Raw genomic sequence first — 57671 nt, forward strand, 5'->3', positions numbered from 1 at the left:
GTGCAGGTTTCATGGCGCGGGCGCATTCGCACGCCTGGCGCACCGCACCGCGTTTCTTCGACCTGTCGCGGGACCCGCGGCTCTCGGTGCTGGTGTCGCGCGAAGAGGCGCGCGGGCAGAAGGCGGCGCACGACTGGGGCTGGGACAGCTGGTCGGACGACTGGCGGGCCGTCATCGAACGTGACGACATCGATGTCGTCGACATCTGCACGCCAGGCGACACCCACGCGGAGATCGCGATCGCGGCTCTCGGCGCCGGCAAGCACGTCCTCTGCGAGAAGCCGCTCGCGAACGACCCGGCCGATGCCGCCGACATGGTCGCCGCCGCGGATGCCGCCGCACGGCAGGGCATCGTCGCGATGTGCGGCTACAGCTATCGACGCACGCCCGCGCTCGCCTCGGCTCGCCGCCTCATCGCGGAGGGGGCCCTCGGCACCATCCGGCACGTGCGGGCGCAGTATCTGCAGGACTGGTTGAGCGACGCGGACGCCCCGCACACCTGGCGTCTCGACCGGGCCTCGGCAGGCTCCGGTGCTCTCGGCGACATCGGTGCGCACAGCATCGACACCGCGCAGTGGTTGACCGGCGAACGGATCGAGGGAGTGTCCGCGCACCTCCGCACGTTCGTGACTTCGCGCCCCCGACGCAGCGCCGAGGTGGGTCTCGGTGGCACGGGCGACCTCGACGCCGAGCGGCTGCCGGTCGACGTCGACGACGCGGCGGCGTTCATCGCCGGGTTCAGCGGCGGTGCGCTCGGGGTGTTCGAGGCGACGCGCATGGCGCTCGGGCATCGCAATGCCAACCGCATCGAGATCAACGGCGACCGTGGCTCCATCGCGTTCGACTTCGAGAGGATGAACGAGCTCGAGTACTACAGCGAGGACGACGCCGACGATCGCCGCGGATTCCGCACGATCCAGGCCACCGATCCCGCGCACCCGTACGCCGAGGCGTGGTGGCCCACCGGGCACGGGCTCGGCTACGAGCACACGTTCACTCACCAGGTCGTCGACTTCGTGCGATCGATCGACGGCACGCCGGAACCGCCGACGTTCGCCGACGCGTACCAGGTGCAGCGGGTGCTCGCAGCAGTCGAGGAGAGCGCCCGCGACGAAGGTCGCTACACCCGGGTGCGCTGACGCGCACCCTTGATTCGCAACACCCGCCACGTTTCTACGAAGGAGTCGTTCATGGCACGTCCGATCACGTTGTTCACCGGTCAGTGGGCCGATCTTCCGTTCGAGGACGTCGCTCGTCTTGCGGGGGAGTGGGGCTACGACGGCCTGGAGATCGCCTGCTGGGGCGATCACATCGATGTGTCCCGCTGGGATGATGAGGCGTATGTGCAGTCGCGCTGCGACATCCTGGAGCGCAACGGCCTTCAGGTGTGGGCGATCTCGAACCATCTCACCGGACAGGCGGTGTGCGACGACCCGATCGACGCGCGCCACCGGGACATCCTCTCCGATCGGGTCTGGGGCGATGGCGAACCCGAGGGCGTCAGGCTGCGGGCGGCGGAAGACCTGAAGAACACGGCCCGTTTCGCCGCGAAGCTCGGCGTCACGACGGTGAACGGCTTCACGGGGTCGAGCATCTGGAAGGCCGTCGCGATGTTCCCGCCGGCGTCGGATGAGTTCATCGCGGCGGGGTATCAGGACTTCGCCGATCGGTGGAACCCGATCCTCGACGTCTTCGAGGAGGTGGGGGTGCGGTTCGCGCTCGAAGTGCACCCGTCCGAGATCGCGTACGACTACTGGACGGCCAAGGCGACGCTCGACGCGATCGGGCGCCGCAAGAGCTTCGGCTTCAACTTCGACCCCTCGCACTTCGTCTGGCAGCAGCTGGATTCGGTCGCGTTCGTCCTCGACTTCGCCGAACACATCTTCCATGTGCACGTGAAGGAGTCGATCACGAACCTCGACGGCCGCAACGGAGTCCTCGGGTCGCACCTGCCATGGGCCAACCCGCGGCGAGGGTGGACGTTCGTCTCGACCGGGCACGGCGCCGTGAAGTGGGAGCCGCTGTTCCGGGCTCTGAACGCGATCGGCTACACCGGCCCGACGAGCGTCGAGTGGGAGGATGCCGGCATGGACCGGCTGCACGGCGCCCCCGAGGCTCTCGCGTTCGTGCGGAAGCTCGCCGCGATCACTCCGCCGGATGCTGCGTTCGACTCCGCTTTCTCGACCAAGACAGAGGACGCCCGCTGAGCCCTGAGCGGGCGTCCTCTGTGGGCCGGGGTGCCGAGAGCCTCAGTCTTGATCGAGCGCGGCCAGTTCGTCCCGGGTCAGCTCGAGGTCGGCGGCGGCGGCGGAGTCGACGACCGACTGCGGCCGCTTGGCCCCCGGGATCGGGATGACCACCGGCGCCTGCGCCAGCTCCCAGGCCAGCGCGACCTGCTGGGCGCTCACGCCGCGGGCCTCGGCCACCTGCTGGAAGGCCGGGTGGCGGGCAGCCAGCTCCTTCGCATCCGACAGGCCGCCGAGCGGGCTCCAGGCGAGGAAGGCCAGACCCAATTCGGCGCAGACGTCGATCTCGGGTCGGCTGCTGCGGAACTTCGGACTGAACTGGTTCTGAACACTGACCAGGCTGTCGCCCAGCGCCTCGTGCGCCGCCCGGATCTGAGCAGGGTCGACGTTGGAGACCCCGATCATCCGCACCTTGCCGCTGGCAGCGATCTCGGTGAGCGCGCCGATCGTCTCCGAATAGTCGATCGTGGGATCGGGGCGGTGGTGCTGCCAGAGCGCGATCTGCTCGACTCCGAGCCGGGACAGACTGGCGTCGACCGCGCGGTGCAGATGCTCGGGCCGGCCATCGTGGTCCCAGCCGCCACCCTGGGTGCGGAAGGCACCGCCCTTGGTAGCGAGGAGAACGCGGTCGCGGACGCCCAGCTCGTCGAGTATCGAGGCGACGAGCTTCTCGTTCTCACCCTGGGCTCCGGCACCCAGCTCGTCGCCGGGTCCGTAGGCGTCGGCGGTGTCGAAGAGCGTGACGCCGGCGTCGAGCGCGGCGCGGACGGTGTCGAGCAGCTGCGGGCGGGGCTGGTGACCGGTCTGGTCGAAGGTCATCAGGCCGAGCCCGATCGCTCCGACTTCGATGCGGCCGACGGTGTCGTTGCCGACTGTACGAGTATGCATGGGTAGATCCTTCGGTGGGGGGTGAGGGGGAGTGAGCGAATCGGGGGACGAGGCCTGCGCCTCGCCCCCCGATCAGTGCTCTTGGTCAGCTCGCGTCGTATGCCGCCTGCCAGATCTCCAGGTAGCGGTCGACGCCCAGCCCTTTGAGGCCGTCCAGGTAGCCGTTCCAGTCGCCGTCGCTGTTCGGGTCACGCACTCCGGTGACGAACTCGGCGGTCGATGTCGCCACGTTGCTCTCGATGTTGGCGGTCAGCGTGGACAGCTCGTTGCCGTCTTCGACGGGGACCCAGAGGTCCCAGTACGGGAAGATCGCGTCGGAGTCCTCGCCGTCGTACAGCTCGGTCGCCTCGAAGAGCCGACGCTCGTAGCCCGGCTGCGTGTTGATGTCGAGCGGCGCCACCTGCGCATTGCGGAACTCCGTCGTCTCGAACACCTGAGCCATCGGACCCCAGCTGCCGTTGTAGTCGGCTTCGTTCTCCTCATCCACCAGGATGTCGAAGAAGGTCGCGTCGAGCTCGGAGTCGAGTGCGACCTCTCCCTCCTCCGCAGCTCGCCAGCCGATGTTCTCCTCGCCGAACTCACCGCGCATGTGCCCTTCCTCGGTGAAGAGATAATCCATCATCTCCATGATCACCTTCTGCTCCGTCTCGTCGGCGGCCTTCGTGACGACGAAGGTGGCTCCGGGGATGCTCGGCAGCTGGTACGTCGCATTCGCACCCCCTGGTCCCTCGAGCGGAGGAATCGGGAAGTACTGGTTGTCGCGACCGTCTTCCTGACCGACGCTCACGAAGATCCCGGAATGGATGGTCGTGGCGCCGCCGACGATCACTGCGTCGGCGTTGTTGCCCGTGCCCTGCATGGTGTCGTCACCCTGCGAGAACGCCGCGGGATCGACGAGGCCTGCCGCCCACAGTTTGTTGAGGAACTTCAGGCCTTCCCGCCATCCGTCCTGCATCGGCTGCATCTGCACCGTGTCGCCGTCGAGTCCCAGCGAGACAGGCTGGCCGTTCGCACCGGCTCCGGTGTTGAAGGAGTTGGAGACGAACGCGTTCATGATGTACGGCACGATCGACCACTGCGAACTGCCGGTGATCGGGATCTCATCCGCGACGCCGTTGCCGTTGGGGTCGCCCGTCTTGAACGCCATCATGACGTCGAAGAACTCGTCGGGTGTCGTCGGCGCATCGAGTCCGAGCGCTTTCAGCCACTCTTGGTTGATCCAGAACTTGTACGGGTAGGAGCAGTGGTAGCAGTCGTTCCACTGCGGAAGGCCCCAGATGTTGCCGTCGGGTGCCGTGGCGAGCGATTCGAAGCCGGGCTCGGCGGCGAGGGCGTCGGCGATGTTCGGCGCATACTCGTCGATGAGATCGTTCAGGGGCAGGATCACGCCCTGATCGCCGTAGCGCTGCAGCTCGGCCTTGTTGAACTGCGACGCCCACGGGACGAGCATGTACGCCTCGGGCAGGTCGCCACCCGCCAAGGAGACCTGGCGAGCCTCGTTCGCCGCCCCTGATTCATAGCCGGTCGTCTCGAACTGGATGTCGACGTCGAACTTCTCCTCCATGAGGAGGGTGAACGAGTTTGTGTTGAGATCCATCTGGCCGCTCTGTTCTCCGAAGATGGTGATGACCTTCTGGTCGTCTTCTTCGCTGGGGGAACAGCCGACCAGCGCGGCGGCCAGTACCGCGACCGCCGCGATGCCGGCGACGGAGCGACGGCTGTGTCGCATCGTGTCGGATAGGTGTTGTCTGGACAATGTCTTGCCTCTCTGTGGTGGGACGGGCGTGCTGTGGAGTCGATGACGCGGCGCGGGTTGCGATGCGTCATCCCTTGACGACGTCTGCGGGGAGTGCCCGGGCCGAATGATCGGGCGACGACGGGGTAGTGGAGCATCAGCGGCATCCGGGGATGGCTGCGGCTTTGCAGGCATGCCCTCACGCTAAACGTCTGATCATTCGGTGTCAATATGCATATTATGGCGTGATCGATCGCAGTCCGCTAGTCTAAACATCTGATGACTCACGCCTCGGGCAGAGGCGCGTCGACACCAGCAGAGGACGCAAGATGACGAACACACCGGAGTGGAACGACCCTGCCGTCTACGAATGGGGGACCGAGCCCGCTCACGCCTCGCTCATGCCTTATGAGACGCACGCGCAGGCCCTGCACGCTGATCGGCTCGACTCGCCGTATCGCCTGAGCCTCGACGGCGAGTGGAAGTTCCTCTGGTCGGAGAACCCGGCGGAGAGGGTGCTCGACTTCGCCGACGACCGTGTCGATGACGCGGATTGGGCGACGATCCCGGTTCCTTCCTCCTGGCAGCTGCACGGCTACGACTTCCCCATCGGGACGAACACCGTCCTGCCGTGGACCGGAGCCAACGGGAAAGGCGAACAGCCCGATCCGCGCGGCGACTACCCGCACGCCCCGACCGCGTACAACCCGGTCGGCCAGTACCGCACGACCTTCGAGCTTCCGGAGGAATGGGCGCCTCGTCGTACCTTCATCCGGTTCGACGGTGTGGAATCCGCGTACTACGTCTGGATCAACGGCCAGAAGATCGGCTACCGCGAAGACAGTTACACGCCCGGCGAATTCGATATCACCGCTCACCTCCGCCCTGGACGCAACCTCATCGCGGTAGAGGTCTATCGCTGGTGCACCGGTTCCTACCTGGAGAACCAGGACAACGTGCGGCTGTCCGGCATCTTCCGCAGCGTGTCCCTGATCTCCCGATCGCCGGTGCTGATTCGCGACTTCACCGTTCGCACCCAGCTGGACGACGCGTTCGCCGATGCCGTGCTCGAGGTCACCGCTGACATCCGCGACTATGCCGGTGAGAGCACCGGCCTCGATCACAGCGTGAAGGCGCGTCTCTTCGACGGCACAGTTCCATCGGCAGCCGAGGTGTGGACGGCGGCCTCCCGCGTGCAGCCGGCCGGCGTCGGGGTCGATTCCTCCGTCGGCCTGTCGGCGCTCGTCCGGCAGCCGCGTCTGTGGTCGGCCGAGCGCCCGGAGCTCTACACGCTGGTCCTCGAGCTGTGCGACGAGACCGGATCGATCGTCGAGCGCATCTCCACACGCGTCGGCTTCCGACGGGTCGAGATCGTCGACGGCGCACTCCTGCTCAACGGCCGACCGCTGTCCATCCGAGGCGTCAACCGCCACGAGTGGAACCCGCGAACAGGGCGCACCCTCTCGAGCGCGGACATGATCGCCGACATCCGCCTCATGAAGCAGTCCAACATCAACGCCGTGCGCACCTCGCACTACCCGAACGATCCCCGTTGGTACGAGTTCGCCGACGCGTACGGGCTGTACATCTTCGACGAGGCCAACAACGAGTCCCACATCAACAGCGTCGACGCAGAAGGCAAGCCCCACATTCCCGGTGATCGACCGGAACTGCGGGACGCACTGCTGTGGCGGATGAAGAACGTGGTCGATCGCGACAAGAATCACGCGAGCGTCATCTCCTGGTCGATCGGCAACGAATCCGGCGTGGGATCCAACCTCCGAGCCATGTACGACTGGGCCAAGGAGCACGACCCGACCCGTCCGGTCAGCTACCAGGACCCCACCGGCTCAGGATCGCCGATCGTCCCGACGGAGCTCTCCGACTTCGACGGCGATTTCTATCCGCCCGTCGGCCAACTGATCACCCGAGCGCAGCGCGACCCCAGGCCGTACCTGCTCATCGAATACGCCTTCAGCCAAGGGAACACCTCCGGCTACCTCGACGAATACTGGGCCGCCATCCGAGAGCACCCGGGGTTGGTGTGCGGCGGCTTCCTCTGGGATTGGGCCGACAAGGGGCTGTGGTGGCCGATGCCGGGGAGTCCCGGGGTCGAGTTCATCGCCTACGGCGGCGATTGGGGCGACGACCCGAACGAGGAGGGCGCGCACATGAGCGGCCTGACCCTCTCCGATCGCACCCCCACGGCCAAGCTCGCCGAAGCGAAGCTCGCGTACCAGCCGATCACCGTCACCGCTCACGCCCTGCCCTCCCCGACCGTCACGGTCATCAATGAACACCTGTTCACGGGCCTCGAAGGTCACACGCTCGAATGGTCGCTGACCGAGGACGGAATCCCGCTACAGGAGGGAGCCGTTCCGGGCGCGGAACTGGCCATCGGGCCCGGTGAGAGCTCCGAGATCACGCTTCCTTTCGAGATTCCCGGGAGCCCTCGCCCCGAGGCGGAGTACCGGCTGGACATCTCTCTCGCCCTCGCAGCGGCCACACCCTGGGCCGAGCAGGGGCACGTCGTCGCACGTGCACAGTTCGACATCCCGGTCGCTGCACCCGACGCCACCCGTGTCGCCGCCGAGGATCTGCCGCGCGTCCGCGTGGTCGATGACGCCGGCTCGATCCACGTCAGCGGCGACCGGTTCGAAGTCGTGGTCTCCCGCGACACGGGGCGCCTCACATCGCTGGAGTACGACGGACGAGAACTGCTCGCGAGCGAGCTGATGCCGAACTTCTGGCGCACGCCGAACGACCCGGAGCTGGCGATCCCTGACATCCGTCTGAAGCGTCCAGAGCCGTCGCAGCCGTGGCGCGGCGTCGGCGAGGAATGGGCCGTCGACGAGGTCGAGGTGCGACCGATGACCGGGGCTGTGCGGGTCACCGTCAAGGGCACCGTCACCACGAAGGTGCCGTTCCGCCCGAGCGATCAGATCACCACCTCGCCGCAGTCGATCGTCTACACGATCCATGGCAACGGACAGGTCGACGTCCTGTCGACGTTCGCGCCGGTGACGGGCACGCCCAATGCTCAGGTGATCGGCACCACGCTCGGACTCCGCGAAGAGCTCGACACCATCCACTGGTACGGTCGCGGACCGCTGGAGTCGACCGCCGATCGTCGCTCCTCCGCTTTCTTCGGGCGGTACTCCGGCACCGTCGCGGATCAGGTCACTCGCTACAGCCGCCCCCAGGACTCGGCTAACAAAGCGGATACCCGCTGGGCGGCGGTCGTGGATCATGACGGTGCCGGTGTGCTGTTCGTCGCCGGCGGAACCATGTTCTTCAACGCCCAGCCCCACAGTCCGGCTGAGCTCGCGGACCGCCGCCACTGGCACGACGTCCCGATCTCGCATCGCACCGTGGTCCGCGTCGATGCTGCGCAGGAAGGCATGCAGGGCGGCAACTGGGACGTCATGACGCGCCCCGACAAGTACAGCAACGCACCGGCCAAGGGCCCGTATCAGCATCTCTACCGGATGCTGCCGCTGCGTGCAGGTGAAGATCCCGGCGAGGCGGCGAGGGCCTTCGTCGAGACCGAGCTGCCTTATTCGCCTGCTGTCGCCCCACAGCCGAGCCCGGTGGCCGACGCGTAGACAGAACGGCAGAGAACCTCTGGCGGATCGCCTCAGCGGAGGCGGTTCGCCAGAGGCGCATCCAGGGTGGGATGACTATGGGTGCCGCAGGCGGAGCGTGCGCGCCGCAGGCTCGTCCGGCAGCTCGACGACGAGTTCGCCTGCGGGGGCATGCCACATCACCCGGGTGGGAAGGTTCTTCGGGAACACGATCTCCACATCGAGTTCGCGCCCCACGTGCCGTGCCAGCGGGATCCTCACGGTGGTGGGACCGGAACGGCGCCAGACGGTGAGCAGCTCGCCCGCGTCGTCGCGCATGCCCAGGGCGACGACGGGATCGTGCCAGCCGGGCAGGCCCAGGGGCCAGAACGGCACGGCCGCCGGAAGTCTGTCACGCGTCTCGCGGTACGCGGCCAGCCCTGCCCGGACCAGCTCCATCTGCGGTGACGAGAGAAGGTCGAGGCGACCACCGAGATGCACGCGTCCCAACAGCGTGCTCGCGAGCGAGAACGCGATCCTCTCGGCCGACCAGGACGGGTCGGGGTAGGCCCACACGGCGCCCTGCTCAGGAGTCACCGCCGTGGGTGCAGCCGCCGCTATCGACGCGGTGAACAGCGGATCCTGGTTGTCGCTCGTCGACTGGACGGGGTGCACCGCGAGGGTCGCCGCATCCATCCGCTGTCCGCCGCTCGCACAGTTCTCGATGACGAGTCCCGGGTGACGGTCCATGAGGTCGCGCACCCAGTCCAGCAGCGCCCGCTGGTGGCCCAGCTGCCCGTCACCGGGACTGTCGGCATCCACGTCGGTGCCCTGCGTGACGTCCATGTTGTAGTCGAACTTCAGGTATCCGAGATCCAGACCGACGACGAGTCGTTCGACCGCGCCGTCGACATGGGCGAGTGCGGCCGGATGCCGGAAGTCCAGCTGCAGTCGGCCGGACTCGATGACCGGCTTCCCGTCCCGCTGGAAGAAGGCCTCCGGGGGCAGGGTGTGCGCCACCGGGCTCGAGACCGAGACGACCTCGGGTTCGAGCCAGAGCCCCGCGATCATCCCGGCGTCCCGCATCCGGTTCGTCATCGCGCGGAGGCCTTCGGGGAATCGGCGCAGCGACGGCTCCCACGAGCCGAGGTCGTTCCACCACGTCGCCCCGTCTGTGTACCAGCCCGAGTCCATGCAGTAGATCTCCGCGCCGGCTCGCTCGGCGGCGTCGATGAACGGCGGGATGTTCTCGCTCGTGGGATCTCCCATCAGAGCGTTCATGTAGTCGTTCACGATCACCGGCAGCGCGTCGTTGTCCGGGTGGGGGCGACGCACGCGGCGCCTGGCGCGGGTGAGCGCGCCGAACAGCTCATCGTCATCGCCCGCGAGGACGAGGGTCGTCGGGACGGAGCAGAACCGCTCGCCGGGCGAGAGCCGCCGCATCCACGCCGAGCTCTGGTCCGTCGGTCCGCTCGTCACGAGGTACAGCGCACCGGCCTGGTCTCCGAGCTCCCAGCGCCATGCGCCGTTGTGCTCGACCTGCCACAGCAGGGATCGCGGCTGATCTCCGGCCCGCAGGACGCCCATCGGCAGATGACCGCCGGTCGACCAGCTTCCGCGCTGTCCGATGGCGAACGACGCGCGGGAGCTGGTGATGCCCCACGAGTCCAGTCCCGCGTCGTCGAGTCCGAGCTCGGCCGGGGTGCGACGCTGCCAGACCATCTCGCGGAACCACGTGTTGTGCGCGAATCCGACCTCGTGATCGAGCCACCAGTGCGCGCCCGGCGACGAGATGCCGCCGAGCGCGACGGAGGAGACTGCGCGGAGCTCGACGGCATCCGTTCCCGCGCAGACCTCGGTCTCGCATCGGACGACGGGAAGGTCAGGCCAGCTCGACCAGCGCGAGATCACGACGATCTGCGTCACCGGGTCCTGCGCGGTCACCTCGAGATGAGCCATCCCGTCCTGGTGCCAGTCCCGGTGGTCGACGAAGCGCAGCCGGCGTCCCACAGCGCTGCCCATGAGGCGTTCCGACGACGAGAAGCCCGAGCCCTCCCCGCCGAGGTGGATCTCGGCGATCGGCAGAGCGGATGCGGGTTCGGGGACGCTCTCGTCGCCGACCCGCGTGAACCGCTGGACCATCGGCGGCCTGTCAGCGGATGACGAGATGTCGAGTTCGATGGCACCGGGGCGCCAGGTGATGAGTTCACCTACGCTCACCCCTTGACTGCCCCGATCAGGATCCCCTTGTTGAAGAAGCGGGCCACGAACGGGTACACGAGCATCACGGGCACCGTCGAGATGACGATGAGCGAGTACTTCATCAGGTCGGCGAGCTGCTGCCGCTCCATGGCTGCGGCCGCGTCCAGCCCGGGGGCCGCCTGGTTGAGGATCAGCACGTTGCGGAGCACCAGCTGAAGGGGGAAGAGATCCGGGTTGCGCAGATAGAGCAACGCGTCGAAGTAGGAGTTCCACTGGAAGATGGCGTACATGAGCGCGATCACCGCGAGGAGCGGCTTGGACAGCGGCAGCACGGTCGAGAAGAGGAAGCGCAGATCGCTCGCGCCGTCCAGCTGAGCCGCTTCGTAGAGCTCGTCGGGGATCGATGACCGGAAGAACGCGACAGCGATGATCACCTGCCAGACGCCGATCGCCTGCGGGAGGATGATCGCCCACCGGGTGTCGAGGAGACCGAGGTTCTGGACGACGAGATACATCGGGATGATGCCGCCGGCGAAGAGCATCGTGAACACCACGAAGACCGTGATGCCGCGTCGGCCCCAGAAGTCCTGTCGTGACAGCGGATAGGCGATCGCGACCGTGAGCACGAGGCTGATCGCCGTACCGGCGATCGTGTAGAACAGGGAGTTGCCGAATCCGGTGAGGATCGAACTGTCGCTGAGCGCCCGCTGGTAGCCCTCGAGGGTGAAGTCGATCGGCCAGAACGTGACCCGACCCGATGACACCGCGAGCGGATCGCTGAAGGAGCTGGCGACGATGTAGACGAGCGGCAGCAGCACGACGAGCAGGAAGGTCGTGAGCAGGATGTAGACGCCGGCCATGAACCACCGGTCGACCACCGGCTCCTTTATGCGCGTGGGCTTCAGCCCTCCTCGCGGCTCCGGGAGTCGTGATCTTTTCTTGCCGGGGGCTTCTTTCAGCATCGAGCTCACCACAGTCCGTTTCCCGTCAGTCGTTTCACGATCGCGTTCACGCCGAGCAGCAGCCCGAGGTTGATGACTCCGTTGAACAATCCGATCGCCGCGGCCTGGCTGAAGTCGGCGCTGAGCAGGCCGACCTTGTACGTGTACGTCGCGATGATCTCCGACTGCGAGATGTTGAGGCTGTTCTGCAGCAGGTACGCCTTCTCGAAGCCGATCGCCATGACGTTGCCGACGCCGAGGACGAGGACGATCATCGCGGTGGGCAGAATGCCCGGCAGATCGACATTGCGGATCTTCTGCCAGCGGCTCGCGCCGTCGACTCGCGCAGCTTCGTAGAGGGTGGGGTCGATCCCCGCCAGCGCGGCCAGATAGATGACGGCGGAGTATCCCATCGTCTGCCAGATATCGCTGAAGACGTAGATGTGCCGGAAGAAGTCCGGGTCGCTCAGGAAGTCGATGGATCCCAGGCCGAAGAACTGCGTCACATGTCCGGCGATGCCCAACCGCGGCGACAAGAAGAGGATGGTCATCGAGACCACCACCACCGTCGAGATGAAATAGGGGGCGTACGTGACCATCTGCACGGTGTTCTTGAAGAACCTCAGGCGGACTTCGTTCAGTGCGAGCGCGAGGATGATCGGGATCGGGAAGCTCGCCAGGACGACGTAGGCGGAGAGCACGAAGGTGTTGCGGAGCACCGGCCAGAACATCGGATTGTTGAAGAAGCGCTCGAAGTGCTTCGTCCCGGCCCAGTCGCTTCCCCAGACGCCGTCGACGACGTTGTAGTCCTTGAACGCGATGATGGCGTTCGCCATCGGGATGTACTTGAAGATGACGAAGTAGGCGATCGGGACCAGTATCAGCAGATAGAGCTGCCAATGTCGACGCCAGCTGCGCTTCAGGCCACGCAACCCGCGGGGGTTGCCCCGGTCCCGGAGTCTGCGGGTGACGCCGCCGACATCCAGGCCGACACCGGGCGGGCTCACCACGCGGACCTCGCGAGTCTGAGGGACGAGTTCGTAGGAGGGGGAGTGGAACCGGCGATCAACCTGGGGCGGGTGTTCATCAGGTCTCCTCTCTGCTTCGATGCAGGCACACTTCACGATAAACGTCAGATCAATATGTGTCAATCGCTTCGCGGGGTCGAGTGCCAGCCTGTGCCGGGGCGGAGTAAGGTCGAGGCGGCGAAGAACGGTTCTGTGTGCCCGATTTCCTTATTTTTATCGCAAATTCCGTCTGCTCTGTGCCGTGCGGCATCCGCTTCGTTCTCGCCGACGGGCTCCCTGCGGGATCTTGATTCCGAGTCACCGAGTACCAAATTGATTCTATCTTTCGATGAAATCGCATGCCCGGTGCGCGGCACCCCGTGAATCCGGGCTTCGGCGAGCCTCTAGGTCGTACCTATTCCCGTCTTGCCGCATACACTGGCCACGTGAGTGCTGAGACCGAAGACCTTCCGACGGGTTCCCTCTCTCGATCGGATCACGTCATCGACCATGTGAAGCGGATGATCGCCTCGGGCGAGCTGCGAGCGGGGGATCGGCTGCCGATCGAGAAGGAGCTCGCCGCGCAGCTGGGGGTCTCCCGCGGTTCGCTTCGGGAAGCCGTGCGCTCGCTGGCGACGCTCGGCGTGCTCGAGACGCGACAGGGCGACGGCACGTACGTCACGCAGCTCGACGCGAGCTCTCTCCTGAGACACCTCGAGTTCTGGGCGGGCCTGCAGGAGGCGAACCAGTCGGTCGACCTCCTCGCGGTCCGACGCGTGCTCGAGACCGAGTCGGCAGGTCTTGCGGCAGTACGGCTCACCGAGGAGGAGTTCGACGAACTCGAGAGCATCCTCGCCGAAATCGATGCGGGACTGGTCACCGGCCAGCTCGAGCCGGAGTCCTTCATCGACGCCGATGCCGCGTTCCATCGCCGGATCGCCGTCGCCAGCGGCAACGCCGCGCTGGCTGCACTCATCGACAGCCTCATGACTCGCACATTGCGGGGGCGACTGTGGCGCGCGATCACTGAACGGGACTCTCTCGGGGAGGCGCACGCCGACCACCGGGCGATCCTGGCCGCCCTCCGCACACGCGATGCTGAGCGTGCTCGCATCCGCATGGCTGCGCATCTGCTCGGCGTCGAGGTGTTCGCCGCCGATCACCCCGTCAAGAGCGACGAGCCTCCAGCACCGCAGGGCTGAGCGGCCGCGAGCCGACGAGTACTTCTTCGGCCCTCGAATCCACCCAGTAGCTCCCGGTCGGGAACTCGTAGCGCTGGATGCTCTGCTCGAGCATCTCTGCGCTGTAGCCCGGCTTCGAGGGCAGCACGTAGTGCCCGGCGACGACGACTGCGGGATCGACGAAGTGCTCGTGCAGGTGATCGACGTACTCGGTGAGGCGCTTGTCGAGCGATCCGGATACGGCGACGAAGTCGAAGATCGACAGATGCTGCACGAGTTCGCACAGCCCGACACCACCCGCGTGCGGGCACACCGGGACGCCGAATTTGTGAGCCATGAGGTACACGGACAGGATCTCGTTCACGCTGGCCAGGCGGGCCGAGTCCAGCTGGCAGAAGTCGATCGCCTCGGCCTGGAACATCTGCTTGAACAGCACGCGATTCATGCCGTGCTCACCGCTCGCGACCCCGACCGGGCTCACCGCCTTGCGGATCGCGGCGTGCCCGAGAACATCGTCGGGGCTCGTGGGCTCCTCGATCCACAGGGGCCGGAACTCCGCCAGCTCGTTGATCCAGTCGATCGCCTGCGGAACGTCCCAGACCTGATTGGCGTCGATCATGAGCTCGGCGTCCCATCCGACGATCTCGCGGGCCACACGCAGTCGCCGACGGTCCTCCTCGAGGTCGGCGCCGACCTTGAGCTTGAAGTGACGGTAGCCGTCGTCCACCGCCTCCTGCAGGAGTGCGCGCAGCTTGTCGTCGGAGTAGCCGAGCCAGCCGGCGCTTGTCGTGTAGCAGGGGTAGCCCCCGCGGTCGGCCAGCTCAGCGATGCGCTGCTGGCGCAGGGGCGCCGAGGCGCGCAGGAGGTCGAGGGCCTCTGCGCGGGTCAAGGCGTCGGAGAGATACCGCAGATCCGCGGCATCCACGAGCTGCTCCGGGGTCATCTCGACGAGGAGCCGCCACAGCGGCACCTCGGCACGCCGGGCGGCCATGTCCCAGAGGGCGTTCATGACCGCCGCCATCGCAAGATGGACGACGCCCTTCTCGGGCCCGAGCCATCGCAGCTGCGAGTCGGATGCGAGCTCGCGGTAGATCCCGCCGAGGTCGTCCAGCAGCGAGTCCACATCTCGGCCGATCAGCGGCTGGGCGCGCTGCCTGGCCGCCTCGGCGCACAGGTCGTTCCCGCGCCCGATCGTGAAGGTGAAGCCGTGACCGCGCAGGTCGCCGTCGGTTTCCAGGATGACGTAGGCGGCGGAGTAGTCGCCGTCTTTGTTCATCGCGTCGGAGCCGTCGGCCTCAAGCGAAGTGGGGAAGCGTATGTCGTGCACGCGCACGCCGGTGATGACCGCCATCAGTCGTCCCTTCTTGCTGGCGATAGAGCAAACATCATTCGATCTATCCTTGTTTCGCGGAGAGTTTCTCTCCACGGCGAACGGAGCGTCGTCCGAACGCTCGAACCGCGTTCTCATTTGATTTCGTCGATGTTTCGCCGTCTTGGAGCCTTCCGGTTCCCCGCCACCACGAGTGCGACTGCTCCAATGCTAGCGGCATTCGGCCTATAAACATCAGATGTTTACACAATCTCGCCGCGATGCTAGCGTGGCGTCTCGTCGACGGAGAAGGAGACCGGGATGCACCGTGAGGTCTATTCGCAGCCGTGGGAGTACCGGGATCTCACCACGGGAACACCAGGGGATCTCCGCCCGGTGGTCGTCCCTCACGACGCCGTGCTCGCATTGCCGCGCGTCGCGGACCCCCGTCAGATGGCCTCGGGATACTTCCCTGGTGGGAAGTGGGAGTACCGCACCCGAATCTTCGCTCCCGCGCACTGGCGAGACCGGCACGTCGTCCTCGAGTTCGAAGCCGTACACCGCTCAGCCGTGGTCTTCGTGAACGGAGACCTCGCCGGGCGCCAGCCGTCCGGAAGCACTTCTCTCGTGGTGGAGCTCGACGCGTTCCTGCGATACGGCGTCGAGAACGAGGTCGTCGTCGAGACTCGTGCCGACCGCGACGCGCGATGGTACACGGGAGGCGGGATCATCCGACCCGTGCACATCGTCGTGGCTCCCCGGGCGCACATTCCGCTCGACGGCGTCGTGGTGACCACTCCGGAGCACGATGCGGAGTCGTCCCTCGTGCAGATCATGACGACCGTGCGCAATCTCGCACCCGTCCCCGTCGTGCGGTGGCTGGAGACGAGCCTCTCGAGCCCGTCGGGTGACGTGGTCGGCGTGGACAGGGCCAGAGTCAGCGTGCCCGCATGCGGTGAGGCGCAAGTCAGTCAGCGCATTCTGGTGGACGCGCCTCGGCGCTGGTCAGTGGACACCCCGGAGCTGTACCGCGCGACATCGCTTCTCACCTCGGGTGCGGGGGACGAGACCCAGGCGGATCGGAGCGACGTCGTCTTCGGCATCCGCTCACTTCATCTGGACCCCCGACGCGGCCTACGGGTGAACGGTCAGCCGGTGAAGCTGCGCGGCGCCTGCGTGCACGCCGACAACGGGGTCATCGGCGGGGCGACGTTCGACGCCGCAGAGGAGCGTCGGGTCGCGATCCTCAAGTCCGCCGGGTTCAATGCGATCCGCAGCGCCCACCAGCCCATGAGCAGGGCCATGCTGGACGCCTGCGATCGGATCGGGATGCTCGTGATGGACGAGCTCACCGACGTGTGGACGAAGGCGAAGTCGCCCGAGGACGGCTCCGACGCGTTCCTCGACCGCTGGCCGTCAGAACTCGAGGCGATGATCCGCAAGGACAGAAACCATCCCAGCGTCATCATGTACTCGATCGGCAATGAGATCCCCGAGGCGGCGACGCGATCGGGCAGCGAACTGACCAGAGCGATGGCGGCGGCGACCCGCGCGCTGGACCCGACGCGCTACGTGACGGCGGCCGTCAACGGCGCGCTCTTCGTGATGGATGGCGCGGTCGATGTCGATCCCGAGCGGCTGGGCGGCGCGTCGCTGGAGGCGGTGGCCGAGATCAACACCCGCTCGATGAGCCTCGAGGACCGGATGAGCGCTCTGGCTCTCACGGATGCCGTCGCCGAACTCACGGAAGAGGCCTACGGAGCGCTCGACATCGCCGGGATGAACTACCAGGAGGCCCGTTACGTGCTCGATCACGAGCGGTATCCGAATCGGGTCATCGTCGGATCGGAGACCTTCCCGACTCGGATCGACCGTCTGTGGGGACTGGTCCTTGCCAACCCGCACGTCATCGGCGATTTCACGTGGACCGGCTGGGACTATCTCGGCGAGCCGGGCCTGGGACGCATGCACTACCGGGACGGCGAGCCAGGCGGGGGAGCGCTCGGCGCCTACCCCTTCCTCATCTCGTTCGCCGGCGACATCGACATCACGGGCGAACGACGCCCCGCGTCCTACTTTCGTGAGATCGTCTTCGGCCTGCGCTCCGAACCTTTCATCGCTGTGCGGAGACCGCACACCCGCGGCCGTGAGATGAAGGCCGCTCCGTGGTCGTGGACGGACAGCATCCCCTCCTGGACGTGGCCGGATGCCGGCTCGGACCCGCTCGAGGTGGAGGTCTACAGCGACGCGGCAGAGGTCGAGCTGTTCGCCGCAGGATCCTCGCTCGGACGACAGCCCGCTGGCGTCGCGCACGGATACCGCGCGCTGTTCGAGGTGCCGTACGCCCCGGGCAGGTTGGAGGCCCTCGCCGTGCGCGACGGAGTGCCGACCGAGCGGACGGTGCTGCGGACGGCCGGAACCGACCGTCGTCTCGCGCTGAGCGCAGAGCTCTCAGATCAGGATGCCGGGGGCCACCGGCTCGCATTCGTCGTCGTCGAGCTCGTGGACGACGCCGGGGTGCGGGCGACCGATGGCGACCTCGAGGTCGAGGTCGACATCGACGGTCCGGGAGTGCTCCAGGGGTTCGGCAGTGCACGTCCCGAGACCGAGGAGTCGTTCGTGGACTCCCGCCACCGCCTCTATGACGGGCGTGCCCTCGCCGTCATCCGCGCGACCGGGTCGGGCCGCATCGTGGTGACGGCCTCGACGCCGGGCCTGCCGTCCGCGTACGTGGAGGTGCGGGCCGGCTGAGAAGCCGGCCCGCATCAGCGGAGCGTCAGATCCCCGTTCAGCGGCTGGCCCACAGAAGCCCCCTTTCGACGATCGTCCGCACCGGCGGCTCATCCAGCACGTCGAGCTTGTGACCGGCGGTGCAGACGAAGATCCGTCCTGCGCCCCACAGCCGCGTCCACACCACCGGCGTCGTGAACGGGCGATGCCAGGCGTCGAAGTCGCGGTGCACGATCTCGGTCGTCGCCAGGACGTCGTTGTAGGCGTCGGACAGCACCCAGTACTGCTCCGTGTGGAGGCGGAAGTCCTCGACACCCGACACGATCGGGTGATCGCGACGCTCGGGCACGATGTTCACGGTGAAGTCGAGGTAGTTGTCGGACTGCTCGCCCGTCCGTTCCTCCCTCGGCACCGCGGCGTGATGGGCGAACTGCCCGCCGATCAGCTGAAGGTAGTCGGCGCTGTTGCGATACGAATCTGCGATCCCGCCGTGCCATCCGGCAAGACCCGTGCCGGCGACGACGGCAGCGATCAGCCCCGAGAGCTCGTCGTCGGCGATGGTGTTCATGGTGTTCACCTGCACCACGAGGTCGACGGCGGCCATGATCGCGGCGTCGGCGTATACGGCCGTCCCCTCCTCGACTCTGACCTCGAATCCCTCTCCTTCGAGGAAGGGGATCATCGAGTCGGTGGTCTGCACCGGTTCGTGTCCATCCCATCCGCCGCGTACGATGAGGGCCTGTTTCTTCTGTGTCATGATGTGGGCTTTCGTTTCAGTACCCCGCAGCCGGTGCGGCTTCGGGGAGGCGCTCGAGTCTGATGGTGCGCGGTCCGTGCGACAGATCGACCGACCGGGTGCTCCCCAGACCGCTCACCGAGACGACGTCGCCGTGGCGGGCGGCATCCGAGCCGGGCACGAGCGCGAGCGAGACCGTCGCGCCGTCGGCGTCCCAGGTCAACTGGTCGATCACGATGCCGCCGCGTGCTCGCACGCCGCGGATCGAGCCGGACCGCCACGACGCCGGCAGCGCCGGGAGAACCGTCAACGATCCCGGCTGCGACTGGACCAGCATCTCGATCACGACGGCGGGCAGCCCGCCGCTCGCGTCGACGTTGAAGATCGAGTCGCCATCGTGCGTGGACACGGCATTGGGCCGCCAGAAGTCGCGGGCGAGGGACTCGACGCACCTCAACGCGGCATCCGCATCTCCGAGACGGGCTGCCGCGAGCCCCAGTCCGACCAGACCGAACGCCATCTCCTGGCGGCCGTCGGGCCCGGCCCAGGGCCTCTCGTCTCGCCAGTCCAGCTTCCTGCGGATCGTCTCGAGCGCCGCCGCGCGGAGCTCGGGTGTCTGAGCCACTGGATCCTCCTCGTACCAGAACGGGTACAGCTGCGAGACGTGACGGTGCGCGAGCTGTTCGTCGAAGGCCGGATCCAGCCACTCGGCGAACGTGCCGTCATCCGCGACACGGTACGGCGGAAGTCGATCGGCGAAAGATCTCCATGCGGCGAGGTCGGCGTCCTCGCCCAGCAGATCGGCGATCCGGATGCTGAGGCGAGCGGCGTCCCGGAACGCGGCGACATCCATGGTCGCGTCGACCGCGAGCGGATTGTTGCGGTTGGCCGGAGTGTTCTCGGGTGAGTACGACGGTGCGAGATGGAGGGTGCCCGCGTCGTCCGTGAACGCGACCGATGTCGCGAACGCCATGACGTTCCGGGCGAGCGGCCACGCGTACTCGCGCAGCGTCTCGAGGTCGCCGGTTGCGCAGAACTGATCCCACGCGAGGCGCAGCACCCACGCGCCCCCGGCCATCCAGTAGAGGTGCGGATACGCCGTGGCGAAGTGATTGCTGCGGCCGTGCGAATCGAAGCGGGCGGGGAGCAGCCATCCCTCGGCGCCGAACACCCGCTCTGCGTTCTCGGCGTAATCCTCGAGGTGGCGGAAGATCGCCCGCAGATAGGACGTGAACAGCTCGGGGGTGCCGGATGCGACCAGGGAGGCGACACCGCCGTGCTGCACGTTGCCGTTCTGGGTCCAGTCGCCCGACCACGCCGGCCGTCGGGTTCCCTGCCAGATGCCGACCAGCGTGGGCGGCAGCACGCCGGTGGACGAGATGATCGTGTGCCGACCCGCTGCGAAGGCGAGCTCGAGCGCCGCGAGGACGCCGTCCGGTTCCCCTGCCCGTGCGCTCTCGAGCACGGCGTCGTACGAGACCGAGTCGGCCACGCCGCTGTGCAGATCGAGGGCGGAGGCCGCGAACAAGGACGCGTGCGAGGCCGTCTCGGGCGCAGCCGCACCGACGAGTCCGCCGGACAGCTCTACGCGGATCGGCAGGCTCACGGCCACGCCGGCCGGGATCCGCACTCGCACGCCGCCGTCCGCAGGGTGCGGATCGAGATCGGCGGGTACGTCGACCTCGACCCGCGCACCCGTGGGCTGCCAGGGGCTCGGCGCGTGCTCGCGGACGAACGGGGACAGCTTCTCCGCATCGACGTCCACCTCGATCAGCAGGCGACCGCCCTCGAACACGGGCTCGGAAGGGGCCAGGAAGACGCCGTAGTCCGTGGAGGGGTAGTCTCCGTCGCCCGGCTCGTCGGCGCCGAAATCGAGAGACAGCACGCCCATCACATCCTCGGTGGAGAAGAGCTCGATCGCCAGGCTCCCCGCCGCGCGGTCGGGAACCAGGGCGATGCTGTTCCGTTCGCCGGAAGAGGCGGACCATTCCACCTCGACGCGACCCGTCGTGAAGTCTCCGACCCGGCGGTAGGTCGACTCCTCGATCGGGCCGTCGGGCGCCCATGAGAGCGCCGCGACCGGCACGAACGGGTCGGTCCAGATCAGCCGTCCGTCGTATCCGTCCTCCGCAGCGGTGCGGGAGGTGATCTCCGCCGCGGCATCCGTATCGGCGGCGACGACGGCGGCGCGGACGTCAGCGATCGCCGTGCTGATGCGGGGCGCGGCGATCGCCGAGTTCACGGGCAGGAAGAACTCCTCGTGGCAGACGTGGACGACGTGACGCGCTGGGGTGCCGGACAGCACCGCGCCGAGCGAGCCTGTGCCCGCGACGAGACCGTGCTCCCAATCGAGAGCAGCGGATGAGCTCCAGAACCCGGTTCTGTCGGACACGGCGTGATTCCTTCCCTGCGGACATTGCAACGGCTACGCGATCACAGCCTATCGAGAATCATCGAATGAATTCGCCTTCACGTTACATCCGCAGCTTCTCGCCACGCATCGATCTCGTCCCACAGGGCCTCCGGGATCGGTGCGGATGCGCGCTCGATGCCCTGTTCGGCCTGCGGTCGATCTCGCGCGCCGATCACGACCGACGCGACCGCAGGATGCCGCAGGGGAAACTGGACGGCGGCGTCGGGCAGCGTCACTCCGTGCGTTCGGCAGATCTCGGCGAGACGCATCGCCCGCCTGACGAGATGATCCGGCGTCGTCCGGTAGTCGAACCGCGAGGCCGCGTCGACGTGCGCGCGACTCAGCAGGCCGGAGTTGTACACGCCGGCGGCGACGACAGCGACGCCTCGCTCCTGCGCCAGAGGGAGCAGATCCGCTTCCGCGGAGCGATCCAGCAGCGTGTAGCGGCCGGCGAGCATGACGACGTCGATGTCGCAGCGGCGCACGAACTCCGCCAGCATCGCCGATTGGTTCATGCCCGCGCCGATCGCCCTGACAACGCCCTGATCCCGCAGTTCCACGAGAGCGTCGACCGCCTCTGTGGACGCCTGCTCCCAGTGATCGTCGGGGTCGTGGAGATAGACGACGTCGATCCGGTCCAGCGCGAGTCGCTTCAGGCTCGCTTCAAGAGAGCGCAGGATCCCGTCGCGAGAGAAGTCCCAGACGCGGCGGTGCGTGGCTGCCACCGCGAAGTCGTCGTCGAGACGGTCGGCGTGCTCGGGGGTGGGCTCGAGGAGGCGTCCGACCTTGGTCGACAGGATCCACTCCGAGCGAGGGCGATCGGCCAGAAGTGCACCCACCCGCCGTTCGGACAGTCCGAGTCCGTAGTGGGGCGCGGTGTCGAAGTAGCGCACGCCCGCGTCCCATGCGGCATCCACGGCGGCGGCGCAGTCCTCGTCGCTCGTCGCCCTGTACAGGTTGCCGAACGCGCTGCCGCCGAGACCGAGCCGGGGGAGTGAGAGCCCCGCGGGCGAAAGTCGACCGTTCATGATCCTCCGTTCGCGCTACAGTGAATTCATCATATCTTTCAATGCCGCAGGAGTTGCCATGCGTAGCGTGTCGTACATCGGATCAGGTCGGGTCGAGGTCTCAGAACAGCCGGCGGCTGTCCCCGCCGCGGGAGAGGTGCAGCTGTCCGTGGCGTTCACGGGCCTCTGCGGCACCGACATGCACATCATCCACGGATCCATGGACGCTCGGGTGACGACACCTCTGGTGTTCGGGCACGAGATGAGCGGCATCGTCGAGCAGATCGGGGCGGGTGTCGAGGGATGGTCGGTCGGTGACCGGGTCACGGTCATGCCGCTGCAATGGGACGACAGCTGCCCCGCGTGCCTTGCCGGGCATCGACACATCTGCCAGAACCTCGACTTCGTGGGGATCGACTGGCCGGGTTCTCTGCAGCAGCGCTGGAACGTCAGAGCCGAGTGGCTGATCCGTCTGCCCGACGACATGCCCCTGGACATCGCGGCCCTCGCCGAGCCGACCGCGGTCGCCGTGCACGATGTGCGCCGATCCGAACTCCGCCCAGGCGACAAGGTCGTCGTGATCGGCGGCGGACCGATCGGACTGCTCATCGCGAGCATCGCTCGTCATCTCGGCGCCGAGGTCGTCGTGATCGAGCTCGCGCCCGCCCGGCGTGCGCAGATCGCAGAGCTGGGCTTCGAGACGCTCGATCCGCGCGTGACGAATCAAGACGCCTGGGTGGAGCGATGGACCGGGGGCGCAGGGGCGGATGTCGTCTTCGAGGTCTCCGGTGCGGCCGCCGCGGTGCTGGGAGCGACGTCGCTGGCCAAGGTCCGCGGAACGGTCGTGGTGGTCGCGATCCACCCGACTCCGCGCCCGATAGACCTGCAGCGGGTGTTCTGGCGCGAGCTGCGCCTGCTCGGCGCACGCGTCTACGAGCGTCGCGACTTCGATACGGCAGTCGGACTGCTCGCGGAGGGAGCGATCCCGACAGAGTTGCTGATCACGAAGATCGTCCCGCTCTCGCAGGTGCAGTCGGCGTTCGACGACCTGGAGCAGGGGAATGCGCTGAAGATCCTCGTCGACGTGGGGGCCGGCGAGTGAGCGGCCCGTTCGACCTCACTGGACGGCTCGCCGTCGTGACGGGAGCATCCCGAGGCATCGGCCGCGCGATCGCCGAGTCGCTCGCCGAAGCGGGGGCTGACATCATCGCGGTGAGCGCGTCCATCGACCCGACCCGAAGCGCGGTGGGGGATGCCGTGACCGCACGCGGACGCGCGTTCGAGGCATTTGCCTGCGACTTCGCGGACCCCTCCTCAGTCGCCGCACTCGGCGCCCGGCTCCGGGACCGGCCTGTGGACATCCTCGTCAACAACGCAGGCATGATCCGTCGCGCCCCCGCTGCCGAGCACCCGCTCGAATGGTGGGACGAGGTCATCCAGGTCGATCTGTCGAGCCAGTTCGCCTTCACCCAGGCCCTCGCGCGCGGCATGCTGGAGCGTCGGCGGGGAAAGATCATCTTCACCGCCTCCCTGCTCGCCTTCCAGGGAGGCATCAACGTGCCCGGTTACGCAGCGGCGAAGTCTGCGATCGCCGGCCTCACGAAAGCATTGTCGAACGAGTGGGCGGCACACGGCGTCACCGTCAACGCGATCGCTCCCGGCTATATCGCCACCGACAACACCCAGGCGCTGCAGGACGACCCGGAGCGCTCTCGGGCGATCCTCGAGCGCATCCCGGCAGGGCGATGGGGTGCGGCATCCGACATCGGCGGGGCCGCGGTGTTCCTCGCCGCACCGGCATCCGACTACGTGTCGGGAGTGATCCTGCCGGTCGACGGAGGATGGCTCGGGCGCTGACGTCACCGAGTCCATGTTCGGGGCGCGCCCTGCGGCCCCTGTCCTCGTGATGGAGGACGGCGAGCGGTGGTCAACGTCGGTTCGCGGTTCCCGTCGTCGGGAAGGGCATCGGGAGGCTCCCGCCCTTGTCGATCATCGCGAGCTCGGCACGCGAGGAGACGCCGAGCTTGCGGAACACCGCGTGCAGATGGGCGGCGATCGTCTTCGGCGAGAGATACAACTGAGCGGCGATCTGCTTGTTGGTGAGTCCCTCTGCGACGAGCGCCGAGATCCTCTGCTCCTGTGGTGTGAGCGCCTGGCCGAGGTCGGGGCGCGCACGAGGCGAACGCTCGCCGAGGGACTGCAGGAGGCGACGCGACTGGTCGGCCCAGGCGCGCGCTCCCAAGGCGTCGAGACGTGCGCGCGCCTCCTGCAGCGCCGTCGCCGCGTCCGCGGTTCGGCCGATCCTGCTCAGCCGTTCGCCGCGATCGAGCACCGCGAGTGCCACGAGCAGCGCAGGAGCATTCCGTCCTTCTCGCGTGAGCGCGAGCAAGCGGCGCTCCACATCCTCGTCTGCAGCCAGGATGCTGTCCGAGAACGCGAGTCCCCACGCCAGCAGGTCGCCCTCGACGAGGCTGCCCAGATCACGCATCCGTTCGACGACGACGGCCGCGTCCTCCGCTCGTCCTGACCTGGCCGCGGCGAACACGTAGAACGGCAGCGCGAGCATCGCCCACGATCTATGGTGCGCGGCATCCTCCGGATCGACGACCCGAGAGAAGCGCTGGTCGGCGTCGGCGAACCGTCCGGCAGCGCTGAGACTGATCCCCTCCGCGATGAGGGTCTGGACGAGGAAGGGGTTGTGCGGGAGGGCGAAGGCCGCGGACGGGAATTCACGGGCGAGCGCCGCGCCGTCGAAGCTCCCGCTCATCACTCCCTCTGCGAAGCCCTGCAGGACCGCCGCAGTCAGACCGATGAACGACTCGCCCGTCTCCTCCGAGATCTGGCGCGCCTCCAGCCCGGCCATCAGGGAGCCTCGAAGGTCCCCCATGATGAAGCGGCTGCCGATCAAGCTGGTGAGGGTGATCGCGAGGAGCGACAGCTCGCCCTGCTCACGGAGTTCGTCGGCCACACCCGACAGGACTCTCTCAGCGTCGGTCTGCATGCCGGCGGCGCCCAGCGCGAGACCGAGGAGACGCCTGCGCTCGGTCGAGGCGAGCTCTGACGGATCGATCGCCAGCGCCGCCCGCCGTACCCGGCCCGCGTGCTCCTCCGGACTTCCCCACGACATCAGGAACAGCATCCGCGGGTCTGCGTCTTCGACGCCGTAGCGGGACGCCTGCTCGATGAACCGATGCCAGGGCAGACCCGTCGGCGTCGACCCCCAGAAGTGGAACGCCATGGTGAGGAGGGTGTCGATGGCTCGTTCGACGTCGCCGGCGCGAGCCATGTCGTCGACGATCTCGAGGCCGGTCTCCACCTGGCCGTCTCGCCCGGCGCCGGGGAGCAGATGCCTCACCCACGCCAGTCGCGCGCGGACCGTGTCGTCGGCGTCGCCGGATTCCAGTGGATCGATGATCGCCGAAGCGGCGTCGAGCCGTCCGGCGTCGAGTGCGATCTCCGCGGCGCGCGTGCTGCGCCGCACGCGTGCGGATCTGTCGACGCTCAGATCGGCTGCGCGTTCGAGCGACGAGATCGCGGCAGAGACGTCGCCGGTGCGGCGTGCCCGCTCTGCGCCTTCCTCGAGCGTCGCGGCGAGATGCTCGTCAGGTCCCGTGGAGGCGTTGGCCAGATGCCAGGTCCGCTGGTCGCTTCCGGGGCGCAACGCGGCGGCGATCGCCAGGTGGGCTCTGCTGCGTTGGCCGGGCGTCGCTGCCGACAGCACGGCTGCCCGTACCAGCGGATGCGGGAATCGGATGGTCGAGCCGTCGGAGTGCAGCAGATGCTCGGTGATGATCGCGTCCAGCGCCGTTTGGAGATCGTGCACGCCCGTGAGGCGCGAGGTCGCGTCCAGGATCTCGCTCGCGGCGCCGTCGGCGCTCAATGCCGCCACGTGCAGCAGCGACCGCGCGGCCTCATCGAGATGGTTCACACGAGCGGCGAAAGCGGCGGTGAGCCGTTCTGACAGGGGGAGCGCGTGGTCACCGGGTGCGGCGAGCTCCGGTCGCGTGGCAAGTTCGGTCAATGCGAGCGGATTGCCCCCGGCGTAGGCGAGCACGTCGCGGCGCTGCCGGGGCGTGAGACGGCCGCCTGCGTCGGCGAGCACCTGCAGTGAATCGGAGTCGTCCAGGGGGTGCAGCGCGATATGGACACCGGCCGGGAAGACTCCCGTCGCCTCGGCGGCACGCTCCGCGACGACGAGCGCGATCGATTCGGATGACAGACGGCGTGCGATGAACGCCATCACCTGCTGCGAGCCGGGATCGAGCCACTGCGCGTCGTCGACCGTGATGAGCAGCCCCTCGGCGGATGCGGCGTTCGACAGCACGGTCAGTGCGCCGAGCGCCACCAGGTAGACGCTCGGCGTCTCCCCGTCGGCCTCGCCGAAGGCCTGCCGCAGCGCCTGCTGCTGCGGCGGGGGGAGCTCTGCGATGGAGTGGCGGAACGCGAAGAGGAGCTGGTGCAGCGCAGCGAACGGCAGCTGGGACTCCGCCTCGGCCGCCGTCAACTCGAGCACGCGCACGCCCGCCGCCCTGGCGTGCTCGGCGACGTCCCCGATCAGGGTCGTCTTGCCGATGCCCGCGGGGCCGGTGATGAGGACCGATCCGCCGGAACGGTGAAGGTCCGCGACCAAGCGCTGCAGGGCGCTGACTTCATCGCTGCGGCCGACGATGCGGGGGGACTCAGGCACCAGAACATGATGCACTGCATCGAGCCCGATCGCGTAACCGGCGTCGGGCCGACAAGTTAGGTCATCGATTCCCGTGATCTAGGTACGCCCGGGCGGTCCGCCGAACGCACCCGGCGCATAGCGTCTAAGAGGAGCAGGATCACGGATCCGCTCCTCTCGCAACGGCGCCGCATCAAGCCGTTCGCGGCGGGACACGGCGCCTCGACCATTCGAAAGAGGCAATCATGACCACGCCGACCATCGTCCTCGTCCACGGCGCATTCGCCGACGCCGGCAGTTGGGCGCCGGTGACGCGCCAGCTGCTCGACCAGGGGCACGCGGTTCTCGTTCCTCCTGTTCCGAACCGATCGCTGTCCGGCGACGCGGAGTACATCCGACGCTTCGTCGAGCAGATCGAAGGTCCTGTGCTGCTCGCGGGGCACTCCTACGGCGGCGCCGTCATCACCGTCGCAGGCGCAGACGAGAACGTGGTCGGTCTCGTCTACGTCTCGGGGTACGCGCTCGTCGAGGGCGAGAGCCTCGGCCAACTGCAGGGCGGATTCCCCGACTCCGACCTCGCGGCGAACCTCGTGTATCAGCCGTACACCCTGCCCGATGGCTCGGACGGCACCGACGTGTCCGTGAAGATCGACGCCTTCCCGGCCGTCTTCGCCGCCGGCGTGGACGTTCGCACCGCCGAGGTCTTCGCGGTGTCGCAGCGCCCGCTCTCCGCGCTCGCCTTCGGCGAGGCGGCTTCGGTGGCAGCGTGGCGCACGAAGCCCGCGTGGGGCATCGTCTCGTCCTCCGACCACACCATCAACCCCGAGGTCGAGCGGTTCGGCTATCAGCGCGCAGGCGTGCGCGCCGTCGTCGAGATCGACGCTCCTCACCTCGTCATGCAGACCCACCCCGTCGAGGTCGCGAAGGTCATCACCGACGCGATCGCCGAACTCGACTGACCCTCTCGAACAGGAGACCGCCATGAGCGCCAACCCCCACGACATCGCCCTCGAACCCGCCGCCCAGTCCTTCGTGGAAGCCACCGCGAACCCGCCCTACCTCTACCAGCTCACCCCGGAAGACGGCCGAAAGGCCGTGGACGGGGTGCAGGACGAACCCATCTGGAAGCCGCAGGTCGACGAGGAGTGGATCACGGTCGACGGTGGCCCCACCGGGACCGTTCCCGTACGTATCGTCCGACCCGCGGGCGCAGAAGGCGCCCTCCCCGTCATCCTGTACACGCACGGCGCAGGCTGGGTCTTCGGAGACGCGCACACGCACGACCGGCTGGTGAGGGACCTCGCGGTCGGCACGGGAGCGGCGGTCGTGTTCCCGGAGTACGACCGAGCCCCTGAAGCGCAATACCCCACGCAGAACGAGCAGTCCTACGCCGTCGCGCGCTGGGTCGCGAACGACGGCTCGCAGAAGGGTCTCGACGGAAGTCGCCTCGTCGTCGCGGGCGACTCGGTGGGCGGCAACATGGCCACGGTGCTCACGATCATGGCCGCGCAGCGAGGAGATGTGGTGTTCCGCGCCCAGGCGCTGTTCTACCCCGTCACGGACGCTTCTTTCGACACCGCGTCATACGAGGAGTTCGCCGAAGGCTATTTCCTGACGCTCGAAGGCATGAAGTGGTTCTGGGATCAGTACACCACCGATGCCGCGGAACGAGCAGAGATCACGGCATCCCCGCTTCGTGCGACGATCGAGCAGCTCGCCGGTCTTCCGCAGGCCCTGGTCATCACGGGCGAGGCCGACGTGCTCCGGGACGAAGGCGAGGCGTACGCGGCCAAGCTGCGCCGAGCCGGGGTCCCGGTCACCGCCGTCCGCTATCAGGGCATCGTCCACGACTTCGTGATGGTGAACTCGATGCACGACACCCACGCGGCGAAGTCCGCGATCGCGCAGGCTGTCGCCTTCCTCAAGGCGGCGCTCGAGAACTGAGGCGAACGTCGCAGGCGCGGTCCCGACGGCCGGGGCCGCGCTGTGGGCAGGGGTCGCGAGCGTCTCGCGGCCCCTGCATCACGACCTTCGGGCGCGCGCCTGCATGATTCCCCGCTGTGAGGTGGCGAATCCGGCGAGGAGCTCGCGCAGGTGCTCGGCCGACGCGGCCGCTCCGAACACGTCGGTGCCGGGCTCGAGCATCGCGCCCGCAGCGAGGCGACCCGCCACGACCGGGTCGAAGCCCAGGTCGTCCACGATCCCGGCGACCGTCTCGACATCGGCCGGATCGTCGCCGGCGATCGCGATCGCCTTCCTGCCGGGCGCTCCGGGAGTGCGGGCCTCCTCCTCCAGGTCGCGGGCGCTCATGTGGTTGAACGCTTTCACGACTCGCGCTCGGCCGAGGAACTTCTGCACGGTCTCACTCGTCGAGGTGCGCAGGTCCGCGAGATCTGGTCGAAGGCCGTCGAGTTCCCACCAGTGGTTCATCGCGTCGATCACGAGTCGGCCCTGCAGCTGCGCCACAGGGAGCTCCCGATACCGCCCCAGCGGTATCGCGAGGATCACAGCATCCGATTCCTGCGCGACGTCGCCCGCCCACTGCGCCGTCGCGGTCGTCGCGAGAGCACCCGCACCGACCCGGGAGGGATCACCCGATCCGGCGATGCGCACGCGATATCCCGCAGAGACCGCGAGGCGCGCGAGCACCGTGCCCACGCGCCCCGCGCCGAGAATCCCGAGCGATGCAGGCCGTCGGTCGTCCATCCGGACAGCGTAGTCGCCGTCGGGCGTCGCGCCTTCCGTCGTCGCTCAGCCCGGAGAAACGGGATGCCGGTGGTACCGGGGCCGCGCCCGAGCCGACCTGTTGCCGTCAGGCGGATGCGGCGAGGGGCGGCAGGTGAGGGATCTTGATCGGCGCGGCGGACCGGCTCGGCGGGTTGTGGAACCGCTGCACGTCGCCGAGAACCTCCTCGGCAGACATGTAGTAGCTCGCCAGCGGCAGGTCACGCAACCAGAGGACCTCGTATTCCACGGCATCCAGCTTGTAGATGCACGCGACGGTCCTGCGCGCATCGTGCGGGCCGTACTTGTGGTCGAGGATCAGCCACTCGGTGTCTGTGACCTTCCGGAGTTGGAACCGGGGATCGGGCATCGCAGACATCTCAACACTCCCATCGGTCGTAGCCAGAGTCGGCCGGCCGGAGGAGCGCACCGCGTCCGAGCGGGAGAACGTCACCGCCGGTCGACGGGCGTCCTCTGCCCGCCAGAGTTTCACCAGCATTATAAGAAGAAGAGCGGCGATGTTCAACGGAGCGCGGAGGGTTCATCCCGCCATCTCCTGCAGGCGGGTGAGCAGCTCCTCGCTGGTGTGCGTCTCCTGGTCGAGGTTGGCCCGCAGGAGCGCTGCGGCTTCTGCATGCACGGGGGTGACGGCGGTGATGAGGCTCTGATAGGCCGAGATCTCGTAGTGCTCATTGCCCAGGGCGCACGACAGCGCCACCTGGTCGTGAAGCGAGGCGGCCGACCGGTTGAGGAGCGACTGAGCCTGCTTGGAGATCCCCTTCGTGCTGGGCGACGGCGCCGTCGACTCCGGCAGTTCGAGGAGGGTGAAGACACGACGGAGGTTCTCGATCTGCTCCTTCGTCTCGTCCTGATGATGGCGGAAGAGCTTCTTGATGTCGGCGGATCGTGCGGCCCCGGCCAGCTCCTTGAGCGCGGCCAGAGAATCGTCTTCCATCGTCAGCGCCGTGCGGAGCTGGAATCGCAGGAGGTCCTGAGGAGATTCGAGAGTCGTCTGCGGCATTTCGCTTCCCTTCGTCGATGCGGCGACCCCACGTTATGAGGTGCGCCGGTCGTCCCCGAAGGGGCTTGATCTTCGTGCTCGCGGAAGCTAGAGGACCGCTATGGTTGCGTTATGGCCACTCTGCACTACGGCGCTGCGCACGTCCCGATCCACATCGAGGATCGTGCTCTCGCACACCTCAAAGTCGTCATCGCCACGAAGCTCCGCCGCCAGGAGAGCTTCACGCTGTCGTGGAAGCACCCGGTGGGCGAGCCCGGCGGGCGGTCGACCATCTGGATCCACCCGTCGATCCCGCTGCGTTTCACGTTCGACGAGCCGGAGCCGCCCAAGCTCAACGCGAAGTGGATCGAAGATCTCATGCACTCGGTGAACTCGACCGGGGGCATCATGCTCGTCGACGAAGTTCTCGATACGCCCCAGGAGTAGCTGACGCATCTGCGGTCATCCGCCTGAGTTTCCCGCAAGGCTCCTCTGCTCGATGAGCGGGCACGTGAACACGTCGCGCTCGCCGAGTCCCACCCGATTGATGTAGCGGACCACGATCGCGTAGGACGCGAACAGTCCGACCTGCGTGTACCGCACATCGTGCTCGTCGCAGTACGCCGCGACCACGGGTGCCGCCTTGCGCAGCTGCGGGCGCGGCATCGACGGGAACAGATGATGCTCGACCTGGTAGTTCAGGCCGCCCATCGCGACATCGAGGAACCTGCTTCCTCGGATGTTCCTGCTCATCAGCACCTGGCGGCGCAGGAAGTCCAGGGTCATGTCACGTGGCACGACGGGCATTCCCTTGTGGTTCGGTGCGAAGGCGATGCCCATGTAGAACCCGAAGAGTCCCAGCTGCACGGCGAGGAACACGAACGCGATGCCTGGCGAGAGCACGATGAACACCAGCACCAGATAGCCGATCATGCGGATGCTGAGGAACACGATCTCCGCCCACCGGCGCTCGAGCCGCCCTTTCGCGACCACGCGACGCACGCTCGATGCGTGCAGCGAGAGGCCCTCGAAGAGGAGGATGGGGAAGAACAGGAGCCCCTGATGCGCCCGCAGCCAGGCGACCGGCGGGCTGTGACGCCGTGCCGCCGTCTCTGCGGTGACCGCGATGACGGGGAGCTCGATGTCCGGATCGGATCCGAGCTTGTTCGGATTCGCGTGGTGACGGGTGTGCTTGTGCTGCCACCATCCGTAGCTCATGCCGACCAGGAGATCGCCCAAGACGAGGCTGATCCAGTCGTTCCAGCGCCCCGAGACGAAGATCTGCCGATGGGCGGCGTCGTGTCCGAGGAACGCGATCTGCGTGAAGACGATCGCGAGGACGGCCGCGGTGAACAGCTGCCACCACGTGTCGCCGATCCACACGAAGGCGATGAGGCAGACGGCCACCGCGAGCGGAGCCGCGATGAGTTTGGTCCAGTAGTAGCCGTAGCGACGACGCAGCAGACCGAGTCCGCGGATCTGCTGCGCCAGTTCGGTGAAAGCGCTGTTCGCGCGGACCGCGTCGTCGCGCGGGCGGGTGTGCACGGTCGGACGGATGCCGCCCATGATGACCTCTTCTCCGGCGTCGCCCTACGCGAGGACGGCACCTCCTTCTTCGACCCAGTCGTCGATGCGCGCGTCGTCGTCAGGGAGACCCGATGCGCGGCGGGGGATGAACGCCACCGATTCGGCGAGAGCGGCCACAGCGGCCGCCCGGTGCTGCTCCCGATCGGAGGCGTCCTGGAAGAGATGGGCCACGATCGCGCGCTCCTCCAGGAGGGTGGCGCTGATCTCGGCGAGTCTTTCCGCGATGACGGCGGCGAGGCCGTCACGAAGCTCCTCGAGGTTTGTGTTCGCGATCTCGAGCCTGCGATCCGCGACGTGCAGCTCGACCGTCGGGAACCCGTTCGCGGACAGGTGGGCGCGCATTTCGCTGCCCTGGATCGCGGCGACCTCGTCGCGATCGGTCTTGCGCGTGAACACCGCTTCCACGGTGTAACGGTCCGGTGCGTCGTCGGTCATCAATGTCGCCGGAAGCGAGCCGATGAGGACGGATTCCAGACCCAGCAGTTCGGGGCTCAGCCCCGCGATCTTCAATTGTGCGTTCATGTGCTGACGTTACGCCGCCAAGCTGGGTGTGCTCACAGCCGCGCTCGTCACTCGACCCCGAGAGATCCGAGGATGACCTCGATCGTGGCCTCCGCCGCGTCCTGCCACGGGACGCCGTCGAGCAGGTCTGCCGTGGCGAGGGCTGCGACACCGTGCACGGATGCGAAGATCACGAGCGCGCGCCGCTCCGCGTCTCCTTCGGGAATCTCACCCGCCGCCTGAGCTGCGGCGACGAACGCTACGACCATCGACATGCTGGCCCTGCTCCGTTCGCGCAGCTCGCCCGAAGCATCGAATTGATGCTTCGCCTTGTACATCACCTCGAGGATCGCCGGGTGCGCGACCGCGAAGCCGATGTACGCGAGACCCGCGGCGCGCAGCCGCTCGCCGAACGGGGCAGCCTGCTCCACGGCCGCAGCCAGCGCCTCGTTCATTCGTGTGAATCCGGCCACCGCGACCGCGTCGAGGAGGGCGGTGCGGTCGCTGAAATGGCGTGCGGATGCGCCGTGACTCACGCCCACGTCGCGTGCGAGCTGACGCAGCGACAGCGCGTCGACGCCCCCGGCGTCGATCGACTCCCAGGCGCGGTCGAGGAGCGCCTCTCGAAGGTTGCCGTGATGGTACGAGCGTTCGGTCACACTTGAACCCTATCGATCTAAGTAGACATTGACAACAATGCTGTCAGTGTCTACATTTGCGATCATGACCATTCACCACACCGGAACCACCGCCCTCGTCACCGGCGCCAGCTCGGGCCTCGGCGCCGAGTTCGCCACCCAGCTCGCCCGCCGCGGCGCCGACCTCGTGCTCGTGGCCCGGCGCGAAGACCGCTTGAAGGATCTCGCCGCCCGCCTGGAGCGGGAGCACGGGGTGCGGGCGACCGTGATCGCCCTCGATCTCGCCGACGCCGGCGCCCCGGCACGTCTTCGCGCCGCGCTCGACGAGCGAGGCATCCGCATCCAGACGCTGATCAACAACGCCGGCTTCGGAGCGAAGGGGGACTTCGTCGAGGCGGACGCTGCGCGTATGGCCGAGATGGTGCAGGTCAACGTGGCCTCGCTCGTCGGGATCACGCGCGAGTTCCTCCCCGAGCTGACTCGCGACGGCCGGGGCGCCCTCGTCAACGTGGCGAGCGTCGCGGCCTATCAGCCGTGCCCCGGCATGGCGGTGTACGGCGCATCCAAGGCCTTCGTGCTGAGCTTCACCGAGTCGATCGCGCATGAGACACGCTCGTCCGGTCTGCGCGTGCTCGCCCTGAGCCCCGGAGCGACCCGCACGGAGTTCTTCGATGTCGTCGGCACAGAGGCCGCAGCGGTGGGCCGCTTCCAGTCCGCGACCGACGTGGTCGCGCAGGCGATGGCAGCGCTCGATCGTCGGCGCACACCCGCGAGCATCGTGTCGGGTGCCGCGAACGCCGTGACGAGCAAGCTCGTCGGCCTCATGCCGCGTCGCATGACTCTCGCGATCAGCGGCCGGTTGCTGGCCGAGTCGGCGTGATGACGCGCTCCGAGGCCGTGCTACTCTCGTCCCGACCACACGGGTGCCCGAGCACGGGCTGAGATCTGGCTGATGCTGCCTGCGACCGTCGAACCTGTCCGGGTAATGCCGGCGTAGGAAGTAGGAGTCCTGTGAGCACGCTCTCCCGCGTGCGCGAACTCGCGCACCATCACGACGAAGAACACGGCATCTTCGTGCCCGTCACCCGCATCCCGCTGTCTGATTCACCGGGCGGAACCACCAACCCTCCAGTGGACGTGTACCGCACCGAGGGGCCGGCCTGCGAGCCGGAGGACGGCCTGCCGTCGCTGCGCGAGACGTGGATAGTTGAACGGGGTGACACAGGGCAGTACGAAGGGCGCGCTCGCGATCTGAACGACGACGGACGAGGGGCGGCGCGGCGTGGAGCTGCGTCAGACGAATGGCGCGGCACCCGCCGCCCGCCTCGGCGCAGCCTGAACGGCCGTACGGTCACCCAGATGCACTACGCGCGCCGTGGCCTGATCACGCCCGAGATGCGATTCGTCGCTCTCCGTGAGGGCTGCGACGTCGAGCTCGTGCGCGCGGAACTCGCCGCCGGGCGGGCGATAATCCCCGCGAACATCAATCACCCGGAATCGGAGCCGATGATCATCGGTCGCGCCTTCCTCGTGAAGATCAACGCGAACATCGGCAACTCGGCTGTGACGAGCTCGATCGCCGAGGAGGTCGACAAGCTGCGCTGGGCGACGAAGTGGGGTGCCGACACCGTCATGGACCTGTCCACCGGAGACGACATCCACACCACCCGCGAATGGATTCTGCGCAATTCGCCGGTGCCGATCGGCACAGTGCCGATCTACCAGGCGCTCGAGAAGGTCGACGGCAAGGCGCACGAGCTGAGCTGGGAGATCTTCCGCGACACGATCATCGAGCAGTGCGAGCAGGGCGTCGACTACATGACGATCCATGCCGGGGTGCTGCTGCGCTACGTGCCCTTGACCGCGAACCGGGTGACCGGCATCGTCTCGCGCGGCGGGTCGATCATGGCCGACTGGTGCCTCGCGCATCATCAGGAGAACTTCCTGTATACGCACTTCGATGAGCTGTGCGAGATCTTCGCGCGCTACGACGTCGCGTTCTCGCTCGGAGACGGGCTGCGGCCGGGATCGATCGCCGACGCCAACGACGCGGCGCAGTTCGCCGAGCTCGACACGCTCGCCGAGCTCACGGCGCGAGCGTGGGCGTTCGAGGTCCAGGTGATGGTCGAGGGGCCGGGACACGTGCCCTTCCACCTCGTGCGCGAAAACGTCGAACGTCAGCAGGAACTCTGCCATGGCGCGCCGTTCTACACCCTTGGACCGCTCGTCACAGATGTCGCGCCAGGCTACGACCACATCACGTCGGCGATCGGGGCGACCGAGATCGCTCGCTACGGCACCGCCATGCTCTGCTATGTCACGCCGAAGGAGCATCTGGGACTGCCGAACAAAGACGACGTGAAGACCGGCGTGATCACCTACAAGATCGCGGCCCACGCCGCCGACCTCGCGAAAGGTCACGCGGGCGCACGCGACCGCGACGATGCTCTGTCGAGGGCGCGGTTCGAGTTCCGCTGGCGCGACCAGTTCGCGCTGTCGCTCGATCCCGAGACGGCCGAGGCCTTCCACGACGAGACGCTGCCTGCAGAGCCGGCGAAGACCGCGCACTTCTGCTCGATGTGCGGTCCGAAGTTCTGCTCGATGCGCATCTCACAGGACATCCGCGACCGCTTCGGCGGCGTCGACGAGCAGACGGCGATCGCCGGCATGCAGCAGCAGGCGGACGCGTTCCGGGAAGCGGGCGGAACCGTGTACCTCCCGGCGCCCGCCTTGCGCGAATGACGCGGCGGCGCGCATGCCAGGATGAGCGGATGCCGCAGCATCCGCTCTCCACGCCTCCACCCGTGCTCGGGCCGGTGGTCGACGGGCAGACGCGGTGCGTCCACTACCGCACGGAGCTCGACATCGTCGCGATCCGCTTCGCGTGCTGCGGCGACTACTATCCGTGCCATCTGTGTCACGCCGAGGTCGCCGGACATGACAGCTCCCCCTGGCCGATCGAGGCGAGGAGCGCGCGCGCCGTGCTGTGCGGCGTGTGCGGCGACGAACTGTCCATCGCCGAGTACCTCGAGGTCACCGCCTGCCCGTCGTGCGCGTCGAGCTTCAACCCCGGCTGCGCACTGCATGCGCACCTCTACTTCGAGGTGGAGCCGTCTTCGCGAGAAGGCGCCTTGCCCGTCGTGACGACTGTCTCGGCCGCGAGGTCTCCCACAGCGCCTTCGTCGTCGACGTAGTACACCTCGAGCGTGTGCTCGCCCTCGGGCAGCGCGAGATCGAAGTCGACCGCCTCGTCCGACGCTGTTCCGATCGTCTGATCGTCGACGACGAGTGCGACCTCGGTCTCATCCGCGCCCCACACCGCCACGCTGATGCTCTCGTCGTCTGCTGTGACGTAGACGATGACCGCGGTCGTCCACCAGGAGGACCCTCGGGCGGACATCATGTCGCCGACGTCTTCCGCAGTGACGTCGCCCTTCTTGTCGTGACCGAACGCGTTGCCTTCGTCGCCGCCAGGATCCTCGTCGTCGTGATCCCGACCGCGGTCGGTCTTCGTGAGGATCGTGACGGTCTTGTCGACCGCGTCTTCGACGGGTTCTTCGACGACCGGCGCGACGGGGGTCGGGTTCGTGGTCGCGGGCGGTGCGACCGGAACGGGAACGGGCGCCGCCGCGACCGGCGCGGGTGCGGTGACCGCCGGCGCGGGCGCCGAAGAGGGAACCGCGGGAGCCGGACGCGCAGGCGCCGACGCAGCCGGGGCGAGTGCGGCCGTCGCATCCGGCTCGGCGACAGGGCGCACGAACAGGCTGCCGCTGATCGACAGTGCGACGGCGGTGGCTGCGGCGACCGGCCAGAGCACGGGGGCGGTGTTCCCTGCCGCGTCGAGGGCCGGTTGCACGTGGGCAGGAAGTCCGGCCCATCCGGCGAGTCCGGTCGCCGCGGCCGCGGCCTGCTCGGTCGGGAACAGGGCGGGAAGGAGCACGAGTCCGGTGCCGCCGGCCAGCAGCGGGCCGAGCGACATCGCGCGCGCCAGATGCCTGGCCTCGCCGGCGGCGGATCTGCAGGTCTCGCACTCGTCGATGTGCGTGGTGACGAAGCGCTCCGACCGCGGCGCGAGGTCGTCGTGCGCGTAGGCTCCGAGCAGCTCGATCACGCGAGCGTGGTCGCTGCCGATCGGTGCGGTGCGCAGGTGCGCGCGGATCCACGCCTTGCGCAGGGCGTCTCGGGCGCGGTAGGTGAGCGCGGCCGCCGAGTTCGGGCGGATGTGCAGGACCTCCGCGATCTCCCGGGGAGGCAGCTGCTCGACCTCGCTGAGCCACAAGGCGTGCTGCCAGCGCTCGGGGAGCGACCCGAACGCCTCGACGACGGCCGCCGAGTTCACCATCGCCTCGACGTCGATCGATCCGATCAGAGATGGCGGATGCTCGGCGTCGTCAAGAGGCATCGTGATCGGCGCTCGTCGAGCATGGCCCATCCAGGTGTTCTTGACGGTCGTGAGCAGGTAGGGACGGAAGCTGCGCTGCGGTCCCTTGCCGCTGCGGAGCTGCCGGAGGATGCTCAGGAAGGCATCGGAGACGACGTCCTCCGGGTCGGGGGGAGATGCGCCGAGGCTCCGGGCGTAGGCGACGGCGACGGGCGAATGCCGGCGCCAGAGCTCGGAGAACGCGTGGCGGTCACCGCTGCGGCTGCGCAGCAGCAGGGCGTTGTCCGACTCCGGGGCGTCGCGTGGTTCGTCCATCAGACCTCAAGGTGAGCGACCGGCTTCGGGTGCCGGTGAGCCGAGAATACCCCAGAGCGGTGACCGCACGTCTGCATGACCCGTGAGAAGAGAAGGCGGGTGGGGCCATGGGAGGAGGCCCCACCCGCGGGCCGCACATGAGGGGAGAGGCGGCCCAGACGTCGATGCGAAGGATTATCCCCAAGAATCGATCTTCGTCACACAAGCAAGACGCGCTCACGAACGGATCATGACGCGGGTTCCGGAAACTTTCTTCGAGATCTTCTCCGCCGGCGGTCAGCCGGTGCTCGTCAGCCACGTCGATGCGGCCGGTCGGTCCCTCTGCCACACGCATGATCCGGCTGTCGCCGGTGGGGCGTAGTCTCACCCCATGCCCTCATTCGGAACCCTGCGGACGCCCGTCGGCGTGATCGGCGTCGTCAGCTCGGGCGCGGCGATCACCCAGGTGACCTGGCGGTCGACGGCGCCGGTCGGAGCGGATGCCGGGCCGGACGCCCTGCTCGATGAGGCGATCGCACAGCTGCGTGAGTACTTCGACGGCGAGAGGCGCGATTTCGACCTGCCGATCGATCTCGGCGCGCAGACCGATGCGACCCGTGCCGTGCTGACGGCGCTGTTCGAGACGGTCGCGTCCGGAGACACCGTCACATACGGAGAACTGGCCGTGCGCAGCGGCACCACGATCCCTGCCCGCGGGATCGGCGCGATCATGGGCGCGAACCCCGTTCCGCTGATCGTTCCCTGCCATCGTGTGGTGGCCGGCGACGGCTTGGGCGGTTACTCGGGCGGCGAGCCGGGGCAGGGGCTCGAGACCAAGCGCTGGCTGCTCGAGCACGAGGGAGCGCTGCCGACTTCTCTGTTCTGAGCATCCGCTGCGAAGAAGAACGTGAAGCGGAATCGCGCGATCGAGGAATACCTGGTGTGAGCACAGACAGTGACATCTTCCGCCGATCCGAGCGGACACCGCAGGCGTTCGCCGAGGTGTTCGACCGGCACGCAACGTCGGTCGAGTCCTTCCTCCGACGAAGGCTCGGACCGGATGCTGCGGAAGACGCCCTCAGCGAGACCTTCCTGATCGCTTTTCGCAGACGCGATTCGTTCGATCGCGCGTGGGACTCCGCTCGGCCCTGGCTGCTCGGGATCGCCACGCGGGTCGCCGCGCGGCACCGGGCGACCGAGGCGCGGCATTGGCGAGCGATCACGGCATCGATGGGCGGCGAGCACACGACCGAGGGCGGCATCGACGAGGCGGGGGTGCGCATGGATGCCGCCGCGGCGATCGCCGCGCTCGCCCCGCGCATCGCCGCGCTGTCGGCGAGAGACCGCGAGACGCTGCTGCTGCTCGCATGGGGCGGACTGAGCCACGAAGAGATCGCCCAGGCGCTCGGAGTGCCCGTCGGCACCGTGTGGTCGCGGCTGAACCGCGTCCGTCGCAAGCTGGCCCCGCCGGGGTCGCAGCTCACACGCCTCACCTGGATCGGAAAGGAGCTGGAAGATGGACGTCTTGGAGCTGGTGCGTGAGATCGAGAACACGCCGGATGACACCGCGGCGACCCGCATCGCCGCCTCACGTCGGACCCTCGTCGCCGCGATGGCGGAGCGACCGCCGCGCCGTGTGCGCCGTGGTTGGGTATGGGGAGGGGCGTTGGGTACGGCATCCGCAGCCGCCGCCGTCGCGACCATCGTGATCGTGGGGACCGTCGCGCCGGTCGTACCGGAGACGGCGTCCGCTGCCGCAGTCGCGGTTCTCAACGACGCCGCGGGAAAAGTGCTGGCGGGGACCGATCCCGTCGTCGGGCCGGGACAGTACCTGAAGGTCAGCGAGACCTACGAGCTGGTGTCGCTGTGGGACGCCGATGCGGATCCGGCGACCTCCGACGAGTACGTCGCAGGATTCAACACCTCGACCTTCGAGAATTCCGAGGGCGCTGTGCGCGCTCGCGGAGTGCGCGACCTGTATGTGCCGAGCGACCGCTCGGGGGACTGGATCCTCGATGACCGGTTCGTGAACGAGGTGCTCGACGTGTACGGCGATCAGGCCGCCCTTCCGGCCTATCAGCGGTTGGTCGAGTCCTACCCCGAGCGCGACGCCGATCCGGGCGGACTGGAGCGGCTGCCGGCGGGGCTGCAGTCGTGGGATCCGGAGACGACGAGCGATGACCAGTTCTTCGATCCGTTCCGCGAGTTCTACGACGAGATGCCACGTGACCCGGATCGGTTGCTCTCCTGGTACCGGCAGCACCTCTCCACATCGGACGACAGCGGCTACCTCTTCAGTTACATCACTCGCGCTCTGGGCACAGACCTCATGCCGGCGGATCTGCGCGTGGCCACGCTGCACGTGCTCGGGCTGCTCGGCGGCGTCGACGTGGCGGGGCAGACGGGCACTGTCACGACTCTCGAGCTGCGCACCCGCCTCGGAGAGGGATCGGATCTCGGCGAGGAGCACGTGCAGCAGGTCGACATCGACACGGACTCCGGTCGCATCGTCGGCTACCGCGATTCGTATCCGACGGGTCGCTCCACGCGCGTCGTTCCGGCTGACATCCCGTGGACGACGTGGTCGATCGAGGTCAGTGTCGTCGACGAGGCGCCGCAGCCGTGATGCGACACGGGGCGGATGCCGCGGCATCCGCCCCGTGTCATCCGCTCCTCGGCACCTGCGAGAATGGAAGTCCCCGCGCCGATTCCGACTTGAGGAGCCCCCGTGCAGTACATCTCGACCCGAGGCGGCATGCAGCCGCTGCCGTACTGCGACACCCTGCTCGAAGGCCTGGCGACCGACGGCGGACTCGCCGTCCCGGAGGTCATGCCGACGGTCGACGGCGAGACCCTCGAGCGCTGGCGAGCACTCACCTACCCGCAGCTCGCGACCGAGGTTCTCGGCCTGTTCGCGACCGACATCCCGCGCGAAGACCTCGCGCGCATGACCGAGGCCGCGTACGCGCCGTTCCCCGAATCGGTCGTCCCACTGCGAGAGATCGACGGCGGCATCACGCTCGTCGGCCTCTCCGAAGGTCCGACGCTGGCGTTCAAGGACATGGCGATGCAGTTCCTCGGGCAGGTCGTCGAGTACGCGCTCGAGCGCAAGGGATCCGTGCTGAACGTCCTCGGGGCGACCTCGGGCGATACCGGCTCCGCGGCCGAGCACGCCCTGCGCGGCAAGGAGCGCATCTCGGTGTTCATGCTCTCGCCGCAGGGCCGCATGAGCGCCTTCCAGCGGGCGCAGATGTTCTCGATCGACGACGAGAACATCCACAACATCGCTGTCGACGGCGTCTTCGACGACTGCCAGAACCTCGTGAAAGAGCTCGCCGGCGACCTCGACTTCAAGCGCACGCAGCACCTCGGCGCCGTGAACTCGATCAACCTCGCGCGCATCACCGCGCAGGTCGTCTACTACTTCTGGGCCTGGCTGCGGGCGACGGATGCCGGCGGCTGGACCGAGCTGAGCATCACCGTGCCGTCCGGCAACTTCGGCAACATCCTGTCGGGCTTCTACGCCAAGCAGATGGGCCTGCCGCTGCGCCGTCTGGTGCTCGCGGCCAACGAGAACAACGTCCTCGACGAGTTCTTCCGCACCGGCATCTACCGCCCGCGCAGCGCCCAGCAGACTCTGGCGACCTCGAGCCCGTCGATGGACATCTCCAAGGCGTCCAACCTCGAGCGCTTCATCTTCGAGCTGGTCGACCGCGACCCGGCTCGTGTCGTCGGCGCCTGGCGCGATCTCGACGAGCAGGGCTTCGTCGACTTCACGGACGAGCTCGCCCGCTTCGAAGAGGAGTTCGGCATCGTCAGCGGCACCTCGACCCACGCCGACCGGCTCGAGACGATCCGCGCGGTGCACGAGGCATCGGATGACATCATCGACCCGCACACGGCCGACGGCGTCAAGGTCGCACGCGAGTACATCGAGTCCGGCGTGCCGATGCTCGTGCTCGAGACCGCGAAGCCCCAGAAGTTCGCCGAGACGATCCGTGAGGCGATCGGCGTCGAGCTCGACTACTCGCCCGAGCTGCGCACCATGCTCGACGCCCCTCAGCAGGTCACCGAACTGCCCGACGATGCGGCCGCACTGCGCGCCTTCATCGAGGAGCACGCGCTGCGCTGACCCCGCGCGCACGTCGCCGAGACCCCCGTTTCGCGCCGAGACCCCCACGTATTCGTGTCGATACGTGGGGGTCTCGGCAGTATCAGGGGGTCTCGGCGTCGTCGAACGGTCGCCGAGGCCAGGTCAGGTCGGGTCGCCGTTGAGCATCCAGTTCACGCCGAAGCGGTCCACGAGCATGCCGAACAGGCCGCCCCAGGGCGCCTCAGCCAGCGGCATCGTCACGGTGGCGCCGTCGGACAGGCCGTCCCACACGGCATGCGTGGCCTCGGCGGAGGTTCCGCTCAGCGAGACCGAGAACCCCTGCGGTGCCACGTACGGCATCGAGCTCGGGGTATCCGACGCCATCAGGACCAAGCCGTCCGGCGTCGTGAGCTGCGCGTGCATGACGAGGTCGCCTTCGCTCGGGTCCTGGATCATGTCGGGGAATTCCGAGAAGACGTTGACGTCGAGATCGCCCCCGAGCACGCCCTGGTAGAACTCCATGGCCTGACGCGCGTTGTCGCGGAAGGAGAGATACGGATTGAGATTGGCCATGTCGGCTCCCGGTGTCGAGTGGATGCACGCGAGGGTTCCAGGCGGGCAGGCCCAGTCTGCGCCGGGTGCGTCGCCCCCGCAAGAGCCTCCGGATCAGCCGGGGAGCGCCTTGACGGCGGCGGTGAGCACCTGAGGAACGGTGGGCACACCCTCAGCGCGGAACACTTCGGCGCCGGCGTCGTCGCGGATCACGACGGTCGGAGTGAAGCGGATGTCCAGCGCCTCTGCGGCATCCGGATCTCGCGCCACGTCGATCTCCGTCACGGTCGCCCCCGGCAGGAACCGCGCCGCATCGGCGAGCACCGCTCGCGTGCGTGAGCACGCCCCGCAGAACGACGAGCTGATCAGGGTGAGTTCCATCGTCGCCTTTCGTGTCCGTGCAGGACTCCGTCTGTTCCAACCGGCCGCGGTCCGCCGATGTTCCCTAGGCCTGCGTGCCGGTCAACGCTCGGTGGGCGCGGTCCGCGGATGCAGGACGCCGGATGCCGCACCGAGAGCCGCACCGACGAGGGTGTCGACGATGCGCTCGAACGCGATGTCGAGCGAGCCGATCGTGCCCGTCGCGGCTCCCGCGAGCAGCAGCACCATCGGCGTGATGAAGACGAGCGCGAGTGCGTAGTGACGCACGACGATGATCTCGATCGTGAACTGAAGGACGCCCAGCAGAAGGGCCAGCAGCAGCCCGGACGGGTGCAGCAGCACCAGCAGCGCGTACACGCCCGCGCCGACGACGGTGCCCAGCATCCGATGCAGCCCGCGCTCGAAAGCGGCCCTGCGTGCGGCGGCCACTCCGATCACGGCGATACCGGAGCCGACGACCCAGTACGTGCGGGTGGGGTCGATCACCAGACCGAGCAGCACACCGATCGCGGCCACCAGCGCGACGCGGAGCAGCAGCATCCGTCCGTCGGGTGTCAGCGTCGGGCCGGGGAACAGCGCACGAAGGGTGCGCGAGGCCCTGTTCCGCACACGAGGCAGCACGAGCGGCGTCAGCGACAGGAGATACGAGAACAGGCATCCTGCGGCGAACGCCGCGACGTACAGTCCACCGCCGATGGCTCCGGAGCCGACGATGTGCGCCGCGAGACCGAAGGTCAGGACGAAGAAGAGCGGGCCAGGGGGTCCGAGTCGGAACCCGAAGGCGAGCGCAGCGCTCGCGATCGCGATGATGACCAGACCGGCGCTCGCGAGCCAGATCGCACTGGACGCGAGAGCGCCGAGCCCGGCCGCGGCGATGAGCGCCGCACCGACGATCGGCAGCACGCGTGCGCGCTCGACCACCGGCAGCGAGCCGTAGTGCAGCACCGTGAACGCGCCGGACGCCGCCAGATATCCGAGTGCAGGCTGGCCCGCGATCGTCATCACGGCGATCGGCACCGAGATGCCGAGCGCCGCCTGCAGCGCGAGCTGCCAGCGCGGACCGCGCGAGGGGGCGAAGGCGAACAGACTCACCCTTCCATCCTCGCAGGCGGGGGATACGATGGCGGGCGTGACCGCACCCCGCCCCGGCATCGCCGAGCGACTCTCGCAGATGATCCGGCTTCCGACCGTGTCGGCCGAGCTCGGTGAGCGAGGCCTCGAGCCTTTCGAGTCGTTCGTCGCGCTGATCGCCGAGCAGTACCCGCTCCTGCACGAGAGCCTGGCGCTCGAGCGGCACACCGAGTTCGGGCTGCTGTTCCGCTGGATGGGAACGGGTGCCGGCGATCCGCTCGTGCTCATGGCGCATTACGACGTCGTCCCGGTCGACGAGAGCGACGAGTGGACTCACCCGCCATTCGCCGGCGTGATCGCCGACGGCGTCGTCCACGGCCGGGGAGCACTCGACGACAAGGGCCCGCTGATCGTCGTGCTCGAGGCAGTCGAGAACCTGCTCGCCGCAGGCTTCACGCCCGCGCGCGACGTCTATCTGAGCTTGGGCGGTAACGAGGAGACCTTCGGCGACGCAGCCGAGGAGATCGCGCGGGTTCTCCGCGAGCGGGGGATCACGCCGTGGCTCGTCGTCGACGAAGGCGGCGCGGTCGTCGAGGCGCCGTTGCCGTTCGTGCCGGGCCGTGCGGCGATGATCGGCGTGGGGGAGAAGGGTGTGATGACGGTGCGGTTGTCGGCGCGCGGCGACGGCGGTCACGCGTCAGCGCCGCCCACTCTGACGGCGGTGCGGCGGATCGCGAGAGCGGTCGACCGACTGGGCCCTCGCACGTTTCGCCCGCGGGCGTCGAAGGCGATCGGTCGGATGCTGACGCAGCTCGCCGCGCAGACGCCGGGTCCCGCACGGCACCTGCTGCGCCTGCTCGGATCAGCGCCGCTGCTCACCGGCCAGGTCTTCGCGGCGCTGGGTGGCGAACCGGCCGCACTCGTGCGGACCACGGTGGCGGCGACCATGCAGTCCGGAGGGACGGCTGCGAACGTGCTGCCGTCCGCAGCATCCGCCACTGTCAACCTGCGCATCGCTCTCGGGGAGACCGCGCAGCAGACCGTGCTGCGGGTCCGCCGTCGCATCCGGGACCCGCTCGTGTCGGTCACCGTCGTCGAGGCGAGCGAACCCTCGCCCGAGTCGCCCACCGACAACGACCAGTTCGCCCTGCTCGCCGAGGCGCTGGCCGTCTCGCATCCGGGCGTCGCACCCGTGCCCTACGTGATGATGGCCGCCACCGATTCTCGGCATTTCCACCGCTTCGCGCCGGCGGTGTACCGCTTCGCACCGCTCGACATGTCGAATGCCCAGCGCGCGTCCATCCACGGAGTCGACGAGAACGTCGAGATCGCGGCGTTGGAGCTAGGAGAGCTGTTCCATCGGACACTCATCGAATCGCTCACCGCCCCGGAACAGGAGCAGCGATGACCCGCACCCGCACTCTCGGCACCCTCGCGACCGTCGTCGGCTTCCTCGCCTTCGTCGAGTTCACCAGCGGCGTGCTGCAGGGCTACTACACCCCCATGCTCACCGACATCGCCCGGCATCTGGGCGTGCACGACGCAGACGTGAACTGGCTCGAAGGCACTCAGCTGATGCTCTCGGCCCTCGTCGTACCCGCCTTCGCCAAGCTCGGCGACATGGTGGGCCACAAGCGGATGCTGCTCATCTCGACGGCGCTGACCGCCGCGGCCGCTCTGGTGCTGCCGTTCACCGACTCGTTCGAGCTGTTCCTCATCGCGTGGGCGCTGATGGGCTTCTACGTCGTGTGGCTGCCGCTGGAGATCGCCCTGATCTGGTCGCGATCTCGGCGCCTGGAGGGGCGCTCGTCGATCACGGCGAAGGCGGCTGGTCTGCTCGTCGCCGCGCTCGAAGGCGGGGCGATCATCGGCGCCCTCGTCGGCGGTGCGCTGATCGACGTGCTGCCGCTGACCGTCGTGCTGCTGGTGCCCGCACTCCTCGTCATCATCTGCTTCTTCGTCGTGCTCCTCGGGGTGAAGGAATCGCCCGAGCCGACCGGCGGCGTGTTCGACACGGTCGGAGTGGTGCTGATCTCGATCGCCCTGCTGTGCTTCACCGGAGGGCTCGCCCTCCTTCGGCTCGAAGGAGGGCTCACGAACCCGTGGTCGTGGGCGGTGGTCGTGCTCGGCGTCGTGCTCGTGGTCCCGTTCGCGCTGTGGGAGCTTCGTCACCCCGATCCGCTCATCGACGTGCGCATGTTCCGCTCGCCGGCGCTCGGTCCGGTCTTCCTCACCGCCGGCCTTTTCGGGGTGAGCGTGCTGGGCGCCCAGGCGCCGCTGTCGACGTTCGCGCGCACCGATCCGTCGGTCTACGGCTATGGTCTCGGCACGACGGGCTTCGCCACCTCGCTCATCATCGGCATCTACCTGATCGCCATGATCGGCGGCGCCCTGCTGTTCCCGATGGTCGCCCGCGCCGTCACCCCGAGACTGACCCTCATGGGCGCATCGGTGCTCGTCGGCGTCGGCTTCCTGATGTTCGTGCCGTTCCATGACGCCTACGCGCAGGTCATCGCGAACATGGTGGTCGTCGGGGTCGGTTCTGGCGCCCTCGTCGCCGCGCTCCCGGCGGCCGCGGCATCTGCGGCTCCGGCGAGCCAGACCGGCGTTGCGACCGGCCTCACGAACTCGGTCAAGACCGTCGGCGGCGCCATCGCGTCGTGCGTCTTCGGCATCGCGCTGTTGCACGGGGTGAGCGGAGCCGCGGCCGAGGGCACCGCAGGATCGTTCGCGGGCTACGTCACGGTATGGGTCGTCTGCGGCGTCACCGCGCTCGCCGCCGCTGCGCTGCTCGTGTTCGTGCCGAAGGAGTCGTTCACCGACCGTGAGGTCGTGGCCGTCTGATCAGTCGCGAGGGTTGTACATGAACTCCAGGCGGATGCCGTTGTCGTCCTCCACGAACGAGGCGTAGTAGCGCTCGCTGAAGCGCGGATACTCCTTGGGATCGCGCACCGCGCTCCAGCCGGCCGCGATCGCGATGTCGTGCATCCTGTCGACGTCGGCACGCGAGTCGACCGCATAAGCGAGATGCTGCCAGCCCACCTTGCCGTGCCGGTGCACGCCGTCCTCCCGGGCCGGGTACAGCAGCACCTCCGGTTCGTCGTCCTTCCGCCAATAGGCGAGGTCTTCGGCGTCGTGCGCGCGGACGTAGCCGAGCGCCTCGAAGACGGGGTGGAACTGAGCGGATGCCGCGGGCACCGACTCGACGCTGATGCCGATGTGATCGAAAGTCGCCATGAGACCAGTCTCGCCCACCGTCGACCCGGGCACGGCTTCGGAGAGCGGATGCGGCGTGCCGCAGCATCCGCTCTCCTCGCGGCACGCCGCTCGCCGTCTCCGAAGCCGTGCTCGGGGGACTCAGTTCCCCTTGACGTTCACCAGCTGGCGCAGCGTGTGCCGGATCGACACGAGGTCACCGGCATCCGCCATCACCTGGTCGATCGGCTTGTACGCCTGCGGGATCTCGTCGATGAAGGCGTCGGTGTCTCGGAACTCGATCCCGACCATCGCCTCACGCAGCTGCTCGTGCGTGAACGTCCGCCGTGCCGCCGACCGCGAGTACTCGCGCCCGGCGCCGTGCGGCGAGGAGTTCAGCGACAGCGGGTTGCCGAGCCCCTCGACCACGTACGACGCGGTTCCCATCGATCCGGGGATCAGCCCCGGTCGACCGGCATCCGCCTGGATCGCTCCCTTACGAGACACCCACACCTGCTTTCCGAAGTGCCTCTCGGACTCGGTGAAGTTGTGATGGCAGTTGATCCGCTCCTGCTCGTCGACCGCGCCTCCGAGGAAGTCCGACACCTGCCGCACGACCCGGTCCATCATCTCCTCCCGGTTCAGCAGCGCGAAGTGCTGCGCCCACCGGAGCTCCCTGATGTACTGCGTGAACTCCGGGGTTCCCTCGACCAGGTAGGCCAGGTCGGGGTCGGGGAGGTCGATCCACCATCGCTTCGCCAGCCGCTGCGCGATGACGATGTGGTGCATGGCGATCTTGTTGCCGACGCCTCGTGAGCCCGAGTGCAGGAACAGCCAGATGCGGCCCAGCTCGTCGGTCGAGATCTCGATGAAGTGGTTCCCCGAGCCGAGCGATCCCAGCTGCAGTCGCCAGTTGCCCGCGTACTTCGCGGGGTCGAACCCGGCCTTCTCGGCGAGGGCCTCGAGCTCGGCGATCCGCGGCTCGGCGGTGGCCACGACCTTGCGGTTGTGGTGACCCGCCGACAGTGGAACGGCGCGTTCGATGGCTTCCCGCAGCGGGGTGAGGTCGCGTCCGTCGAGCGCGTCCTTCGTGAACTGCGTGCGCACGGCGATCATGCCGCAGCCGATGTCGACCCCGACGGCCGCGGGAATGATCGCGCCGAGCGTCGGGATGACCGATCCGACGGTCGCCCCCTTGCCGAGGTGCGCATCCGGCATCAGCGCCAGGTGCGGGTGGATGAACGGCATGCGCGCCGTGGTCTTCGCCTGATCGAGCGTCTTCTCGTCGATCAGCGAAGCCCATGACAGCAGCCGTGCGGAGAGCCTCTCCATGGTTCCTTTCCTTCTCTGCGGTTTCAGTCACAGGTCGGGAACTCATGAAAAAAGCCCCGGACCTGACGGTGCGGGGCAGGGGACAGCGGATGCTGTCACACGGCGCGCGCCGGAGGGTACGACTCGTAGCGGTCATTGCGCTTCTGATCGAAGGCAAGGACCGTGGGAAGCACGCGCATGGCGGTCATTCCGTCGTCTCCTCGGCTGAGTGCTGCGCCGGTCGGCACAGCTTTGCCACGATAGGGGAGGCTGGCTGGCGGTGTCAAGACTCCCGCGGCGGGTTGTATATGAACTCGAGACGGATGCCGTTGTCGTCCTCGACGAACGACGCGTAGTAGCGCTCGTTGAACCTCGGGAAGAGCTTCGGCTCGCGCACGACGGTCCAGCCCGCGCCCACCGCCACGGCATGAAGACGATCGACCTCCTCAGGGGAGTCGATCGAGAAGGCGAGGTGCTGCCAGCCGACGCGGCCGTGCACGTGCGGCCCGGTGCTCTCCTCGAGGGGCGCGAAGATGATGATCTCGGTGTCGTCGCCGTGGTGCCACGAGATCCCGCCCTCCTCCTCGGTGCCGAGCTCGTAGCCCAACGCCGTCAGCACGGGGTGGAACTGGGCGCGGCCGCGCGCGACGTCGGCGACGGTGATGCCCAGATGATCGACGAGTGCCATGCATCCAGTCTCGCGGATGCTGCGGCCGATGCGCGAACCGTCGCCGAGAGCACATGATGTCGCCGAGTGCACGGGATCCGCACGTTGACCGGCCGTGCACTCGACGGGATGCCGTGCACTCGCCGCACCACTGCGCAGATCAGTGTGGGGCGTGGTACTCGGCCTCGCCGCGCTTCCAGTAGCCCTTCACGACGGCGCGCGAGGTGTCGACGTCCCAGCGCTCGAGCAAGGCGCGGCCGGGCTTGACGATCGACTGCTCGGCGGCGATGAACACGAACGGGTCGGCGCCGGCATCCGCTTCGGTGAGCGCGTCGAGGCGTGCGATCAGCGCCGAGCCGGCAGCTGCGCTGCCACGGTGCACCCACTCGATGTCCACGGGGGCGTCGATGTCCACCTGGTGGTCGGCGTCCACCGTCTCGACGAGGATGCGGGCAGGAGAGCCCGTGGGGATCAGGGCGGCGAAGCGCCGGATCGCGGGAATGGCCGTCTCATCGCCCGCGAGCAGCCACGATCCGGGCGTTCCTTCGAGCACGGCCGAACCCCGTGGCCCGCCGACGCCGATGGATGAGCCCAAGGAAGCAGTCGCCGCCCAGCGCGCAGCGACCCCCTCATCTCCATGCACCGCGAACTCGACTTCGAGCCAGTCGTCTTCCCAGGCGAGAGGCGTGTACTCGCGGCTCGGGGACGCGCGCACCTCCTCGATAGAGCCGATCGGGCCTGTCGGGAAGAACAGGCGCATGTGATCGTCGGAGCCCAGAGAGTCGAATCCGGCCAGATCGCTGCCGGTCAGGCGCACCCGCACGAAATCGGGGGCGAGCCAGTCGCGAGAGGCCAGGGTGACGATGCGGAAGCGCAGCTCGAGGCCACGACGCTCAAGGGAGAAGCTCATGAGGCGAGGCTATCCCGATCAGCCATGCGGCGGCTCAGAGTTCGATGCCGTTGTCCTCGTCGTTCACGCCTTCATGGTGCCCACGGCGGGATTCGAAGCCGAGGAACCACCCGAACCAGACGATCACGGCGAGCAGCACGCCCAGCCACACGTTCTCGAAGATCAGCCCGATGATGACGCCGAGCACGAGGAGCCCGGCGGAGACGGCGACGCGGATGCCGGTGCGCGGAGCGGAGTTCATGCGATTCAGCCTAGGGGTCTCACCGTCGCCGGTGATCCTCGGGTGCGAGGCGCGGACCGCGGCGCGGTTCGCGCATGCCGCTCGCGAGGATCAGCCGGATCACCCGCTGGCGCTGCCCGGCCCAGGGCGCGAGCAGTTCGAGCATGCCGTCGTCATCGGTGCGCGCGCCGGCGAGGGCGTAGCCCACCTCGTGGGCGAGGTGATAGTCGCCGATGCTCACGGCATCGGCGTCGCCGAGAGCCCGGATGCGGGTCTCGGCGGATGTCCAGATGCCGATGCCGGGAAGGCTCGTCAGAACCCTGTCGCGGGCCGGGCCGTCGGGTGAAGCCAGCAGGGCGCGCTCGATGCTCGCCCCTCGCTCGGCCGATCGTGCGATCGTCTTCGACTGCGAAGGCTCCACTCCTGCTCGATGCCACGCCCACGAGGGAATGCTCCGCCACACGGCGGGGGGTGGAGCCGCGAACATCGGCCGGGGCGTCGGCCCCGGTGCGCGCTCGCCGAAACGTGAGACGAGATGCCGCCACGCGCCGAAGGCCTGCAGGCCCGTGACCTTCTGCTCGATGATCGCGCAGGCGAGCGCGTCGAAGACCTGTCCCGTCCTGGTCAGGCGCAGCGAGGGGTGCCTGCGGGCGGAGTCGGCGATCACCGGATGCAGCGAGGCGTCGAAGCCGTCGTCATCGTCGCTCGCTCCGCAGAGATCGGGCACGGTGTCGAGCGCATGAGACGCACCGACTCCCCACGCCGTCGCCCTGATCTCGCCCGACGACTCGCGCAGGGCCAGGGTCGCCACGCCAGAGGGCGTCCGTACCGCGCGCCAGAGCACCGGTCCGTCGATCACGGTCGTCGGATCGTTCGGACCGCGGCGCAGCACGCCGACCGTACGCAGCAGGTCGACCGGTCTCGCAGGGCGGTAGACGGACTGGAGCGGGGCAGCGGATGCCACAGCATCCGATTCCGCACCCGCCGTCAACGTCATGCGAACACCCTACGCGGCGCTGCCGACGTCGAGATGAGAGCCGCGTGCGGCAGTCGGGTCAGAAGCGGTCGGGCGAGGGGGTGCCGTGGCCGTAGCGGATGACGACGTCGGCGTGACGGTCGAAGCGGTAGCCGATTCCACGGACGGTGCGCACGATGTCCTCGTAGCGGCCGAGCTTGGCGCGCAGGCGACGCACGTGCACGTCGATGGTGCGCTCGCCGGGAGTCTCGTCGTCCTGCGCCTGCCACAGCGCCGAGACGAGCTCGCTGCGCTCGATGGTGCGGCCCTCGCGGAGGACCAGGTACTGCAACAGCTCGAACTCCTTGTAGGTGAACGCGGCGGATTCGCCGTCGATCAGCACGCGCTTGCGCGAGATGTCGACGACCACGCCGCCTTCCTCGTCGGTGGTCTCCTCTTCGGCTGCGGCCTTGGTGCGGGCGATCGCCCCCGGCTCCTGCAGGGCGAGGCGGACGACGTCGAGGTCGCGGCCTCCGGAGCCGTGCGGTGCGAGCGCCACGGTGGCGTGGGTCTCGGCGCCGGGGGCGAGTTCTGCGAGCGTGCGACGAAGCGCGTCGACGAGGAGGGGGAGGCTCACTCCGGCCTCGGCCGCCTTGATCTCGTCGAGTCCGACGTAGAGGGCGAAGCCGCGCGGTGAGCGGACGGCGGGCAGGTCTGCGGCGAGCTGCGCGGCGGAAGAGGCCGACTGGCGGACGGCGGTGGCGGCGGGACGCTCGAGAAGGGCAGTGTTCGACATGATGATGAGTCCTCGGGGACGTGAGCCGATGCGGCTCTGATGCGTTGCATGAATGACCGGGCGGAGCCGGAGAGATCGAGCAAGGGTGGGTGCTCGGAGACCCTGCCCCGCAGATCGCGAGGGGTCAGGTCAGGCGGGGTGGCTGTTCGTTCAGCGACACATTCGGCAACACATGCCAACGCGACCGGGCATCATCATCCCGGCAGTCCTGTTCGCCTCCTGGGCGGACAAAGGGCGTGCGTTGGTGGTCATGGGGGGATTATGTCTGAAGAAGTCACCGCGTGTCAAAACGACCCTCGCCCCACCCGGCCGGCGTAACGTTGCCGGAATGACCACCGAGAGTGCGATAAAGGGTTTCATCTTCACGGACGAGAAGGATGCCTCCCGCTACACCCTGATGCATGACGGGCAGCTCGTGAGCGTGCTCGACTATCGCGACGACGGTCGGACGATCTCGCTCACGAGAGCCTTCACGATCCCGACTTTCCGCGGGAGGGGCTACGCGGCGAAGGTCGTCGAGAGGGCTGTCGCCGACCTCGAGACCCGCGGCGATCGGCATGTGATCCCGGTCTGCTGGTACGTCGCGGACTGGTTCGACGCGCACCCGGAGCACGCTTCACTTCTGCGTACACGATGATCTGAACTCTGTGACACTGTGTTACGGAGGCGGCACCGTCCCTCTGCCGGTTCGTGCCCTCGAGCGGCACGCCTCAGAGGGAATGTCCGAGGCCGTCCGTAGCGTGTGAGTATGCGAATCCTGCACACCTCCGACTGGCACATCGGCCGCACGTTCCATGGCAGCTCGACCATGGATGCGCTGGCCGAGGTGCTGGGCGCGCTCACGGTGCAGGTGCGCGACAACGAGGTCGACGTCGTGATCGTCGCGGGCGACGTCTTCGACTCCGCGACGCCGGCGGGGCCGGCGTACACGCTCCTCAGCGACACCCTTCTCGCTCTCGCCGATTCCGGGGCTCGGATCATCGTGACAAGCGGCAATCACGATTCCGCCGCACGCCTCGGTTTCCAGGCGCGGCTGCTGCGCGACGGCATCCACGTGCTGACCGATCCGCTCGCCATCGGCGCACCGGTGACGGTGGCAGATGCTGACGGCCCGGTGCACTTCTTCGGCATCCCGTATCTCGAGCCGGCCATCGTCCGACAGCACTTCCCTGCCGCCGGAGAAGGAGGCGCCGAGCTTCGCACCCAGGCCCAGACCATGGCGCACGCGATGAGCCTCGTGCGGGCCGGGATGGCCGAGCACGAAGGGCGTTCGGTCGCGATCGCGCACTGCTTCGCCGCGGGCGTCGATGCGACGGTCGGGCTCGAGCGCGAAGTGCGCCAGGGCGGTCTCGACATGGTCCCGCTCGAGGTCTTCGACGGGCCCGACTACGTGGCGCTCGGGCACATCCACGGTCGGCAGCAGCTCAGCGAGCGGGTGCGCTACGCGGGTGCGCCCCTGCACTACAGCTTCGGCGAGCAGGACAAGCCGCGCGGATCCTGGCTCATCGACCTCGATGCCGATGGGCTCGCGAACGTCGCCTGGCTCGCGCTGCCGGTGCCGCGTGCACTCGTCACCCTCACCGGAACGCTCGACGACATCCTGTCGGCCGACAACGTGGCCGCGCATGCAGAGCATTGGGTGTGCGCGGTCTACACGGACGCGCTGCCGCAGGCCGAGCCGATGCGCCGGCTGCGTGAGCGCTTCCCATACTGCGCGATGGTGCAGCACCAGCCCGCTGTGACCGGAGCAGCCGAGGTGCGCACGTACTCCGAGCGCCTGCGCACCGCGGTCACCGACACCGACCGCATCGAGGCGTTCCTCGAGCACGTGCGCGCGGGGCAGGGAGCGAGCGAACGCGAGCGGGTGCTGATCCGCGAGGTGCTCGACGATCGGGTGCGGGCCGAGGCCCTCGTATGATCCCGAAGATGCTCTGATGCGACTGCATCGCCTCGAGGTCGAGGGGTTCGGCCCGTTCCGAGCGCGCCAGGTCGTGGACTTCGACGCCTTCGCCGACGATGGGATCTTCTTGATCGCCGGGCGCACGGGCGCGGGCAAGTCGAGCATCCTCGATGCGGTGTGTTTCGGCCTGTACGGCGGTGTGCCGCGATACGACGGCGGCGAGAAGCGGGTGCGCTCCGACCACAGCGACCCCGACGAGATCTCAGAGGTCGTCGTCGAGTTCAGCACACCGGCCGGGAGGTTCCGGGTGACCCGGTCACCGGAGTATCTGCGACCGGCCAAGCGCGGCGGAGGCATGACGAAGCAGGCGGCGGGGGTCTCACTCGACGAGTGGACGGATGCCGGATGGATCGGCCGAGCCGCCCGCGCCGTCGATGTCGGGAACGAACTCGACGAGATCCTTCAGCTCAGTCGCGAGCAGTTCCTGCAGGTGATACTCCTCGCGCAGAACCGGTTCTCGGAATTCCTGCTCGCGAACAGCAAAGATCGACAGGCACTGCTGCGGCGCCTGTTCGGAACCGAGCGGTTCGACGACGTGCAGGCTCGTTTCGACGCTCGGCGGCGGGCTGCGGAGCAGGCTCTGGGCACCCGGCTCGCGACAGTGGCCGCGCGGGTCGAGGAGGCCGAGCGTCTGGCCACGGATGCACAGCTGTGGGGTGACGCGGGTGTCGGCCCTTTGGAGGCGGAGGGTGCGGTCGCGCCCGAATCCGCGAGCGGAGCGCGAGCCGCCGCAGCTGCGCGGATCGATGCGACGACCGAGGAGCGGCTCGACGATCTCCGCCGTGCCCGGTCCCGCGCCGAGTACCGCAGCGAGCGGCGCGCGGCCGATCGTGAAGATGCCGAGGCGCGACTGGCAGCGGCGGACGCCGCATTGTCGGCCTTGCGCGAAGACCGCCGCGCGCAAGCTGAACGCGATCGGGCCCGCCTCGCGCTCACGCGGCTCGAGGGCGAGGCCACGGAGATCTCAGCGGTCGCTGTCGAGCTCCGTGAGGCTCGGTCGGCTGAGGCTCTGCGAGCCACGATCATCGCGGCGACGAAGGCCAGCGCATCGCTCGAAGCCGCGGTCGAGCTCGAGCGGGGTGCACGGATCGCGTGGGAGTCATTCGACGGCGCCGAGCTGTCGCCGACGGATGCCGAAGACGAAGCAGCGGCGATGCGCGCCTGGGTGGGGGAGCGCATCAAAGCGATGGGGTCGTGGGGGCGCGCAGCCGAACTCGAACGAGGCGCTGCCGCTCTCACCGCCGAACTGCAGGCGTCCCAGGATCGGGTGGCAGCAGCATCCGCTCGCATCGAGGCCGGTGCCGCTGAGCGAGCGACTCTGCCCGAGCGGGTGGCGGCCGTGACGACCGCACGCGACGACGCACGGCGCACGGCCGACCGTGCAGCCGACCTCGCTCGAGTCCGCGACCTCGCGGCCGGGCGGGTGGCGGCGGCTCGAGAGGTCGTGCGGTTGAGCGCGGAGCACGAGGTCGCAGAGCAGTCGCTGGCCGACGCCAGCGCAGCGCTCGCCGCGGAGCAGGCTGCTCTCGCCGGATTGCGCAGGCGCCGCCTCGATGGCTTCGCGGGTGAACTGGCGTCGACTCTCGTCGACGGCGAGCCCTGCCCGGTCTGCGGCTCGGCGGAGCATCCCGCACCGGCGACGCACAGCGATCCCGTCTCCGCCGATGACATCGACGCGGCCGAACGCGTGCGCGACGACGCGGCAGAGCGCGAGCGCGCGGCGGCAGAGACTTCATCGGCACTGCGCGCCGAGGCTGCCGCCGCGGCCTCCCGGGCCGATGGGCGCACAGTCGACACCGCCGAGACCGAACTGGCGGCTGCGACGGAAGAGTACGCGAAGAGCGTCACCGCAGCGGACGCACTCGCCCGACTCGACGAGGAGCTCGCCGAGCTTCGCGCACGCCTCGAGCACCTCGAGGGACAGCGTGCGGCAGATGACGCGGAATCCGCGTCGGCCCGAGAGCAGCTCGCACTGCTGCAGCAGCGCAGCACGGACGCTGCGACGCAGATCGATGACGCTCGAGGCGAGTTCGCCACCGTGGCTGAACGGATCGCCGACACCGAGGTGCGGATCGATGCAGCTCGCCGGCTGGCCGGGGCGATCGAGGACCGTCAGCGCCGTGCGCTGGCCGCCGTCGACGCCCACGAAGAGCAGCAGGCCGCGCTTGAGGCGTCGGACTTCACCGAGGTAGAGGAGGTCGAGCAGGCGTTGCGATCGCCGGCGGAGCAGGATGCGCTGCAGCGTCGGATCGACGAGCACGCCGCTCAGCTCGGCAAGGAGAAGGCGACGCTGCTGGAGCTCGAACTGCTCACTCTGCCCGAGGAGCCCATCGACCTCGCTCCGGCCGAACAGGCGGCGTCGAGCTCCCGTGCGAGCTGGATCTCCGCGGTCGACGTGGCCACGAAGGCCGAGAACGCGGCGCTGCAACTGACCGGACTCATCGAGTCGGCGACCGCCGAGCACGCGGCGACCGCGGAAGACGCTGCCGAGTTCGAGGTGTTGCGCGGCCTCGCCGACACGATCGCGGGCCGCGGTTCGAACACGCACAAGATGACTCTCGAGACCTTCGTGCTCGCCGCCGAACTCGAAGAGATCGTGCAAGCCGCGAACCGACGGCTGCACGACATGTCGACCGGTCGCTACCAGTTGAAGCACTCCGACGCGCTGGCCGCGCGCGGCGCGGCATCCGGGCTGGGCATCGTCGTCTACGACGCTTTCACTGGGCAGATTCGTCCCGCCCAATCACTCTCGGGCGGCGAGACGTTCCTGAGCTCCCTCGCCCTCGCCCTCGGACTCGCAGAGGTTGTGACGTCCCGAGCGGGCGGCATCCGCCTCGACACCCTGTTCATCGACGAAGGCTTCGGATCCCTCGACGGCGACACCCTCGAGGTCGCCATGCGCACACTCGACGAGCTGCGTCAGGGCGGCCGCACGGTCGGCGTGATCAGTCACGTCGAGGCGATGCAGGAGCAGATCCCTGCTCAGCTGCGGGTGCGGGCGACGCCTGAGGGGCCGAGCATCATCGAGACCCGCTGACCGCGTCATCGACGGTCTCGCGATCAGGTCCGCCTGAGGTCGCGCGTCCCAGAGACACGGCCAAGCCGATGCCCACCAGAAGGCCGCCGGCTCCCAGAAGGTAGCCGATGCCGAGATCGGTGGCAGCAGCGAGGCTCGCGACGGCGAAGACGCCGATGGCGCCGCCTGCTTGCTGAGTGGCGGCGAGGAAGGCTGATGCGGCGCCCGCATGCTCAGGTGGCGCCGCACTCATCGCCAGGTCGGTGGCCTGCGGCATCGCAAGACCGAATCCGGCTCCCATCACGACGAAGGCCGGAGCGACATCCATCCAGAAGCTGCCATCGTGCGGCACACGGGCCATCAGCACCATGCCCGCCGCGAAGAAGGCCAGAGCGGCGATGAGCACTCGTTCACTGCCGAACCGGGCGGCGAGTCGAACGGAGAGCCCCAGAGAAGTGATGGCGATCGGCACCGTCACCGCCAGAAACGCGGCCCCGGTCGCGAGCGGGCTGAGGCCCAGTGCGTCCTGCAGGAATAGGGACGAGAGGAACTGGAACGACATCCCCGCGATCACCATGGTGAACAGCACGCCTCCTGCGAGGGTGAAGCGACGGGCGCTGAAGAGGGCACGCGGAACCAGTCCCCCGCTGACGGGGTGGCCGGGCACGCGCTCCATGGTGGCTGCGCCGAGAGCGAGTGCGGCCACACCGATCGGTGCATTCACGAGGAAGACCCACGGCCACGTCGCGAACTCGGTGATCATGCCGCCCGCGACCATGCCGATGGCGCCGCCCG

General features: G+C 68.2%; 50 protein-coding genes and 1 riboswitch (2 of these 51 running past the window's edge). Of the genes, 22 read left to right on the forward strand and 28 right to left on the reverse strand.

Annotation, left to right across the window (positions count from 1 at the left end; translation table 11 throughout):
• Together QFZ53_RS06510 and QFZ53_RS06515 are read left to right on the forward strand one after the other, a co-directional pair.
• On the forward strand, window positions 1–1139 hold the 3' portion of the coding sequence (locus tag QFZ53_RS06510) for a Gfo/Idh/MocA family protein (protein WP_307294741.1). The gene continues 34 nt to the left of window position 1, outside the view; 1139 of the gene's 1173 nt are visible here — the last part of the coding sequence; the start codon falls outside the window, past its left edge; it ends in the stop codon at window positions 1137–1139.
• 51 nt (window positions 1140–1190) lie between these two features.
• Window positions 1191–2207: a sugar phosphate isomerase/epimerase family protein gene (locus QFZ53_RS06515; RefSeq protein ID WP_307294743.1), complete on the forward strand. Its 1017-nt coding sequence runs from the start codon at window positions 1191–1193 to the stop codon at window positions 2205–2207.
• A 42-nt stretch (window positions 2208–2249) separates the two neighbouring features.
• On the opposite strand, the gene QFZ53_RS06520 is transcribed toward QFZ53_RS06515, so the two are convergent.
• Complete coding sequence (locus tag QFZ53_RS06520; RefSeq protein ID WP_307294746.1) at window positions 2250–3134, reverse strand: aldo/keto reductase; 885 nt, start codon at window positions 3132–3134, stop codon at window positions 2250–2252.
• Window positions 3135–3219: 85 nt separating this feature from the next.
• Window positions 3220–4863: an extracellular solute-binding protein gene (locus tag QFZ53_RS06525; protein WP_307294748.1), complete on the reverse strand. Its 1644-nt coding sequence runs from the start codon at window positions 4861–4863 to the stop codon at window positions 3220–3222.
• Between the two features lie 335 nt (window positions 4864–5198).
• Here QFZ53_RS06525 and QFZ53_RS06530 point away from each other — a divergent pair, with 335 nt between their 5' ends.
• The gene (locus QFZ53_RS06530; RefSeq protein WP_307294750.1) at window positions 5199–8474 is read left to right on the forward strand and encodes a glycoside hydrolase family 2 TIM barrel-domain containing protein; all 3276 of its coding nucleotides are present in this window, start codon (window positions 5199–5201) and stop codon (window positions 8472–8474) included.
• Between the two features lie 75 nt (window positions 8475–8549).
• Here QFZ53_RS06530 and QFZ53_RS06535 read toward each other — a convergent pair whose 3' ends face one another.
• The 3 genes from QFZ53_RS06535 to QFZ53_RS06545 all read right to left on the reverse strand — a co-directional run bounded on the left by QFZ53_RS06535 (window position 8550) and on the right by QFZ53_RS06545 (window position 12582).
• Entirely contained in the window at window positions 8550–10652 is a 2103-nt protein-coding gene (locus QFZ53_RS06535) for a glycoside hydrolase family 36 protein (RefSeq protein WP_307294752.1), read from the reverse strand.
• Window positions 10649–11512 (reverse strand): carbohydrate ABC transporter permease, encoded by an 864-nt coding sequence (locus QFZ53_RS06540; RefSeq protein ID WP_307294754.1) that lies wholly within the window; start codon window positions 11510–11512, stop codon window positions 10649–10651. Before QFZ53_RS06540 ends, QFZ53_RS06535 begins: the two co-directional genes overlap by 4 nt.
• Before the next feature lie 89 nt (window positions 11513–11601).
• Window positions 11602–12582, reverse strand: a complete 981-nt coding sequence (locus QFZ53_RS06545) for an ABC transporter permease (protein WP_292906058.1) — start codon at window positions 12580–12582, stop codon at window positions 11602–11604.
• Between the two features lie 446 nt (window positions 12583–13028).
• Here QFZ53_RS06545 and QFZ53_RS06550 point away from each other — a divergent pair, with 446 nt between their 5' ends.
• Complete coding sequence (locus tag QFZ53_RS06550) at window positions 13029–13784, forward strand: FadR/GntR family transcriptional regulator (RefSeq protein WP_307294757.1); 756 nt, start codon at window positions 13029–13031, stop codon at window positions 13782–13784.
• On the opposite strand, the gene QFZ53_RS06555 is transcribed toward QFZ53_RS06550, so the two are convergent.
• The gene (locus QFZ53_RS06555) at window positions 13750–15114 is read right to left on the reverse strand and encodes an enolase C-terminal domain-like protein (RefSeq protein ID WP_307294759.1); all 1365 of its coding nucleotides are present in this window, start codon (window positions 15112–15114) and stop codon (window positions 13750–13752) included. The genes QFZ53_RS06550 and QFZ53_RS06555 overlap by 35 nt on opposite strands.
• Window positions 15115–15393: 279 nt before the next feature.
• On the opposite strand from QFZ53_RS06555, the gene QFZ53_RS06560 reads away from it, so the two are divergent.
• Complete coding sequence (locus tag QFZ53_RS06560; RefSeq protein ID WP_307294762.1) at window positions 15394–17823, forward strand: glycoside hydrolase family 2 TIM barrel-domain containing protein; 2430 nt, start codon at window positions 15394–15396, stop codon at window positions 17821–17823.
• A gap of 37 nt (window positions 17824–17860) precedes the next feature.
• Here QFZ53_RS06560 and QFZ53_RS06565 read toward each other — a convergent pair whose 3' ends face one another.
• The 3 genes from QFZ53_RS06565 to QFZ53_RS06575 form a co-directional block, all read right to left on the reverse strand.
• The gene (locus tag QFZ53_RS06565; RefSeq protein ID WP_307294765.1) at window positions 17861–18559 is read right to left on the reverse strand and encodes a ThuA domain-containing protein; all 699 of its coding nucleotides are present in this window, start codon (window positions 18557–18559) and stop codon (window positions 17861–17863) included.
• Between the two features lie 16 nt (window positions 18560–18575).
• The gene (locus QFZ53_RS06570; protein WP_307294767.1) at window positions 18576–20930 is read right to left on the reverse strand and encodes a glycosyl hydrolase family 95 catalytic domain-containing protein; all 2355 of its coding nucleotides are present in this window, start codon (window positions 20928–20930) and stop codon (window positions 18576–18578) included.
• A gap of 77 nt (window positions 20931–21007) precedes the next feature.
• The gene (locus QFZ53_RS06575) at window positions 21008–21979 is read right to left on the reverse strand and encodes an aldo/keto reductase (RefSeq protein ID WP_307294770.1); all 972 of its coding nucleotides are present in this window, start codon (window positions 21977–21979) and stop codon (window positions 21008–21010) included.
• A 58-nt stretch (window positions 21980–22037) separates the two neighbouring features.
• Here QFZ53_RS06575 and QFZ53_RS06580 point away from each other — a divergent pair, with 58 nt between their 5' ends.
• Together QFZ53_RS06580 and QFZ53_RS06585 are read left to right on the forward strand one after the other, a co-directional pair.
• Window positions 22038–23060: a zinc-dependent alcohol dehydrogenase gene (locus QFZ53_RS06580; protein WP_307294774.1), complete on the forward strand. Its 1023-nt coding sequence runs from the start codon at window positions 22038–22040 to the stop codon at window positions 23058–23060.
• The gene (locus QFZ53_RS06585; RefSeq protein ID WP_307294777.1) at window positions 23057–23815 is read left to right on the forward strand and encodes an SDR family oxidoreductase; all 759 of its coding nucleotides are present in this window, start codon (window positions 23057–23059) and stop codon (window positions 23813–23815) included. The genes QFZ53_RS06580 and QFZ53_RS06585 overlap by 4 nt, the downstream gene beginning before the upstream one ends.
• A gap of 70 nt (window positions 23816–23885) precedes the next feature.
• Here QFZ53_RS06585 and QFZ53_RS06590 read toward each other — a convergent pair whose 3' ends face one another.
• Window positions 23886–26645 (reverse strand): ATP-binding protein, encoded by a 2760-nt coding sequence (locus tag QFZ53_RS06590; RefSeq protein WP_307294780.1) that lies wholly within the window; start codon window positions 26643–26645, stop codon window positions 23886–23888.
• 224 nt (window positions 26646–26869) lie between these two features.
• Here QFZ53_RS06590 and QFZ53_RS06595 point away from each other — a divergent pair, with 224 nt between their 5' ends.
• Together QFZ53_RS06595 and QFZ53_RS06600 are read left to right on the forward strand one after the other, a co-directional pair.
• On the forward strand, window positions 26870–27583 hold the full coding sequence (locus tag QFZ53_RS06595; RefSeq protein WP_307294782.1) for an alpha/beta fold hydrolase: 714 nt from the start codon (window positions 26870–26872) through the stop codon (window positions 27581–27583).
• A 22-nt stretch (window positions 27584–27605) separates the two neighbouring features.
• The gene (locus tag QFZ53_RS06600; RefSeq protein ID WP_307294785.1) at window positions 27606–28568 is read left to right on the forward strand and encodes an alpha/beta hydrolase; all 963 of its coding nucleotides are present in this window, start codon (window positions 27606–27608) and stop codon (window positions 28566–28568) included.
• A 78-nt stretch (window positions 28569–28646) separates the two neighbouring features.
• Here the strand turns inward: QFZ53_RS06600 and QFZ53_RS06605 are convergent, their stop codons facing one another.
• The 3 genes from QFZ53_RS06605 to QFZ53_RS06615 all read right to left on the reverse strand — a co-directional run bounded on the left by QFZ53_RS06605 (window position 28647) and on the right by QFZ53_RS06615 (window position 30369).
• A complete protein-coding gene (locus QFZ53_RS06605; protein WP_307294787.1) occupies window positions 28647–29330 on the reverse strand; it encodes an NADPH-dependent F420 reductase in 684 nt (227 codons plus the stop codon).
• Window positions 29331–29436: 106 nt separating this feature from the next.
• Window positions 29437–29718, reverse strand: coding sequence for a hypothetical protein (locus QFZ53_RS06610; RefSeq protein WP_307294790.1), 282 nt, complete (start codon window positions 29716–29718; stop codon window positions 29437–29439).
• Between the two features lie 171 nt (window positions 29719–29889).
• Window positions 29890–30369: a YciE/YciF ferroxidase family protein gene (locus QFZ53_RS06615; protein WP_307294792.1), complete on the reverse strand. Its 480-nt coding sequence runs from the start codon at window positions 30367–30369 to the stop codon at window positions 29890–29892.
• Between the two features lie 111 nt (window positions 30370–30480).
• Here QFZ53_RS06615 and QFZ53_RS06620 point away from each other — a divergent pair, with 111 nt between their 5' ends.
• Complete coding sequence (locus tag QFZ53_RS06620; RefSeq protein ID WP_307294794.1) at window positions 30481–30795, forward strand: DUF7882 family protein; 315 nt, start codon at window positions 30481–30483, stop codon at window positions 30793–30795.
• Window positions 30796–30810: 15 nt separating this feature from the next.
• Here QFZ53_RS06620 and QFZ53_RS06625 read toward each other — a convergent pair whose 3' ends face one another.
• From QFZ53_RS06625 to QFZ53_RS06635, 3 genes are read right to left on the reverse strand one after another with little or no spacing between them, the layout of a single operon-like run.
• A complete protein-coding gene (locus QFZ53_RS06625; protein WP_307294797.1) occupies window positions 30811–31914 on the reverse strand; it encodes a fatty acid desaturase family protein in 1104 nt (367 codons plus the stop codon).
• Between the two features lie 24 nt (window positions 31915–31938).
• Window positions 31939–32457 carry a hypothetical protein gene (locus QFZ53_RS06630; RefSeq protein ID WP_307294800.1) on the reverse strand — a complete coding sequence of 173 codons (519 nt, stop codon included), beginning with the start codon at window positions 32455–32457 and terminating at the stop codon, window positions 31939–31941.
• A gap of 47 nt (window positions 32458–32504) precedes the next feature.
• Window positions 32505–33095, reverse strand: a complete 591-nt coding sequence (locus tag QFZ53_RS06635) for a TetR/AcrR family transcriptional regulator (protein ID WP_292906089.1) — start codon at window positions 33093–33095, stop codon at window positions 32505–32507.
• A 64-nt stretch (window positions 33096–33159) separates the two neighbouring features.
• Here QFZ53_RS06635 and QFZ53_RS06640 point away from each other — a divergent pair, with 64 nt between their 5' ends.
• The 3 genes from QFZ53_RS06640 (at window position 33160) to QFZ53_RS06650 (ending at window position 36268) form a co-directional block, all read left to right on the forward strand.
• A complete protein-coding gene (locus QFZ53_RS06640) occupies window positions 33160–33954 on the forward strand; it encodes an SDR family NAD(P)-dependent oxidoreductase (RefSeq protein WP_307294807.1) in 795 nt (264 codons plus the stop codon).
• Between the two features lie 29 nt (window positions 33955–33983).
• A riboswitch (TPP riboswitch) is annotated at window positions 33984–34091 on the forward strand.
• On the forward strand, window positions 34086–35816 hold the full coding sequence (gene thiC, locus QFZ53_RS06645) for a phosphomethylpyrimidine synthase ThiC (RefSeq protein ID WP_307294811.1): 1731 nt from the start codon (window positions 34086–34088) through the stop codon (window positions 35814–35816). It overlaps the preceding riboswitch by 6 nt.
• 29 nt (window positions 35817–35845) lie before the next feature.
• Entirely contained in the window at window positions 35846–36268 is a 423-nt protein-coding gene (locus tag QFZ53_RS06650) for a CHY zinc finger protein (protein WP_307294814.1), read from the forward strand.
• Here QFZ53_RS06650 and QFZ53_RS06655 read toward each other — a convergent pair.
• On the reverse strand, window positions 36169–37770 hold the full coding sequence (locus tag QFZ53_RS06655; protein ID WP_307294817.1) for a sigma-70 family RNA polymerase sigma factor: 1602 nt from the start codon (window positions 37768–37770) through the stop codon (window positions 36169–36171). The genes QFZ53_RS06650 and QFZ53_RS06655 overlap by 100 nt on opposite strands.
• A gap of 370 nt (window positions 37771–38140) precedes the next feature.
• Here QFZ53_RS06655 and QFZ53_RS06660 point away from each other — a divergent pair, with 370 nt between their 5' ends.
• The 4 genes from QFZ53_RS06660 (at window position 38141) to thrC (ending at window position 41881) form a co-directional block, all read left to right on the forward strand.
• On the forward strand, window positions 38141–38635 hold the full coding sequence (locus QFZ53_RS06660; RefSeq protein ID WP_307294820.1) for a methylated-DNA--[protein]-cysteine S-methyltransferase: 495 nt from the start codon (window positions 38141–38143) through the stop codon (window positions 38633–38635).
• A gap of 56 nt (window positions 38636–38691) precedes the next feature.
• Window positions 38692–39291, forward strand: a complete 600-nt coding sequence (locus QFZ53_RS06665; RefSeq protein ID WP_307294821.1) for an RNA polymerase sigma factor — start codon at window positions 38692–38694, stop codon at window positions 39289–39291.
• Window positions 39266–40375 (forward strand): hypothetical protein, encoded by a 1110-nt coding sequence (locus tag QFZ53_RS06670; protein WP_292906101.1) that lies wholly within the window; start codon window positions 39266–39268, stop codon window positions 40373–40375. The genes QFZ53_RS06665 and QFZ53_RS06670 overlap by 26 nt, the downstream gene beginning before the upstream one ends.
• 102 nt (window positions 40376–40477) lie before the next feature.
• Complete coding sequence (thrC, locus tag QFZ53_RS06675) at window positions 40478–41881, forward strand: threonine synthase (RefSeq protein ID WP_307294826.1); 1404 nt, start codon at window positions 40478–40480, stop codon at window positions 41879–41881.
• Window positions 41882–42004: 123 nt separating this feature from the next.
• Here thrC and QFZ53_RS06680 read toward each other — a convergent pair whose 3' ends face one another.
• The 3 genes from QFZ53_RS06680 to QFZ53_RS06690 form a co-directional block, all read right to left on the reverse strand.
• Window positions 42005–42415, reverse strand: coding sequence for a VOC family protein (locus tag QFZ53_RS06680; RefSeq protein ID WP_292906105.1), 411 nt, complete (start codon window positions 42413–42415; stop codon window positions 42005–42007).
• Between the two features lie 93 nt (window positions 42416–42508).
• Entirely contained in the window at window positions 42509–42775 is a 267-nt protein-coding gene (locus QFZ53_RS06685) for a glutaredoxin family protein (RefSeq protein WP_292906107.1), read from the reverse strand.
• A gap of 81 nt (window positions 42776–42856) precedes the next feature.
• Window positions 42857–43867, reverse strand: coding sequence for an FUSC family protein (locus QFZ53_RS06690; RefSeq protein ID WP_307294830.1), 1011 nt, complete (start codon window positions 43865–43867; stop codon window positions 42857–42859).
• 28 nt (window positions 43868–43895) lie between these two features.
• On the opposite strand from QFZ53_RS06690, the gene QFZ53_RS06695 reads away from it, so the two are divergent.
• Complete coding sequence (locus QFZ53_RS06695) at window positions 43896–45254, forward strand: M20/M25/M40 family metallo-hydrolase (protein WP_307294832.1); 1359 nt, start codon at window positions 43896–43898, stop codon at window positions 45252–45254.
• Window positions 45251–46690, forward strand: a complete 1440-nt coding sequence (locus tag QFZ53_RS06700; protein WP_307294835.1) for an MFS transporter — start codon at window positions 45251–45253, stop codon at window positions 46688–46690. Before QFZ53_RS06695 ends, QFZ53_RS06700 begins: the two co-directional genes overlap by 4 nt.
• On the opposite strand, the gene QFZ53_RS06705 is transcribed toward QFZ53_RS06700, so the two are convergent.
• From QFZ53_RS06705 to QFZ53_RS06735, 7 genes are all read right to left on the reverse strand, one after another.
• Window positions 46691–47083 (reverse strand): VOC family protein, encoded by a 393-nt coding sequence (locus QFZ53_RS06705; RefSeq protein ID WP_307294838.1) that lies wholly within the window; start codon window positions 47081–47083, stop codon window positions 46691–46693.
• 120 nt (window positions 47084–47203) lie between these two features.
• Window positions 47204–48373: an RtcB family protein gene (locus QFZ53_RS06710; RefSeq protein ID WP_292906119.1), complete on the reverse strand. Its 1170-nt coding sequence runs from the start codon at window positions 48371–48373 to the stop codon at window positions 47204–47206.
• Between the two features lie 262 nt (window positions 48374–48635).
• A complete protein-coding gene (locus QFZ53_RS06715; RefSeq protein WP_307294841.1) occupies window positions 48636–49040 on the reverse strand; it encodes a VOC family protein in 405 nt (134 codons plus the stop codon).
• A gap of 139 nt (window positions 49041–49179) precedes the next feature.
• A complete protein-coding gene (locus QFZ53_RS06720) occupies window positions 49180–49929 on the reverse strand; it encodes a siderophore-interacting protein (protein WP_307294842.1) in 750 nt (249 codons plus the stop codon).
• Window positions 49930–49963: 34 nt separating this feature from the next.
• Window positions 49964–50170: a hypothetical protein gene (locus tag QFZ53_RS06725; protein ID WP_307294844.1), complete on the reverse strand. Its 207-nt coding sequence runs from the start codon at window positions 50168–50170 to the stop codon at window positions 49964–49966.
• Between the two features lie 19 nt (window positions 50171–50189).
• Window positions 50190–51146, reverse strand: coding sequence for a DNA-3-methyladenine glycosylase family protein (locus QFZ53_RS06730; protein WP_307294846.1), 957 nt, complete (start codon window positions 51144–51146; stop codon window positions 50190–50192).
• A 58-nt stretch (window positions 51147–51204) separates the two neighbouring features.
• Window positions 51205–51900, reverse strand: a complete 696-nt coding sequence (locus tag QFZ53_RS06735) for a winged helix-turn-helix domain-containing protein (protein WP_292906129.1) — start codon at window positions 51898–51900, stop codon at window positions 51205–51207.
• Window positions 51901–52228: 328 nt separating this feature from the next.
• Between QFZ53_RS06735 and QFZ53_RS06740 the strand changes: the two genes are divergently transcribed.
• From QFZ53_RS06740 to QFZ53_RS06750, 3 genes are all read left to right on the forward strand, one after another.
• On the forward strand, window positions 52229–52537 hold the full coding sequence (locus tag QFZ53_RS06740) for a GNAT family N-acetyltransferase (protein WP_307294849.1): 309 nt from the start codon (window positions 52229–52231) through the stop codon (window positions 52535–52537).
• A 111-nt stretch (window positions 52538–52648) separates the two neighbouring features.
• Window positions 52649–53818, forward strand: coding sequence for an exonuclease SbcCD subunit D (locus tag QFZ53_RS06745; RefSeq protein WP_307294850.1), 1170 nt, complete (start codon window positions 52649–52651; stop codon window positions 53816–53818).
• A 16-nt stretch (window positions 53819–53834) separates the two neighbouring features.
• Window positions 53835–56897, forward strand: a complete 3063-nt coding sequence (locus QFZ53_RS06750) for an AAA family ATPase (protein WP_307294852.1) — start codon at window positions 53835–53837, stop codon at window positions 56895–56897.
• On the opposite strand, the gene QFZ53_RS06755 is transcribed toward QFZ53_RS06750, so the two are convergent.
• A protein-coding gene (locus QFZ53_RS06755) for an MFS transporter (protein WP_307294855.1) crosses the window boundary here: on the reverse strand, window positions 56881–57671 show its 3' portion. Its footprint extends 436 nt past the window's final position; the window shows 791 of its 1227 coding nt (coding positions 437–1227); its start codon lies off the right edge, out of view; its stop codon occupies window positions 56881–56883. The two genes, QFZ53_RS06750 and QFZ53_RS06755, sit on opposite strands and share 17 nt — an antisense overlap.

Origin of the sequence: Microbacterium natoriense (genome assembly GCF_030816295.1) — a bacterium.
Taxonomy (GTDB): Bacteria; Actinomycetota; Actinomycetes; order Actinomycetales; family Microbacteriaceae; genus Microbacterium; species Microbacterium natoriense_A.

Coding starts and splice junctions, on each gene's coding strand:
- QFZ53_RS06515 (WP_307294743.1), top strand. CDS start 1,191: ATGGCACGTCCGATCACGTTGTTCACCGGTCAGTGGGCCGATCTTCCG.
- QFZ53_RS06520 (WP_307294746.1), bottom strand. CDS start 3,134: ATGCATACTCGTACAGTCGGCAACGACACCGTCGGCCGCATCGAAGTC.
- QFZ53_RS06525 (WP_307294748.1), bottom strand. CDS start 4,863: ATGCGACACAGCCGTCGCTCCGTCGCCGGCATCGCGGCGGTCGCGGTA.
- QFZ53_RS06530 (WP_307294750.1), top strand. CDS start 5,199: ATGACGAACACACCGGAGTGGAACGACCCTGCCGTCTACGAATGGGGG.
- QFZ53_RS06555 (WP_307294759.1), bottom strand. CDS start 15,114: ATGGCGGTCATCACCGGCGTGCGCGTGCACGACATACGCTTCCCCACT.
- QFZ53_RS06560 (WP_307294762.1), top strand. CDS start 15,394: ATGCACCGTGAGGTCTATTCGCAGCCGTGGGAGTACCGGGATCTCACC.
- QFZ53_RS06565 (WP_307294765.1), bottom strand. CDS start 18,559: ATGACACAGAAGAAACAGGCCCTCATCGTACGCGGCGGATGGGATGGA.
- QFZ53_RS06575 (WP_307294770.1), bottom strand. CDS start 21,979: ATGAACGGTCGACTTTCGCCCGCGGGGCTCTCACTCCCCCGGCTCGGT.
- QFZ53_RS06580 (WP_307294774.1), top strand. CDS start 22,038: ATGCGTAGCGTGTCGTACATCGGATCAGGTCGGGTCGAGGTCTCAGAA.
- QFZ53_RS06595 (WP_307294782.1), top strand. CDS start 26,870: ATGACCACGCCGACCATCGTCCTCGTCCACGGCGCATTCGCCGACGCC.
- QFZ53_RS06600 (WP_307294785.1), top strand. CDS start 27,606: ATGAGCGCCAACCCCCACGACATCGCCCTCGAACCCGCCGCCCAGTCC.
- QFZ53_RS06605 (WP_307294787.1), bottom strand. CDS start 29,330: ATGGACGACCGACGGCCTGCATCGCTCGGGATTCTCGGCGCGGGGCGC.
- QFZ53_RS06610 (WP_307294790.1), bottom strand. CDS start 29,718: ATGCCCGATCCCCGGTTCCAACTCCGGAAGGTCACAGACACCGAGTGG.
- QFZ53_RS06615 (WP_307294792.1), bottom strand. CDS start 30,369: ATGCCGCAGACGACTCTCGAATCTCCTCAGGACCTCCTGCGATTCCAG.
- QFZ53_RS06620 (WP_307294794.1), top strand. CDS start 30,481: ATGGCCACTCTGCACTACGGCGCTGCGCACGTCCCGATCCACATCGAG.
- QFZ53_RS06625 (WP_307294797.1), bottom strand. CDS start 31,914: ATGGGCGGCATCCGTCCGACCGTGCACACCCGCCCGCGCGACGACGCG.
- QFZ53_RS06630 (WP_307294800.1), bottom strand. CDS start 32,457: ATGAACGCACAATTGAAGATCGCGGGGCTGAGCCCCGAACTGCTGGGT.
- QFZ53_RS06640 (WP_307294807.1), top strand. CDS start 33,160: ATGACCATTCACCACACCGGAACCACCGCCCTCGTCACCGGCGCCAGC.
- QFZ53_RS06650 (WP_307294814.1), top strand. CDS start 35,846: ATGCCGCAGCATCCGCTCTCCACGCCTCCACCCGTGCTCGGGCCGGTG.
- QFZ53_RS06655 (WP_307294817.1), bottom strand. CDS start 37,770: ATGGACGAACCACGCGACGCCCCGGAGTCGGACAACGCCCTGCTGCTG.
- QFZ53_RS06660 (WP_307294820.1), top strand. CDS start 38,141: ATGCCCTCATTCGGAACCCTGCGGACGCCCGTCGGCGTGATCGGCGTC.
- QFZ53_RS06670 (WP_292906101.1), top strand. CDS start 39,266: ATGGACGTCTTGGAGCTGGTGCGTGAGATCGAGAACACGCCGGATGAC.
- QFZ53_RS06680 (WP_292906105.1), bottom strand. CDS start 42,415: ATGGCCAATCTCAATCCGTATCTCTCCTTCCGCGACAACGCGCGTCAG.
- QFZ53_RS06685 (WP_292906107.1), bottom strand. CDS start 42,775: ATGGAACTCACCCTGATCAGCTCGTCGTTCTGCGGGGCGTGCTCACGC.
- QFZ53_RS06695 (WP_307294832.1), top strand. CDS start 43,896: ATGGCGGGCGTGACCGCACCCCGCCCCGGCATCGCCGAGCGACTCTCG.
- QFZ53_RS06700 (WP_307294835.1), top strand. CDS start 45,251: ATGACCCGCACCCGCACTCTCGGCACCCTCGCGACCGTCGTCGGCTTC.
- QFZ53_RS06705 (WP_307294838.1), bottom strand. CDS start 47,083: ATGGCGACTTTCGATCACATCGGCATCAGCGTCGAGTCGGTGCCCGCG.
- QFZ53_RS06710 (WP_292906119.1), bottom strand. CDS start 48,373: ATGGAGAGGCTCTCCGCACGGCTGCTGTCATGGGCTTCGCTGATCGAC.
- QFZ53_RS06715 (WP_307294841.1), bottom strand. CDS start 49,040: ATGGCACTCGTCGATCATCTGGGCATCACCGTCGCCGACGTCGCGCGC.
- QFZ53_RS06720 (WP_307294842.1), bottom strand. CDS start 49,929: ATGAGCTTCTCCCTTGAGCGTCGTGGCCTCGAGCTGCGCTTCCGCATC.
- QFZ53_RS06725 (WP_307294844.1), bottom strand. CDS start 50,170: ATGAACTCCGCTCCGCGCACCGGCATCCGCGTCGCCGTCTCCGCCGGG.
- QFZ53_RS06730 (WP_307294846.1), bottom strand. CDS start 51,146: ATGACGTTGACGGCGGGTGCGGAATCGGATGCTGTGGCATCCGCTGCC.
- QFZ53_RS06735 (WP_292906129.1), bottom strand. CDS start 51,900: ATGTCGAACACTGCCCTTCTCGAGCGTCCCGCCGCCACCGCCGTCCGC.
- QFZ53_RS06740 (WP_307294849.1), top strand. CDS start 52,229: ATGACCACCGAGAGTGCGATAAAGGGTTTCATCTTCACGGACGAGAAG.
- QFZ53_RS06745 (WP_307294850.1), top strand. CDS start 52,649: ATGCGAATCCTGCACACCTCCGACTGGCACATCGGCCGCACGTTCCAT.
- QFZ53_RS06750 (WP_307294852.1), top strand. CDS start 53,835: ATGCGACTGCATCGCCTCGAGGTCGAGGGGTTCGGCCCGTTCCGAGCG.